This window comes from Candidatus Frackibacter sp. WG13 (assembly GCF_900114655.1).
GTDB lineage: Bacteria > Bacillota > Halanaerobiia > Halobacteroidales > Acetohalobiaceae > Frackibacter.
In genome coordinates, this window is the sequence record NZ_FOTT01000014.1 from 1 (window position 1) to 57671 (window position 57671).

Annotated in this window: 64 protein-coding genes and 1 riboswitch (1 of these 65 running past the window's edge); of the genes, 62 read left to right on the forward strand and 2 right to left on the reverse strand. The window is 34.1% G+C overall.

The annotated features are described in order from the left end of the window. From BM077_RS08275 to BM077_RS08300, 6 genes are all read left to right on the forward strand, one after another. Positions 1-268, forward strand: a 268-nt coding sequence (locus BM077_RS08275; protein ID WP_143018617.1) for an IS30 family transposase, incomplete at its 5' end; no start/stop codon positions are given. Between the two features lie 411 nt (positions 269-679). Next, positions 680-1402 carry an MIP/aquaporin family protein gene (locus BM077_RS08280; protein WP_089747628.1) on the forward strand — a complete coding sequence of 241 codons (723 nt, stop codon included), beginning with the start codon at positions 680-682 and terminating at the stop codon, positions 1400-1402. A gap of 83 nt (positions 1403-1485) precedes the next feature. Beyond that, the gene (glpK, locus tag BM077_RS08285) at positions 1486-2997 is read left to right on the forward strand and encodes a glycerol kinase GlpK (protein WP_090003494.1); all 1512 of its coding nucleotides are present in this window, start codon (positions 1486-1488) and stop codon (positions 2995-2997) included. 229 nt (positions 2998-3226) lie between these two features. Then, positions 3227-4699 carry an NAD(P)/FAD-dependent oxidoreductase gene (locus BM077_RS08290; protein ID WP_176941583.1) on the forward strand — a complete coding sequence of 491 codons (1473 nt, stop codon included), beginning with the start codon at positions 3227-3229 and terminating at the stop codon, positions 4697-4699. Continuing rightward, positions 4692-5978, forward strand: coding sequence for an NAD(P)/FAD-dependent oxidoreductase (locus BM077_RS08295; protein WP_089747594.1), 1287 nt, complete (start codon positions 4692-4694; stop codon positions 5976-5978). Before BM077_RS08290 ends, BM077_RS08295 begins: the two co-directional genes overlap by 8 nt. Then, entirely contained in the window at positions 5971-6354 is a 384-nt protein-coding gene (locus tag BM077_RS08300) for a DUF1667 domain-containing protein (protein ID WP_218124620.1), read from the forward strand. The genes BM077_RS08295 and BM077_RS08300 overlap by 8 nt, the downstream gene beginning before the upstream one ends. 67 nt (positions 6355-6421) lie before the next feature. Here BM077_RS08300 and BM077_RS08305 read toward each other — a convergent pair whose 3' ends face one another. Both BM077_RS08305 and BM077_RS08310 read right to left on the reverse strand, forming a co-directional pair. Continuing rightward, entirely contained in the window at positions 6422-6853 is a 432-nt protein-coding gene (locus BM077_RS08305) for an ACT domain-containing protein (RefSeq protein ID WP_089747589.1), read from the reverse strand. A 17-nt stretch (positions 6854-6870) separates the two neighbouring features. After that, positions 6871-8169 carry a phenylacetate--CoA ligase family protein gene (locus BM077_RS08310; protein ID WP_218124619.1) on the reverse strand — a complete coding sequence of 433 codons (1299 nt, stop codon included), beginning with the start codon at positions 8167-8169 and terminating at the stop codon, positions 6871-6873. A gap of 256 nt (positions 8170-8425) precedes the next feature. Between BM077_RS08310 and BM077_RS08315 the strand changes: the two genes are divergently transcribed. The 56 genes from BM077_RS08315 to BM077_RS08585 form a co-directional block, all read left to right on the forward strand. After that, positions 8426-9280, forward strand: a complete 855-nt coding sequence (locus BM077_RS08315; RefSeq protein WP_089747586.1) for an NAD(P)/FAD-dependent oxidoreductase — start codon at positions 8426-8428, stop codon at positions 9278-9280. A gap of 146 nt (positions 9281-9426) precedes the next feature. Beyond that, entirely contained in the window at positions 9427-11163 is a 1737-nt protein-coding gene (locus tag BM077_RS08320) for a methyl-accepting chemotaxis protein (RefSeq protein ID WP_089747584.1), read from the forward strand. A gap of 113 nt (positions 11164-11276) precedes the next feature. Beyond that, on the forward strand, positions 11277-11687 hold the full coding sequence (locus tag BM077_RS08325) for a hypothetical protein (RefSeq protein WP_089747582.1): 411 nt from the start codon (positions 11277-11279) through the stop codon (positions 11685-11687). A 199-nt stretch (positions 11688-11886) separates the two neighbouring features. Continuing rightward, complete coding sequence (locus tag BM077_RS08330; protein ID WP_089747580.1) at positions 11887-12399, forward strand: HD domain-containing protein; 513 nt, start codon at positions 11887-11889, stop codon at positions 12397-12399. A gap of 43 nt (positions 12400-12442) precedes the next feature. Continuing rightward, entirely contained in the window at positions 12443-13642 is a 1200-nt protein-coding gene (folP, locus tag BM077_RS08335; protein WP_089747577.1) for a dihydropteroate synthase, read from the forward strand. A gap of 2 nt (positions 13643-13644) precedes the next feature. After that, positions 13645-14007 carry a dihydroneopterin aldolase gene (gene folB, locus BM077_RS08340; RefSeq protein WP_089747574.1) on the forward strand — a complete coding sequence of 121 codons (363 nt, stop codon included), beginning with the start codon at positions 13645-13647 and terminating at the stop codon, positions 14005-14007. Between the two features lie 2 nt (positions 14008-14009). Next, positions 14010-14498, forward strand: coding sequence for a 2-amino-4-hydroxy-6-hydroxymethyldihydropteridine diphosphokinase (folK, locus tag BM077_RS08345; protein ID WP_089747572.1), 489 nt, complete (start codon positions 14010-14012; stop codon positions 14496-14498). A 69-nt stretch (positions 14499-14567) separates the two neighbouring features. Then, positions 14568-14996, forward strand: coding sequence for a Fur family transcriptional regulator (locus BM077_RS08350; protein ID WP_089747571.1), 429 nt, complete (start codon positions 14568-14570; stop codon positions 14994-14996). A 59-nt stretch (positions 14997-15055) separates the two neighbouring features. Beyond that, on the forward strand, positions 15056-15343 hold the full coding sequence (locus BM077_RS08355) for a DUF2325 domain-containing protein (protein WP_089747569.1): 288 nt from the start codon (positions 15056-15058) through the stop codon (positions 15341-15343). Positions 15344-15517: 174 nt separating this feature from the next. Next, positions 15518-15754 (forward strand): FeoA family protein, encoded by a 237-nt coding sequence (locus BM077_RS08360; protein WP_089747567.1) that lies wholly within the window; start codon positions 15518-15520, stop codon positions 15752-15754. Continuing rightward, a complete protein-coding gene (gene feoB, locus BM077_RS08365; protein WP_089747565.1) occupies positions 15754-17604 on the forward strand; it encodes a ferrous iron transport protein B in 1851 nt (616 codons plus the stop codon). The genes BM077_RS08360 and feoB overlap by 1 nt, the downstream gene beginning before the upstream one ends. Before the next feature lie 20 nt (positions 17605-17624). Further along, entirely contained in the window at positions 17625-17786 is a 162-nt protein-coding gene (locus BM077_RS13730) for a hypothetical protein (protein ID WP_176941582.1), read from the forward strand. 117 nt (positions 17787-17903) lie between these two features. After that, a complete protein-coding gene (locus BM077_RS08370) occupies positions 17904-18323 on the forward strand; it encodes a nucleoside recognition domain-containing protein (protein ID WP_089747563.1) in 420 nt (139 codons plus the stop codon). A gap of 39 nt (positions 18324-18362) precedes the next feature. After that, on the forward strand, positions 18363-18830 hold the full coding sequence (locus tag BM077_RS08375) for a nucleoside recognition domain-containing protein (protein WP_089747561.1): 468 nt from the start codon (positions 18363-18365) through the stop codon (positions 18828-18830). Between the two features lie 355 nt (positions 18831-19185). Next, on the forward strand, positions 19186-20091 hold the full coding sequence (locus tag BM077_RS08380; RefSeq protein ID WP_089747559.1) for a DMT family transporter: 906 nt from the start codon (positions 19186-19188) through the stop codon (positions 20089-20091). A 69-nt stretch (positions 20092-20160) separates the two neighbouring features. After that, positions 20161-21186 carry a GntG family PLP-dependent aldolase gene (locus BM077_RS08385; protein ID WP_089747557.1) on the forward strand — a complete coding sequence of 342 codons (1026 nt, stop codon included), beginning with the start codon at positions 20161-20163 and terminating at the stop codon, positions 21184-21186. Positions 21187-21297: 111 nt separating this feature from the next. Beyond that, the gene (locus BM077_RS08390; protein WP_089747555.1) at positions 21298-22224 is read left to right on the forward strand and encodes a shikimate dehydrogenase; all 927 of its coding nucleotides are present in this window, start codon (positions 21298-21300) and stop codon (positions 22222-22224) included. An 87-nt stretch (positions 22225-22311) separates the two neighbouring features. Then, a complete protein-coding gene (gene gspE / locus BM077_RS08395) occupies positions 22312-24009 on the forward strand; it encodes a type II secretion system ATPase GspE (protein ID WP_089747552.1) in 1698 nt (565 codons plus the stop codon). A gap of 11 nt (positions 24010-24020) precedes the next feature. Continuing rightward, positions 24021-25067 (forward strand): type IV pilus twitching motility protein PilT, encoded by a 1047-nt coding sequence (locus tag BM077_RS08400; RefSeq protein ID WP_090003497.1) that lies wholly within the window; start codon positions 24021-24023, stop codon positions 25065-25067. Between the two features lie 28 nt (positions 25068-25095). Continuing rightward, entirely contained in the window at positions 25096-26307 is a 1212-nt protein-coding gene (locus tag BM077_RS08405) for a type II secretion system F family protein (protein WP_089747548.1), read from the forward strand. A 332-nt stretch (positions 26308-26639) separates the two neighbouring features. Then, complete coding sequence (locus tag BM077_RS14125) at positions 26640-27095, forward strand: type II secretion system protein (protein WP_089747547.1); 456 nt, start codon at positions 26640-26642, stop codon at positions 27093-27095. Positions 27096-27253: 158 nt separating this feature from the next. Beyond that, complete coding sequence (locus BM077_RS08415) at positions 27254-28000, forward strand: prepilin peptidase (RefSeq protein ID WP_089747545.1); 747 nt, start codon at positions 27254-27256, stop codon at positions 27998-28000. Positions 28001-28198: 198 nt separating this feature from the next. Continuing rightward, a complete protein-coding gene (locus tag BM077_RS13735; protein ID WP_089747544.1) occupies positions 28199-28651 on the forward strand; it encodes a GspH/FimT family pseudopilin in 453 nt (150 codons plus the stop codon). 18 nt (positions 28652-28669) lie between these two features. Beyond that, a complete protein-coding gene (locus tag BM077_RS08425) occupies positions 28670-29053 on the forward strand; it encodes a type IV pilus modification PilV family protein (protein WP_089747542.1) in 384 nt (127 codons plus the stop codon). Between the two features lie 11 nt (positions 29054-29064). Further along, positions 29065-29643, forward strand: coding sequence for a PilW family protein (locus BM077_RS08430; protein ID WP_089747540.1), 579 nt, complete (start codon positions 29065-29067; stop codon positions 29641-29643). A gap of 11 nt (positions 29644-29654) precedes the next feature. Further along, positions 29655-30803, forward strand: coding sequence for a pilus assembly PilX N-terminal domain-containing protein (locus BM077_RS08435; RefSeq protein WP_089747537.1), 1149 nt, complete (start codon positions 29655-29657; stop codon positions 30801-30803). Positions 30804-30839: 36 nt separating this feature from the next. Next, positions 30840-31904 carry a type IV pilus assembly protein PilM gene (pilM, locus tag BM077_RS08440; RefSeq protein WP_089747535.1) on the forward strand — a complete coding sequence of 355 codons (1065 nt, stop codon included), beginning with the start codon at positions 30840-30842 and terminating at the stop codon, positions 31902-31904. Further along, positions 31882-32457, forward strand: a complete 576-nt coding sequence (locus BM077_RS08445; protein WP_089747533.1) for a PilN domain-containing protein — start codon at positions 31882-31884, stop codon at positions 32455-32457. Before pilM ends, BM077_RS08445 begins: the two co-directional genes overlap by 23 nt. Further along, positions 32444-33007 carry a type IV pilus inner membrane component PilO gene (locus BM077_RS08450; RefSeq protein ID WP_176941581.1) on the forward strand — a complete coding sequence of 188 codons (564 nt, stop codon included), beginning with the start codon at positions 32444-32446 and terminating at the stop codon, positions 33005-33007. The genes BM077_RS08445 and BM077_RS08450 overlap by 14 nt, the downstream gene beginning before the upstream one ends. Next, complete coding sequence (locus BM077_RS08455; protein ID WP_090003498.1) at positions 33004-33639, forward strand: hypothetical protein; 636 nt, start codon at positions 33004-33006, stop codon at positions 33637-33639. Before BM077_RS08450 ends, BM077_RS08455 begins: the two co-directional genes overlap by 4 nt. Then, positions 33620-35464: a LysM peptidoglycan-binding domain-containing protein gene (locus tag BM077_RS08460; RefSeq protein WP_089747527.1), complete on the forward strand. Its 1845-nt coding sequence runs from the start codon at positions 33620-33622 to the stop codon at positions 35462-35464. The genes BM077_RS08455 and BM077_RS08460 overlap by 20 nt, the downstream gene beginning before the upstream one ends. Positions 35465-35649: 185 nt before the next feature. After that, the gene (locus BM077_RS08465) at positions 35650-36699 is read left to right on the forward strand and encodes a pilus assembly PilX N-terminal domain-containing protein (RefSeq protein ID WP_089747524.1); all 1050 of its coding nucleotides are present in this window, start codon (positions 35650-35652) and stop codon (positions 36697-36699) included. 124 nt (positions 36700-36823) lie between these two features. Then, positions 36824-38023: a chorismate synthase gene (aroC, locus tag BM077_RS08470; RefSeq protein ID WP_089747521.1), complete on the forward strand. Its 1200-nt coding sequence runs from the start codon at positions 36824-36826 to the stop codon at positions 38021-38023. A gap of 5 nt (positions 38024-38028) precedes the next feature. After that, entirely contained in the window at positions 38029-38532 is a 504-nt protein-coding gene (locus BM077_RS08475; protein WP_089747519.1) for a shikimate kinase, read from the forward strand. Positions 38533-38553: 21 nt separating this feature from the next. Further along, entirely contained in the window at positions 38554-39639 is a 1086-nt protein-coding gene (aroB, locus tag BM077_RS08480; RefSeq protein ID WP_089747518.1) for a 3-dehydroquinate synthase, read from the forward strand. A gap of 192 nt (positions 39640-39831) precedes the next feature. Continuing rightward, the gene (gene aroQ / locus BM077_RS08485; RefSeq protein WP_089747516.1) at positions 39832-40257 is read left to right on the forward strand and encodes a type II 3-dehydroquinate dehydratase; all 426 of its coding nucleotides are present in this window, start codon (positions 39832-39834) and stop codon (positions 40255-40257) included. Positions 40258-40273: 16 nt separating this feature from the next. Further along, positions 40274-41344, forward strand: a complete 1071-nt coding sequence (locus BM077_RS08490; RefSeq protein ID WP_089747514.1) for a M24 family metallopeptidase — start codon at positions 40274-40276, stop codon at positions 41342-41344. An 82-nt stretch (positions 41345-41426) separates the two neighbouring features. Further along, the gene (gene efp, locus BM077_RS08495; protein ID WP_089747510.1) at positions 41427-41984 is read left to right on the forward strand and encodes an elongation factor P; all 558 of its coding nucleotides are present in this window, start codon (positions 41427-41429) and stop codon (positions 41982-41984) included. Between the two features lie 207 nt (positions 41985-42191). Then, entirely contained in the window at positions 42192-43178 is a 987-nt protein-coding gene (gene spoIIIAA / locus BM077_RS08500) for a stage III sporulation protein AA (protein WP_090095213.1), read from the forward strand. Further along, positions 43175-43693, forward strand: a complete 519-nt coding sequence (spoIIIAB, locus tag BM077_RS08505; protein ID WP_176941580.1) for a stage III sporulation protein SpoIIIAB — start codon at positions 43175-43177, stop codon at positions 43691-43693. The genes spoIIIAA and spoIIIAB overlap by 4 nt, the downstream gene beginning before the upstream one ends. Positions 43694-43727: 34 nt before the next feature. Continuing rightward, a complete protein-coding gene (gene spoIIIAC / locus BM077_RS08510; protein WP_089747505.1) occupies positions 43728-43922 on the forward strand; it encodes a stage III sporulation protein AC in 195 nt (64 codons plus the stop codon). A 16-nt stretch (positions 43923-43938) separates the two neighbouring features. Continuing rightward, a complete protein-coding gene (gene spoIIIAD, locus BM077_RS08515; RefSeq protein ID WP_089747503.1) occupies positions 43939-44325 on the forward strand; it encodes a stage III sporulation protein AD in 387 nt (128 codons plus the stop codon). A gap of 29 nt (positions 44326-44354) precedes the next feature. After that, positions 44355-45566, forward strand: coding sequence for a stage III sporulation protein AE (spoIIIAE, locus tag BM077_RS08520; RefSeq protein WP_255361520.1), 1212 nt, complete (start codon positions 44355-44357; stop codon positions 45564-45566). Between the two features lie 5 nt (positions 45567-45571). Then, positions 45572-46204, forward strand: coding sequence for a stage III sporulation protein AF (spoIIIAF, locus tag BM077_RS08525; RefSeq protein ID WP_089747502.1), 633 nt, complete (start codon positions 45572-45574; stop codon positions 46202-46204). Positions 46205-46223: 19 nt separating this feature from the next. Next, positions 46224-46850, forward strand: coding sequence for a hypothetical protein (locus tag BM077_RS08530; protein WP_089747500.1), 627 nt, complete (start codon positions 46224-46226; stop codon positions 46848-46850). A gap of 8 nt (positions 46851-46858) precedes the next feature. Next, positions 46859-47434: a SpoIIIAH-like family protein gene (locus BM077_RS08535; protein ID WP_089747498.1), complete on the forward strand. Its 576-nt coding sequence runs from the start codon at positions 46859-46861 to the stop codon at positions 47432-47434. A gap of 183 nt (positions 47435-47617) precedes the next feature. Further along, a complete protein-coding gene (accB, locus tag BM077_RS08540) occupies positions 47618-49483 on the forward strand; it encodes an acetyl-CoA carboxylase biotin carboxyl carrier protein (RefSeq protein WP_089747496.1) in 1866 nt (621 codons plus the stop codon). Between the two features lie 38 nt (positions 49484-49521). Then, positions 49522-50874: an acetyl-CoA carboxylase biotin carboxylase subunit gene (accC, locus tag BM077_RS08545; protein ID WP_089747620.1), complete on the forward strand. Its 1353-nt coding sequence runs from the start codon at positions 49522-49524 to the stop codon at positions 50872-50874. A 66-nt stretch (positions 50875-50940) separates the two neighbouring features. Continuing rightward, a complete protein-coding gene (locus BM077_RS08550; RefSeq protein WP_089747494.1) occupies positions 50941-51336 on the forward strand; it encodes an Asp23/Gls24 family envelope stress response protein in 396 nt (131 codons plus the stop codon). A 70-nt stretch (positions 51337-51406) separates the two neighbouring features. Further along, positions 51407-51943 carry an alkaline shock response membrane anchor protein AmaP gene (gene amaP, locus BM077_RS08555; RefSeq protein ID WP_089747492.1) on the forward strand — a complete coding sequence of 179 codons (537 nt, stop codon included), beginning with the start codon at positions 51407-51409 and terminating at the stop codon, positions 51941-51943. 16 nt (positions 51944-51959) lie between these two features. After that, complete coding sequence (locus tag BM077_RS08560) at positions 51960-52190, forward strand: DUF2273 domain-containing protein (protein ID WP_089747490.1); 231 nt, start codon at positions 51960-51962, stop codon at positions 52188-52190. Positions 52191-52406: 216 nt separating this feature from the next. Continuing rightward, on the forward strand, positions 52407-52814 hold the full coding sequence (nusB, locus tag BM077_RS08565) for a transcription antitermination factor NusB (RefSeq protein ID WP_089747487.1): 408 nt from the start codon (positions 52407-52409) through the stop codon (positions 52812-52814). 12 nt (positions 52815-52826) lie between these two features. Beyond that, positions 52827-53786, forward strand: a complete 960-nt coding sequence (locus BM077_RS08570; protein ID WP_089747486.1) for a Kae1-like domain-containing protein — start codon at positions 52827-52829, stop codon at positions 53784-53786. 196 nt (positions 53787-53982) lie between these two features. Next, the gene (gene folD, locus BM077_RS08575) at positions 53983-54864 is read left to right on the forward strand and encodes a bifunctional methylenetetrahydrofolate dehydrogenase/methenyltetrahydrofolate cyclohydrolase FolD (RefSeq protein WP_089747484.1); all 882 of its coding nucleotides are present in this window, start codon (positions 53983-53985) and stop codon (positions 54862-54864) included. Between the two features lie 43 nt (positions 54865-54907). Next, on the forward strand, positions 54908-56131 hold the full coding sequence (gene xseA / locus BM077_RS08580; RefSeq protein WP_089747482.1) for an exodeoxyribonuclease VII large subunit: 1224 nt from the start codon (positions 54908-54910) through the stop codon (positions 56129-56131). Positions 56132-56310: 179 nt separating this feature from the next. Then, a riboswitch (glycine riboswitch) is annotated at positions 56311-56410 on the forward strand. A 219-nt stretch (positions 56411-56629) separates the two neighbouring features. Then, positions 56630-57671, forward strand: partial view of an alanine/glycine:cation symporter family protein gene (locus BM077_RS08585; protein WP_089747480.1) — the 5' portion only. 314 nt of this gene lie beyond the right edge of the window; the window shows 1042 of its 1356 coding nt (coding positions 1-1042); the start codon lies at positions 56630-56632; the stop codon falls past the right edge of the window.

Genomic DNA, 57671 nt, shown 5'->3' on the forward strand with positions numbered 1-57671 from the left:
TTATAAAAGTGTAGAAACTTCGATTACAAAAAGTAGTATTCCTAGGACAAAACATTACTATGCAGATGCTTACTGCTCATGGCAGAGAGGTAGTAATGAAAATCTTAATAAAATGATAAGAAGGTTTATTCCTAAAGGAAGAAGTTTTAAAGAATATAGCAGAAATGAAATAAAGCGGATACAAAAGTGGATGAATAACTATCCTAGAAAGATATTTGATTTTAAGACTTCAAATGATGTTTATGAAAAGAAATTAGAAGCAGCTTAGAAAGCAATTATATATGTAGGTATAATTTTTCAAAAAACCGTGCATTTAACCTTGCAATTAATAAAGTTAATAAAAAATATCGAAATTTGTTGACAAATAATAAAATAACATATATAATGTATATAGTGATTATTTGAAATAATAATAATCTGAAAATTTAAAAGAGTTTGGATTAGATAGGATAGAGAAGAGGAGAAAGTCCTATTTAGTCACTGAAGGTAGAGTTCTATCTATTTATAGGCAGTAGTACGTCTATTTTGGTGGACGAAATTTTAGTGACTAAATGGGACTTTTTTATATTTAATAACTGTCAAATTATGTAAAATACAAAAGAAGGGAGGGTAAATCTTAAATTATTAAGTTTTAGAAAGGATACAATAATTAAAGGGAGGAATTTTAATGGTATCAAATATGGGAATGTATGCTGCTGAATTCTTAGGAACGATGATTTTAATTTTATTAGGAGATGGAGTAGTAGCTAATGTAGTCTTGAAAAAGTCAAAAGGTGAAGGTAGTGACTGGATTGTTATTGCAACAGGTTGGGGTTTAGCAGTGGCAATGGCTGTTTATGTAACTGGTTGGGTAAGTGGTGCTCATATTAATCCAGCGGTAACTGTTGGTTTAGCTGCGATTGGTAAATTTTCTTGGAGTTTAGTGCCAGGGTATATTATTGCTCAAGTATTAGGAGCATTTACAGGAGCAGTATTAGTCTATTTAACCTATAAAGATCATTTTGCTGCTACTGATGATGCAGATGGTAAATTAGCGGTCTTTTCAACGGGACCAGCGATCAGAAATATTCCGTGGAATATGATTACTGAGATTATAGGTACAGCTATGTTAGTTATGGGAGTGTTGGGCATTACAAATGGTAATAATGAAGTGGGAGCTTTAGGAGCATTATTAGTAGGATTTTTAGTATGGTCATTAGGCTTAAGTTTAGGCGGTCCTACAGGTTATGCGATTAACCCAGCTAGAGATTTAGGACCAAGAATTGCTCATGCTATACTACCTATTCCTGGTAAAAGAGGTTCAGATTGGGATTATGGATTAATAGTACCGATAATCGGTCCGATCATTGGAGGGGTATTAGGAGCATTTATCTATCAATTCTTTTTACAGATGTGGACTTAAGGTTTCTAATGTCATGATGATGGTAGATTTCGGAGTGTAATTGTTAAGAGAAATAAAGCAAGAAAAGAAAGGGGAGTAATCAAGTGAAAGAATATATTTTATCTATTGATCAAGGAACCACTAGTTCGAGAGCTATTATCTTTAATAAAGCAGGAGAAGCAGTTAATCAAGCTCAAAAGGAGTTTAAGCAGATTTATCCGAAACCGGGTTGGGTAGAGCATGATGCTAATGAGATCTGGGGAACTACTATTGGCGTAGTTGCTGATGCTTTAGCTCAGGCTGATATTAAAGCCGAACAGGTTGCTGGTATTGGCATTACGAATCAAAGAGAGACGACAGTAGTTTGGGATATAGAAACTGGTAAGCCGATCCATAATGCTATTGTCTGGCAAGATAGAAGAACAGCAGGCATTTGTGATGAGTTAAAAGAGGCAGGCCTAGAAGAAAAGATTAGAAATAAGACTGGCTTGGTAGTAGATGCTTATTTTTCAGGTACTAAGATTAAGTGGATTTTAGATAATGTAGCTGGAGCACGGGAAAAAGCAGAAAAAGGACAGCTTCTTTTTGGGACGATAGATAGTTGGTTGATTTGGAAGTTAACCGGTGGAGAAGTACACGTAACTGATTATACTAATGCTTCTCGGACTCTAATCTATAATATTCATGATTTAGAATGGGATGAAGAGTTACTTGATATTTTAGAGATTCCAGAATCTATGTTGCCAGAGGTTAAGTCTAGTAGTGAAGTTTATGGTGAGACTATTGACTATCATTTCTTTGGTAAGAACGTACCGATTGCTGGTATTGCTGGTGACCAACAGGCGGCTACTTTTGGACAGGGATGTTATGAAGCAGGAATGGCGAAGAACACATATGGAACTGGTTGTTTTATGTTGATGAACACAGGTACAGAAGCTGTTACTTCTGAAAATGGCCTACTAACAACAATTGCTTGGGGATTAGATGGTGAAGTAAATTATGCTTTAGAAGGTAGTGTCTTTGTCGCGGGAGCAGCAGTACAGTGGCTAAGAGATGAATTAAATATAATTAATGAGTCACCAGATTCTGAATACTTTGCAACTAAGGTGGATAGTACTGATGGAGTCTATGTTGTACCAGCTTTTACTGGGTTAGGAGCTCCTTATTGGGATATGTATGCTCGTGGTGCTATTGTTGGTTTGACACGAGGAACAAATCGTAATCATCTTATTAGAGCTACTTTAGAATCACTAGCTTATCAAACCCGAGATGTATTAGAGGCAATGGAGGCTGATTCAGGCTTAGAATTAAAAGAGTTAAGAGTTGATGGTGGGGCAGCAGCTAACGATTTCTTAATGCAGTTCCAAGCTGATATTTTAGGTAGTGGAGTTGAAAGACCGATTGTTACAGAGACAACTGCCTTAGGAGCAGCTTACTTAGCAGGTTTAGCAGTTGGATATTGGGAAGATAAAGATGAAATTCTAGCCAAAAGAAGAGTTGATAGAACTTTTGAGCCAAAGATGGAAGAAAAGAAGAAAGAAAAATTATATGCAGGCTGGAAGAAAGCTGTCAAACGTGCTATGGATTGGGAAGAAGTAGAGGAAGATGATAATTAATCATGCTAAAATCTAATTTTTCTATAATAAACCTTGCATAAAGTAGATGGTTGTTATAAAATTAAGATATACAATATAATATAAAATTTGGCGAGAAAATAAGAGATGCCACATTTAAGAATCTAGGGGGTACTATACCTAGTTAGTTCTTGAATGTGGCATTTATTTATTTTAAGAAAAATTTTATCTAAATAAATATTTTGGGACTATAATAAGGAGGTATTATCTGATGCAAGAGACAGATATTTTAATTATCGGTGGTGGAGTCACTGGCACTGCAATTGCGAGAGAGTTATCGCGTTATGATGTAGATGTGATATTGGTTGAGAAGGAAGCGGATGTGGCTTCGGAGACTAGTAAGGCTAATAGTGGTATTATCCATGCTGGCTATAACGCTGACCCTGAAAAGTTAAAGGGGAGATTAAATGTTAGAGGGAATGAGTTATTTGATCAAGTAGCTAAAGAACTAAATGTTCCTTTTAAAAGAATAGGGTCATTAGTTGTGGCTGAAAAAAAGGAAGAGATTAAAATATTAAAAGAGTTAAAGAAGAAAGGTGAAGAGAACGGATTAAGTAATTTAGAGATTGTGCAGGGTGAAAGATTGGATGAATTGGAACCCAATATAAATCAAGATATAATTGCTGCCCTTTATGCTCCAACTGCTGGAATTATCTGTCCTTATGAGTTGACAATTGCCCAAGCAGAGAATGCTGCTAAGAATGGAGTAGAAGTCTTATTAGAAACGGAAGTTTTGGATATAAAAGTTAAAACAGATTATAAATTAGTTAAGACTAATCAAGGTAAGATAAAAACAGGCTATGTGATTAATGCTGCAGGGGTATATGCAGATAAGATTGCTCAAATGGTAGGAATAGATGAATTTGAGATTACTCCACGTCGTGGAGAGTACTATCTATTCGATAAAGAGAAAGGTTCAGAAGTTAATCATGTTATCTTCCAGGTGCCGACAAAAGTGAGTAAAGGAATCTTAGTAACTCCAACAGTAGATGGCAACCTATTAATCGGACCTAATGCTGAAGTTATCGATAAAAAGGATGATGTAGCAACTACTAGTAATGGACTAAATGAAGTAATTAACGGTGCACAGAAGACTTTGTCTGATTTATCTTTACGAGGAGTTATTACTGAATTTGCTGGACTTAGAGCAGCTGAGGTTGAAAGTGGTGACTTTATTATTGAAGCTTCTAAGCAAGTTGAGGACTTTATTAATGTAGCTGGAATTCAATCGCCAGGACTTTCGTGTGCTCCAGCTATTGGTGAGTTTGTAGTAGGGCTGTTAGAAAAGGAAGGGTTAGAGTTAAAAGATAAAAAATATTTTGATCCTTATCGTCAAGAACCAATAAGATTTAGAGAATTAACACATCAAGAGAGAGCAGAATTGATTGCTGAAGATGATCGTTATGGACAGGTTATCTGTAGGTGTGAAACAGTAACCGAAGGTGAAATAGTAGATGCTATTCATCGACCGATAACTGCTAAGACATTAGGTGCAATTAAGAGAAGAACTAGAGCGGGGATGGGTAGATGTCAAGGCGGTTTTTGTAGTCCACGAGTAGCAGAAATAATTTCTAGAGAATTAGAGATTCCAATGACTGAGATTACTAAGGAAGGAAGCGGTTTTGAAATACTATGTGAACCAGCAAAGCAATCTTTGCAAGCAGAGGTGGTAGATTATGAATAGATTAGATTATAATTTAGTGGTTATTGGTGGAGGTCCAGCTGGATTAGCAGCGGCTTATGAGGCAAAGGAAGAAGGAGTAGAGGATATTCTAATTATCGAAAGAGATTTTGAATTAGGTGGTATCTTACAGCAATGTATTCATAATGGATTTGGCTTACATGAGTTCAAAGAAGAATTAACAGGACCGGAGTATGCAGATCGTTTCATAAAGATGGTAGTGGAAAAGAAGATAGATGTTAAGTTGAATACAATGGTTTTAGAGGTAACTGATGATAAAAGAGTATATGCTGTAAATAAAGATGATGGTATGTTAGAGATTCAAGCCCAAGCGGTTATTTTGGCAATGGGTTGTAGAGAAAGAACCAGGGAAGCTATTAATATTCCAGGAACTAGACCAGCTGGAGTTATGACGGCGGGTACTGCTCAACGATATGTTAATATGGAAGGTTACCTTCCTGGTAAAGAAGTAGTTATCTTAGGTTCAGGGGATATAGGATTAATTATGGCTCGGAGAATGCACTTAGAAGGTGCTGAAGTGGAAGCGGTATTAGAGTTGCTTCCTTATTCAGGAGGATTGCCGCGGAATATAGTTCAATGTTTGGATGACTTTGAAATTCCTCTTAAATTAAGTCATACAGTAGTAGAAATTCATGGTAAAGAGCGCCTGGAAGGAATAACTGTAGCCCAAGTTGATGATAACTTAAAACCTATCAAAGAGACAGAAGAATATATCAAATGTGATACTCTATTATTATCTGTAGGTTTAATTCCAGAGAACGAACTATCAGAAGAAGCTGGTGTTAAGTTAGATAATAAGACTGGTGGTCCACTAGTAAATGAGAATAGAGAAACAAATATACCTGGTATCTTTGCTTGTGGTAATGTACTTCATGTTCATGATTTAGTAGATTATGTAACACAAGAGAGTAGAATTGCGGGTAAGAGTGCTGCTAAATATATTATTGGTAACGTAGATAGACGAAAAGAAGAGATTAATCTAACAGCTGGAGAGAATGTAAGCTATATAGTACCACAGAAGCTTGAAATTAAAGATAATGAACGTAAACGGGTCGATCTCTATATGAGGGGTTCAAAACCTATGGAGCAGGTTAAAGTTGTCATTAGTGCTGGCGGTGAAGAAATAATGAGCTTAAAAGAAAGACATGTAGAACCTGCGGAAATGTTAGTTAAACCTTTACCACAGAACTTTATTAAGGATTTAGCTGATGGAAGTGAAGTCAGAGTAGATATTGTTAGGGAAGGTGAAGATGATGAGTAAAGAAGAAAGATTAACCTGCATTAATTGTCCTTTAGGCTGTAAAGTAGATTTAATAATAGAGGAAGGCGAAATAGTAGAGATGAGTGGAAATAAATGTCCACGAGGAAAAGAGTATATAATTAATGAATTTAAGTATCCAACAAGAATCTTACCTACTACTGTCAGAGTAAAAGGTGGTAAGTTACCATTAGTTCCAGTTAAAACTGCTCAACCTATCCCTAAAGAAAGACTCGAGGATGCAATGAAAATATTAGCTCAGGTCGAAGTAGAAGCACCAGTTAAGTTAGGGGATATAGTAGTAGAAGATATTCTAAATACAGGAGTTAATGTAGTAACAACTAGAAATTTAGCTATCAAAGAGTGCATTAATGACTAACTTAATAAGGCATTAGAAAATAGATTAAAGCCTACTAGTTTTGAAATTGCCTAGTAGGCTTCTTTGCTTATAATTCATAAACTTTATTAGCGCTCAATAGATTAAATCCTTCATTTTCAAGAAGTGAAATTGCTCGTGTAATCTCTTCAACTCTAAAGACAACTAAAGCATCGTTAGATGATTTTTCAATAAAGGCATACATATACTCAATATTAATATTTTCTGTCTTTAAAGCATCTAAAGCAGCAGCTAATCCTCCTGGACTATCACTGACTTCAACAGCAATAACATCGGTTTGACTAACGGTAAAGCCTTCATCCTTTAATATACTTAATGCTTTAGTAGGGTCATTAACAATCAATCTTAAAATACCAAAATCAGAAGTATCAGCAATTGATAAAGCACGAATGTTAATATCGCTGTTTCCTAAAGCATGGGTAACATCGGCTAAACGTCCAGATTTGTTTTCTAAAAAGATAGAAATCTGTTTTACTTTCATGTTAATCTACCCCTTTCTTATAATTTCCGTTTATCTACTACTCGTTTTGCTTTTCCTTCACTACGCGGAATAGTATTCTGCTCAACTAACTTAACTTTGACTGAAATTCCTAAGACACTTTCAATTTCATTATGAATCTTTCGTTCTAATTCTTCTAAGCGGCGAACTTCGTCGGAGAAGAAGGTATCAGAAACCTCAACCCAGACTTCTAAGGTATCTAATCTTCCTTTTCGTTCAACCACTAATTGATAGTGTGGTTTAGTTTCGCTAATATCTAATAATACACTCTCAATCTGAGATGGAAAGACATTAACTCCGCGAATGATTAACATATCATCGACTCGACCACTAATACGTTCCATTCTTACTAAAGTACGACCACAACTACATCTTTCTTTATGTAGAACAGAAATATCTTTAGTTCTATACCTAATGACTGGTAGAGCATTCTTAGTAATAGTAGTAAAGACTAATTCTCCTTTTTGGCCATAATCTAAAACTTCACCAGTTTTAGGATCAATAACTTCTGGAATAAAGTGATCTTCAAAAATATGCAAGCCATCCTGAGCTTGACATTCACTAGCTACTCCTGGACCAATAATCTCACTTAAGCCATAGATATCGATGGCTTTAATACCTAATAATTTTTCAATTTCTTTGCGCATATTGTCGGACCAGGGTTCAGCACCAAAGATACCATATTTAAGATTAGAATTTTTAATGTCAAAGCCTAATTCGTCAGCGATTTCTGCAATATAAAGTGCATATGATGGAGTACACATTAGTGCTGTACTTCCAAAGTCTTCCATAATCTTAATTTGACGTTTAGTATTTCCACCAGAGATGGGAACTACTGAAGCGCCTGTCTTTTCAGCTCCATAGTGAATTCCAAGGCCACCGGTAAAGAGTCCATAACCAAAAGCATTCTGAACAATATCTCCTTTTCCTATTCCACCACAGCTCATAGTTCTAGCCATCAATTCAGTCCAAATTTCAATATCCTCTTGTGTGTATCCAACAACGGTCGGTTTACCTGTAGTACCAGATGAAGAATGAATCCTAACTACTTCTTCTAAAGGTACAGTAAAGAGACCAAAAGGGTAATTATCACGCAAGTCATCCTTGGTAGTAAATGGAAGTCGCGATAAGTCCTTTAACGAGTCTAATTCATTAGGATTAACTCCTGCGGAATTTAATTTGTTTTTGTAAAAAGGAACATTATTATATACTTTTCTAACTGTTGCTTGTAAGCGTTCAACTTGTAGTTCATTTAATTCTTCTCTACTCATTTGTTCATCTTCTTTATTCCAAATCAAGAAACTCCCTCCTCGCTACTTTATAAATTATCTCAGATATTTTTCCTATTGTAACATATTGACTTTTCGATATCAAGTGATTAGTTTAAGATTATAATTTGATTTTTTAAGAAGAGAAAAAGGAGATTAAACTAATTATATCTAATAAAATTTAAAGATAAAGAGAAAATAAGTGTAGATATTTAAAGAATACAACAAGATGAATAATAATTAAAAAAGGTTATAAAAATTTTAGAGAGTTAGGAGTGGTAGAAAAATGAGTGAACAAGATCATTTTGAAGTAGCAGTTATTGGTGGGGGACCGGCTGGTATGTCAGCAGCGGTTAACGTAAAGATTCGGAATAAAGATGTAGTTATCTTTGAAAGCCAACAGTTAGGTGGAAAGATTCTAACGGCTCCCCATGTAGATAATTATTTAGGATTTTATGATGTTAATGGACAAGAATTAGTTAATAGCTTTATCGATCATATAAATAAGCTAGAAATAGATGTAATAAAGGAGAAGATAGTACAGATCTATTCTATGGGAGAATATTTTTCTTTAACAACTAATCAAGAGGCGTATAAAGCAGATAAGATAATTTTAACGACCGGCGTCAATAATAAAGCGCAGATTAAGGGAGAGGCTGACTTTTTAGGACAGGGTGTTAGTTATTGTGCCACTTGTGATGGACAATTATATAGAGATAAAGAGGTAGCAATAATTGGTTATTCAGAAGGCAGTTTAGAAGAGGCTAATTTCATGGCTGATCTAGCAGCTAATACTTATTTTATTCCTCGATACGATGGAGACCTTTCCGAGTTAGATAATAGAGTAGAAATTATTGAAGAGAAGCCAAAAGTGATTGAAGGTGACAATTTAGTTAATAAGTTAGTATTAGAGAATAGAAGTCTAGATGTAGATGGGGTATTTATTTTACGGCCGACAGTGCCAACTGACGAGATTATTTCTGGTTTAGAGTTAGAAGGTAGCTTTATTAGGATTGACAGTGATTTTAAAACAAATTTAGAAGGAGTTTATGCTGCTGGTGACTGCACAGGAAAACCATTACAGGTAGCAAAGGCAATTGGTGAAGGACAGGTTGCTGCTTTAAATGCTGTAAAGAAATAAAACTTCTTTTCTAATAAAATAAAGGGTTTCGTAATTTTATGTAGAATTTTTTATATAGAAGTGATGTAATTAATATATTTATTTTTCCAATTAATTCAAAAATATTATAATATCCCCAGTAGCAAATCAAGAGGGAGGACTGTCATATGAATGTGAAATTAATAACAAAAATTAAAAAGATGATAACCAAAAATCTCTTATTTAAAACTCTTTTCTTTTCAGGGATAGTCGGTTTAATTGGGTTATTAGTTCTAGGAGGTTTTGCTTATCGAATAACAAAAACTGAGCTACGAGAGTCATCAGAAATGATTTTAAATGCGATTAATCATGAGTTATATGAACATATAGTTGATGAATTTGAGGAAAGAAAGGAAGATGCCTCTAATATAAAGAATGAAATTAAAGCTCGCATTCAAAAAAGCAATCAAAGTAACTTTGCTGAACGTGGCAAAAGTGGTTATACATATATAATTGATAAAGAAGGGGATTTAGTCTTTCACCCGAGCAAAGAAGGAGAAAATATTGCTGGATATGAATTTGTTAATGAGATATTAAAGAAGAAAGAAGGAGAAATTTATTATAATTGGCAAGGAGAAGAAAAATATGCAACTTACAGTTATATTCCTGCTTTAGATTGGATAATTGTAACTAGTTGTTATATTGATGACATGACGGCCTCAGCTCAGCGTGTTGGTAGAATAATACTATTTTTAAGTATATTAGCTATTGCTGTAATGGGTATTGGTGCTGTTTTTGTGACTAGACATATTACAGAACCAATTAATGAGTTATTTAATATTATTGAAGAAGCGGAAGAAGGCAATTTAACTGCTAGAGTTGATTTTAATGGTCGTGAAGATGAGTTAGGTCAGTTAGGTGCCAGTTTTAACCGTATGTTGGACCAGATTGTATGTTTAATTAAAGATGCGGCTGATACTAGTGATGAAGTAGCGAATGTTTCTACTAAATTATCTAGTATATCTGAAGAAGCTAGCATGCTTTCGAAGCAGGCAAGTTATACTACCGATGAAATGGCTCAAGGAGCTGAGAAACAGTCGACTCAATTAGGAGAGATTTCTGAAATTATGAGTCAGATTTCTTCAGTTACTGAAGAAACTGCAGCTCAAGCTGAACATGCTCAAAATAAGGCAATTGATACTCTAGATAGAGCACAAGCAGGTGATGAAGCAGTAAGTAAAGTAATCAATAAGATGAATAAAATTCAAAATACTGTTGAAGACTCGGCAGAAGTAGTTTATAAATTAGGAGAAAAATCAAATCAGATAGGAGAAATTATTGAGATAATCTCTAATATAGCTAAACAGACTGACTTATTAGCTTTAAACGCTGCGATTGAAGCCGCAAGGGCTGGTGAACATGGACAAGGCTTTGCTGTAGTTGCTGATGAAGTTAGAAAGTTAGCAGAAGAGTCACGGGAATCGGCTGAAAAAGTTACGGATATTATTAATGAAATTCAATCTGAAACAGATGAAGCAGTGAATGCTATTGAAGAAGGAACTAAGGAAGTAACCGAAGGTGAAGAGTTAGCTAATGAAGCTGGAGAAACATTGAGGAATATTATGGAATTCATGGAAGGTACAGTAGCTATGATTGAAGATATTTCTAGTGGTGCTGAAGAACAGTCGGCTAATACACAACAAGTTGCTTCATCGGTTAATGAGATAACCGCTGTAGCTGAACAGACAGCTGCTGGTGCACAAGAGAATTTAGCTTTGGCTGAAGAACAGACTACCTCCGCTGATGAGGTTTCCGAGTTAGCTAAAGTTTTAAATAATAAGGTTGATGAGTTAGATTGTAAAATTAATCGGTTTACACTTTCAGACGATAAAGAGTTAGAATCTGATAAGATGTCAAAGGAGTAATAGTCTATAAGAAAAGAATAACATCGGTTAAGAAATTAGATAAAAACACATAAATTAGTTTAGTATAGGAAATAATTGATAATAGAGATAACTGTTAAGGAGTAGATAAAGAGATGACCTATGAATTAGCAGTGATAGGTATTGGTGATATTCGTCAGCAAGATAGAGGGGTTAGTATCCATCTTTTAGAAAGTCTGCAATATCGTTTTAATCAGAAATCAGTTAAATTTATTAATGGAGGGTTAGATGGGCAGTGTTTATTTGAACTATTAGAAGATATAGTAGCAAAGCGAATAATAGTTTTAGAGACAGCAGAGACAATTGTAACTCCCGGTAAGTTAAATTACTTAAAGATAACACCTGCTAAAGCAAGAATCTTAGAAGAATTGCTTTTAATAACTGTAGAACCGTTTAAGACTGATTGGGGGACTAAGTTATCTTATCCTTTGGTCAAAAGGTATAATCTAATATTAAAGGAAATAGATTCTATAATTAAAGAGATGTTAGAACAAGCCACTAGTTGATAAATTATTAGCTAGTGGTTTATTTGTCGTATAGAAAATTATACTTAATTTCAAATTGTGGGTAAATTGACTTTGCTCTTATATAGCAAATTATACTTTTTCTTTTTAGCAGAAGATGCAGGTAAAGAAGAATTTTTCTCGAATAAGTTAGATATAGTATTAAAATTTAGAATATTATTGATTGTAAGGTAGTGATTAGATGGAGAGGTTAAATAAGTTAATAGGTGATATAAAGTATAAACAATATTTAACTAAGATTAAACAACGCGAAAGAGAAAGAATATTCTGTAGACATAATTGGTCCCACTTTATTAATGTGGGGCGCATTGCCTATCTGTTAATGTTAGAGCAGAATTTAAAGGATAAGTTAATTAACATTTGGAAGCTACAAGAAGATTCTAAAGTACAGGAAATAATTTATACAGCTGCTATCTTACATGATATTGGTCGTTGGAAAGAGTACGATACCGGTCAGGACCATGCACAAGTGAGTGCGGATTTGGCTGAAGGTCTCTTAATAGATCATGGATTTGTAGATTTAGAGCAAAGAATAATATTAAGAGCAATTAGAGAACATAGAGGAGAAAGCAATGGTAATAAATCACTTTTAGGTAATCTAATCTCCCGGGCTGATAATCTATCTAGAGATTGTCATGCCTGTTTAGCACGTCACAAATGTAAGAGTATCAAAAATCCTATTATCGAATATTAAAAATTTAATTAATACTAAAAATATCTTTAAGGAGGAACTATTAATGCAGTTAGCAAGGGTGTTAGAGATTAAGGATCAAACTAAATTTGAAGCTGAATTAGAAGAATTAGGGACGGATAAAGAAGGCTTAGGTATTATGGCACCTAAGTCACAATATTATACAATTAAATTGAAAGATGTACCTTTAAGAGCAGCCCTAATCTTAAAACAAGAAATGTTAGCTAAAGATGGAGAAGCCGCCTTACCGCGAGCAGCTGGAAGTTTAAAAGTGGAAGAGACAGATATGATCTTAATGGGTACAAAGACCACTTATAAGAAAGTGGCGAAGGTCTTAAAACTACAGCCGTTTGGTCTTAAAGAGATAGGTAATTTAATTAAGAAAACTTTAGCTAATTATGAAGATAAATTAAAATCAATTTCTGGACCTGGTTACCAATTCGACTTTGGAAAAAAGACATATGTGATGGGAATATTAAATGTAACTCCTGATTCCTTTTCTGACGGAGGACAATTTGATCAATTAGATATAGCAGTTAAACATGCCAAAGAGATGGTAGCCAATGGGGCTGATATTATTGATATTGGTGGAGAATCTACACGGCCTGGTTCTGACCCTTTACCATTAGAAGATGAACTAGAGAGAGTAATACCAGCAATTGAGCGTTTAACAGATGAGATAGATGTACCAATCTCAATTGATACTTATAAAAGTAAAGTTGGAAGAGCGGCATTAGAAGCTGGTGCACATATCATTAATGATGTAACTGGTTTTAAGGCAGAGCCAGAATTGGCTAAAGTTGCTGCTGAATATGGGGCTCCAGTGATAGTTATGCATACTCAAGGGATGCCTAAGGAGATGCAAAAAAACCCAAGTTATGATGACTTGATTTCAGAGATTTTAGAGTATTTACAAGAAAGTATAAATACTGCTTTAGAAGCAGGATTAGAGAAGAATAAGATTATTATTGATCCCGGTATCGGCTTTGGGAAGACTACTGACCACAATTTGGAAATAATGCAGCGATTAGGTGAATTTAAAAGTTTAGGACAACCGATCTTATTAGGGACTTCACGGAAATCTATGATTGGTAATACTTTAAATCTACCGGTTGAGGAGCGAGTAGAAGGAACAGGAGCTACAGTCAGTATTGGGATTGCTAATGGTGCAGATATAGTTAGAGTTCATGATGTGAAAGAGATGGCTAGAGTAGCAAAAATGACAGATGCAATGGTAAGGAGATAAAAATGGCTGATTATATTCGTTTAAAAGGATTAGAATTTTATGGTTATCATGGTGTAATGGAAGCAGAGAAAGAGTTAGGTCAACGGTTCATTATTGACCTAACTCTAAAGACTAATTTAAAAGAAGCAGGAAGAAGTGACCAAGTAAAGAAAACTATTAATTATGCTGAAGTTTATGATGAAGTAAAAGAGATAGTGGAAGGTAAAGCTTATGATTTAATAGAAACAGTAGCTGAGAAAATATCTGATAAATTATTGGCTGAATTTAAAACTCTAGAAATAATAAAAGTAGTAGTCAAAAAACCTGAAGTGCCTATTCCTGGTGTTTTAGAGTGGGTTGAGGTAGAGATAGAGAGGAGTAGATAGGTGTGGAAGTAGTGTATCTTAGTTTAGGCTCTAATTTAGGCGATAGGGAAGAGTATTTGAGAGATGCTATTATTAAATTAAAAGATAATAAGGCGATTGAGTTGAAGAAGGTTTCATCGATATATCAGACAGATCCAGTCGGTTATACTGAACAGCCAGATTTTTTAAATCTAGTTGTAAAAGTTGAAACTTTCTTAAATCCTATTGAATTGTTAGATTATATACAGAAAGTAGAATTAGATTTAGAAAGGGTTAGAGATATTCGTTGGGGACCTCGAACTATAGATATAGATATTATTCTATTTGGTGAACGCAAGGTTAATACTGAGCGACTAACTATTCCTCACATGCGTTTTCATGAACGTGCTTTTGTATTAGCTCCTTTAGCTGAGTTAACAACGGAGGTTGTTTATGATGGTAAGACAGCAACTGAACTTTTGGATCACCTATCAACAGAATTGGAAATAGAAGAGTACGCTGCTAAGCTATAATTTGACAATGATAATCTCTTGCGATATAATATTTATATAATGAAATAATTTAATATAGTGGGTGAAAATATGACTGTTGATGTTAAGGAAGTTCAGGAAAAGCTATCTGTTAATAATTATAAGATGACTTCGCAAAGAAAACTTATCTTAAAGATTATAATGAATAATGAAGGGAAACATTTGAGTGCTGAAGAGATTTATGCTAAAGTGAAAGAAGCTAATCCAGGTATCGGTTTAGCTACAGTATATCGAACTCTGGAATTGTTTTCTGAATTAGGAGTTATTCATCAATTGAATTTTGATGATAATTGTCGTAGATATGAATTAGATCATGGGGAAGATCATCATCATCATTTAATCTGTGTGAAGTGCGGTGAAATCACGGAATTTAATGATTATATTTTAGAAGAATTTGAAGAGGATATTGAAAAAGAACATAACTTTATTGTTTCTGACCATAGAATTAAATTTTATGGCTATTGTGGGAACTGCCAATAGCCTTTTTATTTCTAAATCAATGATAATGATTATCAATATTATGAAAAGGAGTGATTATTATGTCAATCTTAGTTGTTGGCGGAGATAGGTTAGGCAAGATACCGAACAAGTTAGATTCAGTCGGTTTTGATAAAATTATGCATATCAGTGGTAGAAAGAAGTCACAAGTTAATTGGAAGCTACCGTTACAAACGGATTTAGTTTTAGTATTAACAGATTATGTAAGTCATAATCTTTCTGATGCTATGAAAGCAAAAGCTAAATCAAAAGATATTCCTATATTATTTTCAAGAAGAGCTTGGTCCTCAATCTATAAGACTTTAGATTTTACTGGTTTTTTAAAGTAGTTTATCACTTTTTGGTTTGACAATGATAATCAATTGGAATATAATATAAATGTAAATAAGAATTATGTAATAATAATTCTTGTGAAGAGATTAATAATTTAAGGGGATTTTACATAATAATTTTATTACTTAGTGAAAAAGATTATTATTCTTATAACCAAGGAGGAGATAGGGATGACCTTAGATCAAGCTAAAAAAGGTCAAGATATAGAGATTATTTCAATTCCTGATGAAATTGTGCGTGCACAGACACTTCGTTTTGGAATTTCTGAAGGCTCAAAAGTAGAATGTTACACTAGGGTGCCACGGGGGCCGGTTATTTTAAAGAAGAATTTACAAGAGATTGCGGTTGGTTATGATTTAGCTAAGAGGATAGAAGTTAAGTTAGTTAATGAAGGAGTAGATTACTAATGGCAGGACATTGTCATGAAGTCGTTGATACTATTGAAGTTCCTGAGGGTGCCAAACGAATTGTTTTAGCTGGGAATCCTAATGTAGGTAAATCTATCTTCTTCAATGAATTAACTGGTGTTTATGTTGATGTTTCTAATTTTCCAGGGACGACATTGGATATTAGTTATGGTAAATATGAAGGAGATATAGTTATTGATACTCCAGGTGTGTATGGTGTTTCGTCTTTCAATGATGAAGAAATTGTAGCTAGAGATGTAATTATGGAAGCAGATGTAGTCTTAAATATAGTTGATGCTGTTCACTTAGAAAGAGATTTATTTTTAACTCAACAAATTATAGATATGGGTATTCCGGTAGTTGTTGCTTTAAACATGATGGATGAAGCAGAGAAGAATGGTTTAGAAATTGACATTAAAAAGCTTGAAAAAACTTTAGGAGTACCGGTTGTGCCTACGATAGCACCGAAAGGGATTGGCTTAAATGATGTTAAAGAAGCTCTTAGTGAGGCGAGAGTAGGTAAGACTGATCAGCAATTACAACAAAAGATAGAAAGAGTGAGAGGTAAAGTAGATAGTCGTCCAGAAGCATTGTTAATCTTAGAAGACGACCCTAATGTAGCAGATAGGCATGGAATAGATGTACCAGGAGAAAGAGAGAGTATATATAAAGAAAGAAGAAAACGAGTAAATAAGATTATTGATCAAGTAGTCACTCGTAATGAGAATAAGAATTCCTTTAAAAATATGTTAGGACGTTTGATGGTTAAACCGCTTACAGGAATTCCAATTTTACTTTTAGTTTTATATGCTATGTACCAATTAGTAGGAGTCTTTATTGCTCAAACAGTAGTAGATTTCACCGAAGGGACAGTCTTTGCTGGGATGTATGAGCCATTCATTCGAGGCATAGTGACTAAAGTGATATCTGCAGAGTCTGCATTAGGGACTATTTTAATAGGTGAATTTGGAGTTTTAACTATGACAGTTACTTATACGCTAGGATTATTACTTCCGTTAGTTATTGGATTCTATTTCTTCTTATCTTTGATGGAAGATTCCGGTTATCTTCCTCGGGTAGCTACGCTAGTAGATAGAGTATTAACTAAGTTAGGTTTAAATGGAAGAGCAGTTATACCATTAATTTTAGGTTTTGGTTGTGTAACTATGGCTACAATTACTACTAGATTATTAGGATCTAAGCGAGAACGAATTATTGCTACTTTCTTATTAGGATTAGCAATTCCTTGTTCGGCACAGCTAGGAGTTATAGCTGGATTAATTGCGCCTTTAGGTTTTAGTGCTTTATTATTATATACAACGGTTATTTTTGTTGTCTTTATTATAGCGGGTACTATGTTACATGCTGTGTTACCAGGTGATTCTACAGATTTATTAATTGACTTACCACCTTTAAGAATGCCGAGAATTGGTAATGTAATGACAAAGACATTTAATAAAGCACGGATGTTTGTTGAAGAGGCAGGGCCTATCTTTGCTTTAGGAGCATTAATTATTAGTGTTATGAAGCTTCAGGGTTGGTTAGTGGCGATTCAAAACTTTGTAGCCCCAATTACTGTTAGTTGGTTGAAACTACCTAAGGAAGCAGCAGTAGCTTTCATTATGGGTATCGTAAGAAGAGACTTTGGAGCTGCTGGTCTAACTGGCTTAGCCCTATCACCTGAACAGACTTTAGTTTCGTTAATTACTATTACTTTATTTGTACCGTGTATAGCAGCGATGATGATTATCTTTAAAGAGAGAAATTGGAAAGAAGCGGTTTTAATCTGGTTAGGAAGTTGGATAACTGCCTTCACTGTGGGAGGCTTAGTTGCTCAAGTTTTAATATAAAGAATAAAGGATGAAATAAAATGTTTGCAAAGGATAATTGTGAATTGAAAGAGGAAGAAGAGTCTATTACTTGCCCTCAATGTGGTGTAAAAGTTAATATAGAAGAACTAGAAAGTTTAAGGTGTCCTCGTTGTTTTGCTGTTCTACTAAAGAAATGTGAGGATTGTAATAAATGCAAATGATTATCATAGTTACCTTTAGTCTATACTTATAGGCTGAAGGTAACTTTATTTATTGTGAAGTAAAATTCAATTTTTAAAATAGATAATAATTATCCTGTTATAAAAAGGGGGAATTAGATGTTACAAACTAATACTATTAAACGAGGTTTACAAAAGGGATTGAACACTTTTTTAACGTTAATAAAGATCATGATTCCAGTCTATGCAGTAGTAACCATTTTAAAGTATACTCCCGCTATTGAAGTTATTTCAAAGTGGATGACTCCTTTGATGGGATATTTAGGTTTGCCAGGAGAAGCGATTATGGCTTTAATTAGCGGTTACTTCTTAAATATATATGCTGCGCTTGCAGTAATTACTAGTCTCGATTTATCTCCGCGGGCGGTAACTATCTTAGGAACAATGCTAGGGCTTTCTCATAGTTTGCTTATTGAAACGGCGATTATTAAACAGCTTAAAATTAAGACGACATTATTAGTGGTTTTAAGAATTAGTCTTTCTTTAATAGCGGGATTTTTACTTAACATATTGTTATAAGATTAATATAAATAGAAAAAATTAAAGGAGATGAGGATTATGCCCTGGAATCAAATTATAGAAGAAATTGTGGGAGGTAGTATAGATGCAGTTATAAAGTTAGCAATGATTATTTTTCCATTAATGATGGCTTTAGAAGTAGGTAAAGATTTAGGCATTCTAGATAAAGTTTCTGATTTTTTTGCACCACTAGTTAAAATCTTTGATTTGCCGTCAAAAATGAGTCTACCTTTATTGGTTGGACAGATATTTGGTTTAGCTTATGGGGCAGGAGTAATAATTCAGACAGCAGAAGAAGAGAATATGCCAAAAGATAAGTTAGTTATTATGGCCATCTTTTTAGTTGTCTGTCATGCAGTGGTTGAAGACACCTTATTATTTGTAGCTATTGGTGGTAATGGAGTAATTATGTTAGGCAGTAGATTGGTTTTAGCTACAGTAATTACTTACTTATATAGTAGGATAGTTGCGAGTAAGAATGAGGGTCTTTTAACAGTTAACAGTTGACAGTGAAGCCCAGAAAAGAGCTTCCAAACTAGAAGCAGAGTCTATCATAGGCTTGCGACCAGCCTTGATGTTTAGGCTGGGCGAGACAGTGAAGCCCAGAAAAGACTTCCAAACTAGAAGCAGAGTCTATCATAGGCTGCGGCAGAATTTATTCGCGTCAGGCTTTGCCTGTAAGGAGCCTTGATGTTTAGGCTGGGCGAGACAGTGAAGCCCAGAAAATACAGGTCAAGGTCAAGGTTGAGGTTGAGAAAATTAAGATCTCAAAAAGTTTTAAAGAATTGGACATATACTAAGTTAGGTTAAGGCTTAAGTCGAACTAGAGGATATTGTCAAGGAGAAATGGAGTGGAGAGAAGATGGAGAGACACCAAGCAGTGAGTTTTAAAAAGAGGATAAGAGCAGATTTGGCTTTGTTATTTGTAGTTGTAGTTTGGGGGACTACTTTTGCAATCATGAAAGGTATCTTTAATACTATAACCCCTTTTTATTTTTTAGCTTTGAGATTTAGTCTTGCTACTTTGGTATTATGTTTAATATTCAATAAAAGGTTAAGAAATTTAGATTGGGAAACAATAAAGCTGGGTGTATTAGCTGGGATTTTTTTATTTGGAGGTTATGCTTTTCAAGTTACAGGATTGAAGTTGACAACTGCTTCTAAGGCCGGTTTTATTACTGGTTTAGCAGTAGTTTTAGTTCCGTTACTTTCAGCTATAATCTTTAAGAAGATGCCGTCATTTATGACCTGGCTAGGAGTAATCTTAGCTACTATCGGTTTAGCTTTATTAACCTTTACTGGACAATTTATTTTTAATTTTGGTGATTTATTAGTTTTGAGTTGTGCTTTTTCTTTGGCTTTACATATCTTATTAGTTGATAAGTATGTTAAAAAAAGAGATTCAATTCTTTTAGCAATTATCCAGATTGCAACGGTGGCAGTATTAAGTGTAATTAGTACTTTATTAGAAGGAAGTTATGTAGCTGTTTCTAATCCGAATATTTGGTTTGGAATAGCTTATATGGCGATTTTAGGTACAGCTTTAGCTTTTGTTATTCAAAATAAAGCTCAGACTTTTACTACACCAACAAGAACAGCAATTATATTTTCTATGGAACCAGTAGTCGGGGCAATTTTTGCATATCTATATTTAGGTGAGATTATCACTACAAGAGGTTATTGGGGTGGTGGATTGATAGTAGTTGGGATGTTATTAGCTGAAGTCAATTTTAAGAAAATTTGGAGTAAGGTTGAGGCAAAGGCTTAGGTTAAGGCTTAGGTTTTAATTGTCAATAGTCAATTGTAAATTGAACTTTAAAAGAGGGAGTGAATTAATATGCAAGTAGTTGATTTAAGAAGTGATACTATTACTAAACCAACACCGAAAATGAGAGAGGTTATGGCTAAGGCAGAAGTGGGTGATGATGTATACGGAGAAGATCCAACTGTTAATCGTTTAGAAGAGTTAGCAGCTGAAATAGTAGGTAAAGAAGCTGCCTTGTTTGTGCCGAGTGGCACAATGGGTAATCAAATTGCATTAATGACTCATACAAAACCAGGAGATGAAATTATTTTAGGTCAGGAATCACATATTTTCTATTATGAAGTAGGTGGTTTGGCTAGAATATCTAATGTACAAGCTAGGACTTTAGATGATAGTAGCGGTATCTTTTCTCCAGAAGCGGTTAAGGCTACAATTAGAGATGAGAATATCCATTATCCGGAGACAGGCTTGATCTGTTTGGAAAATACTCATAATCGTGGTGGTGGAGTTGCTATTGTCAAGGAAAGGATTGATCAAGTCTGTTCAGTAGCGCAAGAATATAGTGTGCCGGTCCATTTAGATGGAGCTAGGATTTTTAATGCAGCTTTGGAATTAGAGATTGATGTTAAGAAGTTAGTTGAAGAAGTAGATTCGGTAATGTTCTGTCTGTCTAAAGCATTAGCAGCACCGGTTGGTTCTATCTTAGCTGGTTCTAAAGATTTTATTGATCAAGCGCGAAAGAATAGAAAGATGTTAGGTGGAGGGATGAGACAAGCTGGTGTTATAGCAGCTGCTGGTATTGTAGCATTAGAAGAGATGGTTCATAGATTAGAAGAAGATCATAAGTTAGCCGAGCAATTAGCGCAAGGGATTGCTGAAAGCAAATTAGATGGTATTGGTGTTGAAGCTGTAAATACTAATTTTGTTATTCTAAAAGTGGATAATGAAGTCTACGAAACCGAAGAGCTTTTAGCAAAATTTAATGACCATGGAGTTAAGATGACTTACTTTGGACCAGGGTTAATTAGGGCCGTAACTAATAAAGATGTGACAAGCAATGAGGTTGATTATGTGGTAGATGTTTTGAAGAAATTATAAGAATGATATTTCTATTTAATTACTAAAATATCAATTTAATTGAAAAAAATAAAGGATTTTGCTATCGCTCATATAAGTTTATAAAGTGAAGATTAAACTTGGAGGGTTAAGATGAATAGATTAGGAGTAACTAATTTGGTAGATACAGAGGTTGTAGGTTTATTTGGATATCCGGTAGAACATTCTTTTTCTCCTATAATGCATAATGCTGCTTTTGAAAAATTGGATATTAACTATCTATATCTACCTTTTGAAGTGCACCCAAAGGAGTTAGAAGCAGCGATAGACGGGATAAGAGCGTTGAATATAAAAGGAGTTAACTTAACGATTCCTCATAAAGAAATTGTGATTCCCTATTTAGATGAAATTTCTAAGGAAGCTGAATTAATTGGGGCAGTTAATACAGTTAAGAATGAGAATGGTAAATTAATTGGTTATAATACTGATGGTCGTGGTTTTGTTAAGTCATTAGTAGAAGAAGGGTTTAAGCCACAAGATAAGAAGGTGCTAATAATTGGAGCCGGTGGAGCTGCAAGAGCAGTCGGTTTTCAGTTGAGTTTAGAAGGTGTTAGTGATTTATATGTAGCTAATCGCACCTTTGAAAAGGCCGATTCTTTAGTTAAAGATATTAATAATAACTTAGAATTAAACTTGGTTGAAGCATTGCCTTTGGTAAATAAAGACTTACAGCAAGTAATGGATGATTTAGATTTAATAGTAAATACGACTCCTATTGGTATGCACCCTAACTGTGAAGTTGAGCCAGTTATTGCACCAGAGTTATTACATAAAGAATTAGTAGTAGCTGACTTAGTTTATAATCCTATGGAAACTACCTTGTTAAAAGCTGCTAAAGAAGTAGGAGCTAAGACCATAGGTGGTTTAGGAATGTTAGTTTATCAAGGTGCAATAGCTTTAGAAATTTGGAGTGGCAAAGATGCTCCAACAAAAGTTATGAAAGATAGTATTTGGAACCAAATTGTAAATTTAGGAGAAAATGAGGAAAATCAAGGTAGAATGCAGGGGATTGCTGACTAGTCTAGAAATATATTAGTGAAAGATGTTACAAGGATATTATAAGAATGTAAAAGTTAAGGTTATCCTAAGAATAAATGGGTGGTATATATGATTAAAAAGAAAAGACTAGGAGATATCTTAGTTGAAGTTGGCTTTATTACCGAAGAAGAACTGCAAAAGGCTTTAGAGAAACAAAAAGGTGGTAATAAGCGTTTAGGTGCAGTTTTAAAAGAGATGAAGCTAGTTACTGAACAGGATGTTATGGAAGCTCTAGAATACCAGTTAGGGATACCTCATGTTAATTTAAAACAGCATATTATTGATCCAGATGTCATTAATATGGTTCCACAAGCATTAGCTGAAAGGCATAAGGCGATTCCAATTAAAAGACGAGGAGATAACTTGACAGTAGCTATGGCAGATCCTTTAGACGTGATGGCTATCGATGATATTCGTCTTAAGACCGGGTGTGAAGTAATGCCGGTGATCGCTAGTGAATCAGATGTGGACTATGCTATTGAACAGTATTTTGGTAGTGAGGATGTAGTTAATGAGTTTGTCCAAGATATTAATGCAAAGGTTGGTAGTGATGATAGCTCAGATATAGAAGTTGATCGTTTACGACAGATGGTAGAAGAAGCGCCAGTAGTAAGATTAGTAAATAATATTATTACTGAAGGTATTAAATTACGGGCTAGTGATATTCATATTGAACCACAAGAAGAAGAGATTAGAGTAAGATATAGAGTAGATGGTATCTTACATAATGAGATGACTATTCCTAAGCATACTCATTCTGCTTTAGTCTCTAGAATTAAGATTATGGCTGATTTAGATATAGCCGAAAGAAGGTTGCCGCAAGATGGTAGAGTGCAGATGGTAGTGAAAGATAGAGAGGTAGACTTACGAGTTTCTGTCTTACCTACAGTAGAAGGAGAAAAAGTTGTTATTAGAATTTTAGATAAGAGTAACTTAATGTTAAGTATCGATAAGCTAGGATTCTTACCAGAGCACCAATCTTCTTTTGAAAAGATGATTAAGCAACCACATGGTATGGTATTAATAACAGGGCCAACCGGTAGTGGAAAGACGACGACTCTTTATTCTGCTTTGAGCTCTTTGGATACAGAAGATCAGAATATTATTACAGTAGAAGATCCAGTAGAATACAGATTAGAAGGGATTAATCAGGTACAGACTAACCCTAAAGCAGGACTTACATTTGCTAGTGGATTACGTTCAATACTTCGTCAGGACCCTGATATTGTAATGGTTGGGGAGATTCGTGATAAGGAGACTGCTAATATTGCTATCCATGCTGCTTTAACTGGGCACTTAGTATTGAGTACATTACACACCAATGAAGCAGCAGGGGCTTTATCAAGGTTAATAGATATGGGAATCGAACCATTTTTAGTGGCTTCCTCAGTATTAGGCGTTGTTGCTCAACGACTAGTACGAACTGTATGTGCTGAATGTAAGACTCATAATGAAGATGCTTTAGTTGATACTAATTTAGAAAAATATTTAGGTAGTGGTCGAGATAGCATTGAGCTTTATCATGGTGATGGTTGTAGATTTTGTAATAATACTGGTTATCACGGCAGAACAGCTATTCATGAAATTTTAGAAGTAACTCCTAAGATTAAGAGGTTAGTAGTTAATAAAGCATCAGCAGTCGATATTGAAGAAGCAGCTAAAGAAGAAGGAATGATTGCTTTAGAAACTTGTGGCTTAAAGAAAGCAAACCAAGGACTTACAACTATTGAAGAAGTAATGAGAGTAACTAAAGTTCAGGTAGGCTAGGGGGTAGTTAAATGGAATTGGACAACCTATTAAGAGAAGGAATTAAACTAGGAGCTTCAGATATTCATTTGACAGTTGGAGTTGAGCCAACGTTGCGAGTTAATGGTGGTCTTAAAAAGATAGGAGAAGAAGTACTAAGTTCTAATCAGATTGATGGATTAATTAAAGGGATGATGAACGATAAGGTTGAAGAAGAGTTTAGAGAAAGAGGGGAAGCTGATTTTGCCTATCACTTAGATAATTATCGCTTTCGAGTTAATGCTTTTCAACAAAGAGGAGATGCGGCAGCCGTTTTGCGAATAATTCCTAATGAGATTTTAAGCTTGAATGCATTAGGTTTGCCAAAAGAACTAAAAGATTTAGCATTAACACCGAGGGGATTATTCTTAGTTACAGGACCTACTGGCAGTGGTAAATCTACTACTTTAGCTTCAATGATTGATTTGATTAATAGAAGTAAAGATAAACATATTATTACTTTAGAAGACCCAATTGAATATGTGCATCAACATAAGAAGAGTATTGTTAATCAGAGAGAGGTTGGAGAAGACACAGAAAACTTTGCTAATGGATTAAGGGCTGCCTTAAGACAGGATCCAGATGTTATTTTAGTTGGTGAGATGAGAGATTTAGAAACGATTTCTACAGCAATTACAGCTGCAGAAACAGGACATTTAGTCTTTGCTACATTACATACTAATAGTGCAGCAGAGACTATTGATCGAATTATCAATGTCTTTCCACCTCATCAGCAAGAACAGGTTAAGACTCAGTTAGCTCTAACCTTAAAAGGAGTCTTATCACAGCAGCTACTACCGACAATTGATGATTTAGGTCGAGCTGCAGCTACTGAGCTTTTGGTTGTAAATTCTGCAGTTAGTAATTTAGTTAGAGAAGGAAAGACTCATCAGTTAGAATCTATAATGCAGACCAGTAAAGAAGAAGGAATGCATACTATGGATTATTCCTTACGAGATCTATATCGCTCAGGTAAGATAAGTCGTGACGAAGCATTAAGTAAAGCAATTAATATCCAGAGTTTAAAGCGAATGATTTAAGAAAATTATAATGAAGGGAGGGGAAGCTATGGCGCAGATATTTCACTATAAAGCTAGAGATAAAGATGGTGACCTTTTAGAAGGGGCTATCGAAGCTGAAACGAGAGATATAGTAGTCGACAGGCTGAAAGGAAAAGGTTACTTTGTTACTTCGATTGAAGCCGAAGAAGAAAGTAGTGATTTAGGTGAGCAATTAAAGCAGTTAAAGAAAGTAAAGTTGCAGGATTTAGCTCTTTTTTGTCGTCAATTTGCTACTATGATTAATTCCGGACTTTCGTTAGTTAGGTCATTAGATATTCTAGTCGAACAGACAGATCATCCTAAATTAAAAGATGCAATTATGTCGGTACAAGAGAATGTAGAAAGTGGTATGTCGTTATCTAAAGCTTTAGAACAGGAAAAGAAGGTCTTTCCTCAGTTATTTATCAGTATGGTAGAGGCTGGAGAAGCCGGTGGTATCTTAGATGATGTTTTGTTAGAGATGGCTGATCATTTTGAAAATGAGAATGATATGAAACAGAAAGTGATTTCAGCATTAGCTTATCCAGTAGTAATCTCTTTAGTAGCAATTGGTGTAGTGGTCTTCTTAGTAACAGTCATTCTACCTACTTTTGTTGATATCTTTGCTGGCATGGATCAGCAACTTCCTCTACCTACAAGGCTGTTATTAGGGTTTAGTAATCTATTTTCTAGTTATTGGTATGTAGTGGTTGGTTTAGTAGCAGTAATAGCATTTGGAATTTATCGTTACTATCAGACAGATAAGGGTAGGAGAAAGATAGATTGGATTCTACTAAAGACTCCGCTCTTTGGTGATTTGATTACTAAGATATCGATTGTTAGGTTTAGTAGAACCTTAGGAGTATTGATTCAGAGTGGTGTCTCTATTCTAGATGGCTTAGAGGTAGTAAGTAAGGTGGTTTCTAATAGTATAATATCTGATAAGATTAGAGAATCACGCAAGAGTATCAGTTCAGGCGATAGTATAGTAAGTCCACTTCGTCAAAGCAAAGTCTTTCCTCAGATGGTACTACAGATGATAAGAATTGGAGAAGAGACCGGTAGCTTAGATGAAATGCTTGCTAAGATTGCTCAATTTTATGATCAAGAGGTTGAGCATAAAGTAGAGAGTATGGTTTCATTAATTGAACCAGCACTGATTTTGGTTTTAGGTGTAGTAGTGGGGAGTATTGTAGTTTCTATGATGTTGCCGATGTTTAATATGATGAGCGGGTTTTAGTTAGTTGATAGTGAAGTCTAGTAAAAATTATCAAATTTAAAGCACAAGGTTTTTCACCGACTTACATCCAGCTTTGGTTTGTAAGCTGGATGGGACAGTGTACAGTTGACAGTTAAAACCATTAAAAAGCCTTAAAAATAGGATGTTATTATATATTATAGGTTAAGTAAGATAAATTGCAGTTAATGTTTTGAACTTAACTGTAAACTGTCAACCGTCAACTGAAATACTGGGGGGGTGATGAATAAAAAAATAAGTAACTTGTTTGACGAGATTAAATAGGAAAATTGATATTAATGGCGAAATAATAATTAAGAAGGGGGACATTAAAAATGATTAGTAAGTTAAGGGAAAGAATTTGTAATGTGGCAAAGAGAGAAGAAGGTTTTACGTTAATTGAGTTAATGATTGTTATTGCTGTGTTGGGTATTTTGGCTGGTATTGCTATTCCTAAGTTTAGTGGGGTACAGGATAAGGCAAAAGATGCAAATATTACATCAGTAGCTGGTACTATTAGAAGTGCTATGGAAATGTATAATGCTGAGAATGGCAATTATCCAGCTAGTGTTAGTGGAAGTACTGCTAAAGATAAATATAACGATTTAGATATCACTTTAGACACAGTTGAACTTCCGGATATTAGTGATGTTATGAGTACTTTTACTTATACAGGTGATAGTGATGGTGATGGCACAAATGATGATTATAAAATTACAATAAAAAGTTCAGCAACAGAGACTACTTATACTATTGAACCAAGTGGTGTAACAGAAACACCAGCACCATAAAATTATTGACAGTAAAGGGATTCGTAAGTTAAATTTATTAATTTTAGCCTCAGCCCTCATTTATGAGGGCCTAGGCTTTCTATAAATGAACTAATTTTATTCTAACACAAAAACAATCACAAAACATGTGACCGCCATCACAGAAATGGGTGAAAAGGTTGATTTTTTTTCAATTTACAGTATTTATCTACGGACTACTAATCGGTAGCTTTTTAAACGTAGTGATCTATCGTTTACCAAATGATGAATCAATAATTTTTCCTCGTTCACATTGTCCTAATTGTGAAACTAAATTAGGAGTAATTGATCTTATTCCAATTATTAGCTTCGTTTTTAATAAAGGAAGATGTCGTTATTGTCGGACTAAGATCTCTTGGCAATATCCATTAGTAGAATTATTAACCGGAATCTTTCTTACAATTTTATTTATACAATATCAATTTAGTGTAAACTTTTGGATTTATGCATTTTTAACTATATTATTAATGACTTGTACTTTTATTGATTATAAACATAAAATCATACCAAATAAAATTACATATCCAGGAATTTTAATCGGACTTATACTTAGTATATTATTTAATCATATTACTTTACAATCAGCTTTATTAGGGATCTTAATTCCCGGAGGCTTTTTATTATTAGTGGCTATTATTACAAAAGGCGGTATGGGTATTGGTGATGTGAAGTTTGCAGCAATGATCGGAACATATATCGGAGCAGAATATACTTTAATTGGCATTTTTATTGGTTCGCTAGTAGGTTCTGTTTTAGGATTAGGGTTAATTGGCTTGGGTCTTAAGGATAGGAAATCGAGGATTCCTTTTGGACCATTGATTGCGTTGGGGAATACTTTAATGTTGTTTTGGGGAGAAGAGGTTGTTGGTTGGTATCTTCAAATTTAAAGAAAAATATTAGACGCAGACTAACACAGACAAGGCACAGACTAAACATAAAGATGTTAATTAAGGAATAGATTATAGTTAAAATCTTTAAATAATAAGTAGAATGTAAATTAACATTGGTTGAAATTTAAAAAGTCTTGTGTAAGTCTAGTGTCAAAAATTTGATATTTTTTAAAAGTAGTGAGGTTATTAAAGATAATGATGAGAGCGGAAGAGAAGCAAGAATCTGGTTTTGTATTAATGGAACTGTTGGTCGTTATAAGTATTATTGGGATTTTAACTGCAGGAATTGCTCTTAGTGCTAATGATATATTACCTAATTATAGATTAGAGTCACAGATTAATATCATTCTTTCTGATTTTAGAAAGGCACAACAGAGGGCAATTAGTGAGCAGATTAGGTATGGGATTAGGTTTGATGATACAAATAATGAGTATACAATCTTTAACGATGATGTAGGAGATATTAAGACTAAAACTTTAGATAATGGATTAGAGTATAGTGAAATTACGTTTGGAGGCGATGAAGAAGTTACTTTTATTCCATTAGGAACCGCTGATAATGGACACCTGACTTTAAGGAACAGTAATAATCAGAAATATGAAATAGTAGTCAGTGGAATAGGTAGAATTAGGCTTGAAAAGCAGTAATATATTGGGGGAATATTTATGTTCCTAAATTATCTTTCACAAAATGAAGAGGGAATGAGTTTAGTAGAAGTAGTAGTAGGGATTGCAATATTGTCTATCGCTTTGATTCCAATTTTGAACTATTTTGCAAATAGTACTAGGATTGTTCATCAGACTGGAGTAAGAGCACAAGCGTTGAATCTAGCACAAGCTAAGATGGAAGAACTCAAGACTAAATCTTTTAATAACTTAACAGGTAAGACTGAGAAATATGGTGATATTAGTGATTATCCTAATTTTAAACGCGTAGTAGATATACAACCTAATTACGATGGAAATTCAGATATTAAAAAGGTAACAGTAATAGTTTATTGGCAGAATGATAATCGGGATTTAACTTTAGAAACATTGATTACAGAATAGGTGATGATATCATGAAGAAGAATTATAAAGCAGATGAAGGCTTAACATTAATTGAGATTATGGTTGTATTAGCAGTAATAGGGATAATTAGCACCGCTATTTATAATGTGCAGTTGACTGGATTTAAAACATTTAAGTTTAACCAAGACCGTATCAATCTAAATCAAGAAGCTAGAATAGCAATGTTGAAGATGTCTAAGAAGATTAAAGAAGCGGTTGAAGTGAAAAATGATGAATCTTGGCCTAATGATAACTTAGTAATTAAATGGGAGGAATCTGGTAATTCAGTTTACTTTGCAAAATATTGGATAGAAGAATATAAATTATATTATAATGAGGTTTCGGCTGCAGAAATTAAAAATTATGATCCAACTTCTAACACTGAATGGCCTAATTGGACAAGTATGACTGGAAAACAGCCGATTACTACTGCAATAGCAGAAGACATTACTTTTGATGCTCAACATACAAATGATAATGACTTAGTAGACTTAGTAAAAGTAGAGTTGAAGCTTGATTTGACACCTGAAGGTGATAGTGAAGCTGATTACAAACTAACAAATCAATTCTTTGTTAGAAATGCTAGGTGAGGTGAAAAAATATGTTTAAACAAGAAAGAGGTTCTACAATTGTCTTGGCATTGGTGGTAACAACAGTCTTATCGATAATGGTTGCTGGTTCTATGAGTAGGACAAATAATGAAGTGAAAATGACAACTCACAATGAAAATCGGGTTAAGGCGGGTTACTTAGCAGAAGCAGGGATTAAGAAAGTAACAAAGAGTTTGAATACTGCTATTAGTGATGGAAATTTAACAGTTGAAAATGTTGATAGTTTTCAGTTGACTGAAAATGGCAGATTACAAAGTGGAAGCTATAATGTAGTAATTAGCCAGAAGGTTAGTCATACTAATAATCTTGATCGTACATATAAATTAAAGGCTACCGGTACAAGTAAAGATGGTACAGAAAATGTTTTAACAGCTAAAGTTAAAGTAAATAATAATTTAGATGATATTTTTAAAAAGACGGTTGCTACTGGGGGACAGATAAGAGATAAGCAACGTATCGATATTAAAGGCAAAGTAGTTGAAAATGCAAATAATGATTCTGATATTACAATACCTACTTTTGATTTTACAGGATTTCAAAATAAAGCAGATAATAATTATACTACGACAAGTTTTAAGACTACATATGGTTTATATGATGGAGAAGAGGACGGAGAAGAGGATGGAAGTAAAGTAGATGTTAGTTTGCCTGGAGGAATTACTTATGTTGATGTACAATCAGATGATGGTGATGATGACGATGATGATGACGAGGGTGAATTAGAAATAGATTTAGGTGGGGGAAGTATTTCAGGTCCTAGTCCTGATAATCCAGCAGTATTAGTAGTCAATGGTGAATTAGAATTTGAAGACATTAATCAATTAAAAAATGTTTATGTCATAGTAAAAGGTGAATTTGAGGTTGAAACGGATGACGAGGACGATAATAGTAGTACAGGCTTAACGGCTAAGAATACTTTTATATATGCAAAGGGTGATGACGATGATGGAATAGAATTTGAAGAGATAGAAAGTATAGATTATTCAGGGGCAATAATGACATCAAGAGATGTTGAATTTGATGAAGATCCATCTGGAACTATTAAGCATAATAAGATTAGGATAGATGCGTTATATGATGGTTTAGATGAGCAACAAGGTAAATTAACAGATGCAACTATAGTCTTTTGGGGAGAATAATTAAATTAAATAGTTGTTTTAAAGTGAGGTGAGAGGATGGGATTAATCAATAAACTAAAGAACTTATTTAGCAGTGAAAATATAATAGGGATAGATATAGGGGATAGCTTAATTAAGTTAGTAGAAGCTGAAACTAAACAAAATAAGATAATACTTAATAATTTAGCAGTAGGCGATACTCCAAAAGAAGCTGTAGTCAAAGGACAGATAGAGGATGTAGAAGCTCTAACCGCAAAGATTAAATCATTACTAGATAATAATAACTTTGCATCAACCAAAGTAACAACTGCCATTAGTGGGGAGCAAGTAATTATTAGAAATGTTGAGATTCCTAATATGCCCGAGGAAGAGATAGGTGAAGCGGTTAGGTGGGAAGCCAAAGAACAGATTCCGATGCCTATAGATGAAGCAGTTTTAGATTATGAGATTTCTAAACATAAAGCGGATGGTGGTTACGAAGTGATGCTAGTGGCTGTAAATCGTGATACAATCAATAGATATTTGGAGTTATTTAAGAAGTTAGATTTAGAGCCAATAGCCATTGAGATTGAACCAACAGCGATTATTAGGGGGATTCGAAAGTTATACCCTGAACAAACCATAGCGTTATTGGATATGGGAGCCCAGACTACTACTATTTCGGTTTTTAGTAATGGGCAACTCTTATTCACAAGGACGATAGGAATTGCTGGTCAAGATATTACGCAAGAGATAGTGGAGAATTATGAATTAAATTTAGAGGAAGCAGAAGAGTATAAAAGGGATAATAATCTATTTGTAGATGCTAATTTAAATTTAATTATTAGAAATTTAACGACTGCGATTTATCGTTCTTTAGATTATTTTCAAGTTAAATATAAGAATTATGACATAGAAAAGATGGTTTTAGCCGGTGGGGGAAGTAAATTAATCGGTTTTGATACTCATTTAAGTAATGAATTTGGTATAGAAGTAATACCGTTAAATCCGTTGTCTAATATAGAATCAGAAGTTGAAAGGTTGAATAGTAAAGAGTTAGCAGAAGTAATTCAACTATTAGGTGTAAGTATTGGTTTGGCTTTAAGAGAGGAGGATGAAGATGATAAATCTATTGCCTCCTGAGTACCAAGAAGAAGGTGGAGTAAATATAGATAAGATCTTAGTAGGAATCTTAATCTTCTGTTTGCTACTGATTCCTACCTCTTATTATCTTAAGTTAGTATTCCAAACTAAAGAAGTTGAGAAGAGACTAACAATTGTAGAGAAGAATTTATCCAAGTTAAATCAAGAAACTAAACATTTAGAGCAACTAGAGAATAATTATAAACAGGCTAAAAAAGAGTTAAAAACTCAGATGGAATTAGTTGAGGTCCCAATAAGGTGGAAGACTATATTACAAGAATTAAAAGGGGTAATGAATAATAAAAGTTGGGTTGAAGATTTTAGTATTTATAATCATAATCAGTTTAAGATGATGGGGTATACTTTGGAGCGTCAAAAATTAACAGAAATTATTAACCGACTTAAAGACTCACCAAATTTTAATAATGTTTCTATTGATTTTATGAGGAAGAAAGAATTATCAGTAACAGGTTATAAGAAGGTAAGGGTAACTTATTATCAAATAAACGGCATAATTGGCAATAATGAAGGTGATAACTATGAGCTTAAATAGTCTACAAGCAAGAGAAAAGAAGTTATTAATAATTAGTTTAGTGTTAATTTTAGGCGTAGGATTTTATTACTATCTCTATCAACCTCAAGTCAAAGCTTTACAGCAAAAAAAGAAGCAGATTAAAGCAGGTATTCAAGAATTAAAATTGAAAAAGATTAAGTTATTGAGGAAAGAGAAGGTAGAGAAAAATTATCACTTATTACAGCAGGAATTAAATAAAGAAAAACAGAAGTTTTTAGATTTAGAAGATAAGACTCGGCTCATTATGGATTTAAGTGATGCAGCAATTGAGAATAAGCTTAATTTAATAAGTACTGCTCCGCAACCAATTATTAAAGAAGGTATTTATTTTCGAATTCCAGTCAAAATAAATCTAAGCGGAAAATATAGTAATATTATTGCTTTTGCAGCTGATATAGAGAGTTTAGGCTATTTAACTCGTGTAAAAAGTCTAAATATTTCTTCTAAACTAACACCTACTAACGAAGTGCAAGTAGAAATGAAATTAACTAGTTATGCCTTGGATAAAAGTAGTGGTGATCAACAATGAAAAAGAAGTCTAGTAGTTTTTCATTAGGAAAGGGAAGATTAGTATTAATTATTATCTTAATTTTGATTTCTGTTGGTTTTAGTGGCTTTATGTCTTACCAAATCTTAAATATAACAGATAGTGGTGAAGAATTGGCTCAATTTAGAGCAAAAATAAATCAGATTGTTAAAACTAAAGATAAAAAGGTTACAGTAAATAAGGAATTGAAGGAAATATTAAGCAAGAAAGAACAAGTGGCAGCGGTCTTTACTTACAATAATGATTATAGTACTACTAATCCTTTTAAGTCATTGTTAGAAAAGAAACCAGTGTTGAAGGTTGAGGATAAGGATAAGGTTGAGGCCGAGGTTAAGGCAAAACCTAAACCTAAATCTAAACCTAAATCTAAACCTGAACCTGAACCTAAGCCTAAGAGGCCTGATATTAAGGTTATAGGATTAGTGGGTAATGAGACTAATAAAAGAGCTTTTTTAGAATTTAATGGTTCAGAAAGTTATATGGTTCGGGAAGGACAAGTTATTAACGGTTTAGTAGTTAAGAAGATAACTAGTCATGAGATAATTATTGCTAAGGAAGGTACAGAGTTTTCTTATCATTGTGGAGGTGACAGTTGTGAAAATATCGACCTTTAAAAGGAAGAAGAAGTTTATAGTAATAAGCTTAATTGTATTAATAATGAACTTATTTTCAGTTAATGTTATGGCCGAGACTTTACCAGGAGCAGATACTAAAGTTAATTTAAATCTTACTGGAGTCAGTTTAAGAGATGCTTTTCGAGCGTTAGCTGAAGTAGCTGAAATGAATATCATTACTGATAATTCGGTGCAAGGGAATGTAACTATTAATTTACAGGATATTACATTTTTAGAAGCTGTAGAGCTTTTAGCCAAGACTAATGGTCTATCTTATCGGATTGTTGGTAATACCGTATTAGTAGCTCCACCTAGTAGATTAAAAGCAGGCTTTTCAGAAAAGGTTACACGAGTATTTAAATTAATGAATTCAGAACCTGCAGAAGTAAAGGAAAGTTTAAATTTATTAGTAAAAGATAGTGCTATTCGAGTCGATGATCGTACTAATAGCTTAGTAATTACTGCTTATAAGAGTCAGATACCACAGATAGAAGAAGTTATTGATACCTTAGACCAATCTAAGAAACAGGTTGTTTTACAAGCTAGAATTGAAGAAATCTCCCGTGATGAATTAGAAAAGATGGGGATAGATTGGAGTTTTGATACATTAAAATTAATTGGCAATGATGGTAAGGCTATGAAAACACTTGAAATGTTTGGTGAAAGTGTTGATAATGCTACAGTAAGATACTCATCAATTTTGGATTTATTAGAGTCTAATAATAAAGCTGATTTATTAGCTAATCCTCAGATAGCTACCATTGATGGGAAAACAGCTAGTATTAAGATAGGAGATCAAGTTCCTATTGTTACAACTGACGTTGATTCAGATGGTAGTAAAAGTTCAACAGTAGAATTTAAAGATGTAGGAATTAATTTGAAGATTACTCCTAGAGTTACTAATAATAATAAAATAGTTGTAAAAGTTAGGCCGGAAGTGAGCACTGTTACAGGTTATACTGATACTACTCCTGAATATCCAATTGTAAGTACTAGAACTGCTGAAACTAATGTCAGAATTCAAGATGGGAAGACATTTGCTATTGGTGGATTGATCAAAGATGAAGAGATTAAAGCAATGTCTAAAGTTCCATTATTAAGTGAACTACCAATCCTAGGAAAACTATTTCAAAGTGAAAGCACTGAAATAGCTAAGAGAGAGTTAATTATCTTTATCACTCCTAAGATTATAAGTGATGGTGAAGAAGTTGATACTCAGCTTAAAAATGAATTTAAATCAACAGAGGAAGAGTATAATAATGAAAGCAATGTTAAAGAGGGACAGGACAATAATTCTCAAAATAATCTAATAGATAAAAAGGGATTAAAGAATACTAAAATAGTTCCATTTGAATATAAGGTAAAAGGAACAGACACTTTCTGGAGCATATCTAAACAATTTAAGATTTCATTTGCTGCTATAATGGAGCATAATGGTATTAAGTATATGAGACCATTATCAGCCGGAGAAGTATTGACAATTCCTGTTCCAGCAAATAACTATTATAAAGTCAAAGAAGGAGATACAGTAAAAGATATTGCTGAAGAGTATAATATCTTTACACAGCCTATTAGACAGATTAATAGCATTAAATCTTTAGATGGAAAAGCAGGTATGAAACTGGTCTTGCCAGTGGAAGTTAAGGAAGAAGACAGATGTGATTTTAATGAAGAAAATAAAGTTGATGAAGTTAAAGCAAGTAAGGATACAGAAATAGAATCTAAGGACAAAAATAAAAAGAATAAGGGTGAAAAGAGTAATAATGAAGAAGTAAAGAAACAAGATGAAGCAGAGAGCTCAACCACTAAGCATAGTAGTTCGTGAGGTGGAAGTTGGATTCTACAGGTATAGTAGATTAGTTAGTAAATTATGGAAAATGGGTCTTGGTCTAAAGACCCATTTAAATCTTCTTGGGCTGTAAAAAGCCCATGTATTTTTTTGTAGTTTAAATGTAAAATTTATACATATATTTAAAAATAAACCACATAATTTAAAGGAGGTGATAGAAAATGTCAAAATATGAAGAAGGTTCGGTGCTTCTATTATCATTATTGATAATGACTGTTTTATTTGTAATGGTTGCAGGTGCTTTAAGATCAGTAAATAATGAGATTAAAATAAGTAGTTATAATCAAGATAGAGTTAAGGCTAACTATATAGCAGAAGCGGGATTAGAGTTTGCTAAAGCTAAAGTTAGTGATAATAATATATGGAATAATAATAAGATAATCAAAGATTTCGGGGGCGGAAGGTTTACGGTAACTAAGAGTTTAACTAATAATCAATTAGATATTGTTAGTGAAGCAACATATAAAGAGATGACTAAAAAATTATCTTCCACTTATTTGTATAACTCAGATATTAATCAGACTTTCAAGTATTCGTTAGCTGCCAGAGGAGTTATTAACGTTAATAATAAAGCAACAATTATCGGAAATAGTCAAGGTGGAGATTTATATTCAAATGGGAATATTATTTTAGGAAATAATTCTACTTATTTTGATTGTAATATTAAGAGGAATCAAGCTGACGAATTCTTTTTAGATTTTGATATTATTGAATTGAAAGAGAAAGCAGAAGTTACTATAGCCAGTAATAATAATAGTCCAACAATCGATGGCTCGAAGGTTACATATAGTGATCATGATTTGAACTTAGCAAATAATTCAATTATTAACGGGAATGGAATTTTAATAGTCAATGGAGATTTAACGATTGAGAATGAAGTTAAAATTAATGTTGATGAAGATAACTCTGGGCAATTTAATAGTAAGTCTTTCGTAATAATCGTTACTGGTAATATAACTATTAAGAATAAATTTAATATGCGGGGATTACTATATTCCCAAGGTAGCATGAAAGACATAGACGGTAGTGCTGATATAGGTAATAAAGCGAAGGTTAGGGGAAGCATAATAGCCAATGAAGGTATAGAGATTAAAAACAAATTAGAACTTACATATGATAACTCTTATTTGGATACTTTCAGTTCTCATGGGATCAACTTAGGAGATGTAGTTAAAGAGTTAAGATTAATTAATTTTAGACCTCTTTTTTAAAGAGGTCTTATTTTTTTGGCTAATTTGCAGGATAATAATTCTATCAGAAGGAATTATAATATAAATTTGTATTTAAAAATATTTTATAATTAAATTATAAATGAAGTATTAGAGGAGTGAGAAGATGTTTAGATATCTAACAACAGGTGAATCACACGGAAAAGCAGTAACTGCAGTAATTGAAGGAGTACCAGCTAATTTAGAGATAAGACCAGATGATATCAATAAAGATTTAGCTCGCAGACAAGGGGGATATGGTCGCGGAGGAAGAATGAAGGTAGAGACAGACCAAGTCGAAATTTTGTCAGGTATTAGAGCAAAGAAGACTTTAGGTAGTCCGATTACATTTCAGATTAATAATAAAGATTGGGAGAATTGGCAGGAAATCTTGTCTCCGACAGGGGAAGGCGGTTATCATCAAGATGAGGTAGTGATTAAGAAGGACACTAAAATCAAACAGGTTAGGCCAAAAGTGACTAAGCCTCGACCTGGACATGCTGATCTAGCTGGAAGTTTAAAATATAATCAAGAAGATATTAGAAATATATTAGAAAGGGCTAGTGCTAGAGAGACAGTAGCAAGAGTAGCGGTTGGAGCGGTAGCTAAGAAGTTCTTGGAAGAGTTTGGGATTAAAGTAATTAGCCATGTAGTTGAATTAGGTGGTGTGAAAGCAGATAGCCAAGATTTAGACTACAAACAGATTGAGATGAAGGTAGATAATTCATTAGTTAGAACCCTTGACCAAGAAGCAGAAGAAGCAATGATAGCGAGGATAAAAGAAGCTAAAAAAGATGGCGATTCTTTAGGTGGGGTCTTTGAAGTAATAACTACTAAGCTACCAGTAGGCTTAGGTAGTCATGTACAATGGGATCGCAAGTTAGATGGAAGGTTAGCTCAGGCATTAATGAGTATTCAAGCGATTAAAGGAGTTGAAGTTGGTCTAGGCTTTGAAGCAGCTAGAAGACCTGGCTCACAAGTCCATGATGAGATATATTATGAGGATGGATTCAAACATAAGAGTAATAATGCTGGTGGATTAGAAGGTGGAATGACTAACGGTGAAGCTTTAAGGGTCAAAGCAGCGATGAAACCGATTCCAACCCTCTATCAACCGTTAGAATCAGTAGACTTAGCTACCAAAGAGAAATTTAAAGCTAGTGTAGAACGTTCCGATGTAACGGCAGTACCAGCAGCTGGAGTAGTTGGTGAAGCAGTAGTAGCTATTGAATTAGCTAAAGCTTGGTTAGAAAAGTTTGGTGGCGATAGTATAGAAGAGGTTAAGCGTAATTATCAGAGTTACTTAAAATACTTAAAACAGAGGTAATAGTAATGAAGAATATAATATTAATTGGATTTATGGGAACTGGGAAGAGTACAGTAGGTAAGAGGTTAGCAGATGAATTAGGGTTAAAGTTTATAGATTCTGATGAAGTAATTAAAGAAAGTGCTGGTTCTGAAATAGGTGAAATATTTGCTACCAAAGGTGAAGCGTACTTTCGTGATTTAGAAACGGAAGTAATTGCAGATTTAGGTCAAAAGAGTGATTTAGTAATCTCAACCGGTGGTGGGGCAGTACTTAGAGAGAAGAATGTAGAACTTTTAAAAGAACAAGGAATCGTTATCTTACTTAAAGCAGAACCAGAAGTTATTTTAGAGAGAGTCAGAGGAACGGATCGACCTTTATTGGCTGTGGCTGATCCGATAAAGGAAATCAAGAAGTTACTCACTAAACGCAAGAGTTATTATGATATTACTAAGCATAAGATTGATACTTCGAACTTAGAGGTTGATGAAGTTGTAAATAGAATCAAAGAGATTATGGATAATACATAGAAGATAAGGTGGTTAAATCCGATGGAACTGGTAAAAGTAGATTTAGGAGAGAGAAGTTATGAAATTAAGATAGGTAAAGGACTATTATCAGATTTAGATCAAGTCTTAGAAGAAATAGGATTTAAATTTAATAATAAAGTATTAATTATTACTGACGAGCGTGTTAAGAATTTATATGGTTTACAGATTACAGAAGTTATGGATAAATCAAAGTTTAACTTTAGATTAACATCTGTGCCTGAAGGTGAAGGCTCTAAAAGTCTAGAAATGGCACAAAAGTTATATGATGAAGCGGTAGACTTTGGTTTAGAGAGGGATTCATTGATTATAGCTTTTGGTGGTGGAGTAGTTGGAGACTTAGCTGGTTTTATAGCAGCAACTTATATGCGGGGTGTTCCATTTGTACAAGTACCCACTACGTTATTAGCTCAGGTAGATAGTAGTGTAGGCGGAAAAGTAGCCGTTAATCATGAAGCCGGCAAGAATTTAATTGGTGCGTTCTATCAACCGCAATTAGTTCTAGTTGACTTAGAAGTCTTAAATACTTTAGATCAGCGTGATATTCAATCTGGTTTAGCAGAGATAATTAAGTACGGAGTAATCTGGGATAAAGAATTTTTTAATTATCTTCAGGATAAGCAAGAAGCAATTAAGGGGTTAGATTTAGATGTTTTAGCAAAAGTCATCCAACGTTCCTGTCAGATTAAAGCAGAAGTAGTTGCTGAAGACGAAAAAGAATTAGGAATGAGAGCTATCTTAAATTATGGACATACTATCGGTCATGCTATTGAAGCCTTAAGCGGTTATGGCGAGTATCGCCATGGTGAAGCAGTAGCAATTGGGATGATTAGTGCCATGGAGTTAGCCCATCGATTAGATATGGTAACTAAAGATGAAGTTCAACGACAGAAAGAATTGATTATTAATCTAGGACTACCAGTTGAATTTGGCGATTTAAAAGTTAGCGATATTATTGCTAAGACTAAGCAGGATAAGAAAGTTAAAGATGGTAAAGTAAGATTTATCTTGCCAGAAAAGATAGGGGGAGTGAAGATAGTCAGCGAAGTTGACGAAGAGGTAATAGCTGAAGTTTTAAAGGAGCAATAGTTCAGGTCAAGGTTGAAGTTAAAAATAGAGTTTAGAAAAAGAATTAAAAGAGTATTTAGACACAGACTAACACAGACCAAGCACAGACTAAAATAAGGTTAAGAATAATAAAGTCTGAGAGATTTTTAAAATTTCAAATAAAAAGCCTTATATTTTTAATTACTATTGTTAGCAGTGACAGGAGGAGATAATGTGTACTTGATCATCCACGGTCCTAACTTAAACTTGTTAGGGGAACGCGAACCAGAAGTGTATGGTAAACTAACTTTAGATGACATTAATCAACAGTTAAAAGATTTAGCTTCTGAATTGGGAGTAGAATTAATGGTTGAACAGTATAATAGTGAAGGAGAGATAATTGATCGGATTCATCGAGCACGTAAAGAAGAGATAGATGGTTTGCTAATCAATCCTGGTGCCTATACTCATTATAGTATAGCCATTCGTGATGCAATTGCTGGAGTAGAAATTCCAGCAATAGAGGTTCATTTAAGCAATATATATCAAAGGGAAGAGTTTAGACATAAATCTGTAATAGCTCCAGTAGTAGAAGGGCAGATATCAGGATTGGGTTTAGATAGTTATTTATTAGGGTTAAGGGCGTTAGTTAATTTGTAGAGAGGAGTTAATCGAGATGAAAGAACGAATTAAATTAGTTAGAGAAGGATTAGATAAATTAGAAATCGACGGAATTTTAATTAATAATCCTCAGAATAGATATTATATGAGCGGTTTCACTGGTACTGCTGGGACTATCTTAATTACTAAGAAAGATGCCGTATTAATTACTGACTTTCGGTATACTGAGCAGGCTAAATCTCAAGCTAGTAATTATGAGATTGTAGAGCACGGAACTCCAAAGATAAAGGCTTTAAAAGCAGAGTTAGAACGATTAAAGATTAATAAATTAGGATTTGAAGCTAAGCAAGTAAGATACCAACAGTATCAAAGATACAAAGAGAAACTAGATGCTGTAGAATTAGTTCCTACAGAGAATGTAATTAAAGATTTACGAAAAATTAAAGATGAATCAGAAATAAAAGAGATTAAAAAGGCAGTTAAGGTTGCGGACCAGGCTTTTGAACATATTGTAGATTATATTAAACCTGGGATGACCGAAAAAGAGCTAAGCTTAGAATTAGAATACTTTATGAAGCAGCAGGGTGCTACTAAGAATGCTTTTGACTTTATTGTAGCTTCAGGCAAACGGGGGGCACTACCACATGGAGTTGCTACTGAAAAGAAGATTGCTAAAGGTGATATGATAACTTTTGATTTAGGCTGTATTTATAGTCATTATAATTCTGACTTAACGAGAACTATCATTTTAGGAGCAGCTCCAACAGAAAAACAAGAAGAGGTATATAATACTGTATTAGAAGCACAGTTAGCAGCTATAGAAGCTATTGAACCTGGTAAAACCGGAGAAGAAATAGACCAAGTAGCTCGTCAAATTATTGTAGATGCCGGATATGGAGATAATTTTGGTCATGGGCTAGGGCATGGAGTAGGATTGGAAGTTCATGAAGAACCTCGTTTAGCTAAGACTGCTGATGAAGAGCTAGAGGTTGGGATGGTAGTAACAGTAGAGCCAGGTATCTATCTTCCAGACTGGGGTGGAGTTAGGATTGAAGACATAGTAGTAGTTACTGAAGATGGCTGCGAAATTTTAACTTCGGTAGCTAAAGATTTAATCAGGGTTTAATACTATATTAAAAGCAGGAATCTACAAATATTATCTAGAATTAATTTAAATAATTGAAAATAATTAAGGAGGTATTGGATTATTGATTTCAACTAATGACTTTCAGACAGGACTAACTATTGAGTTAGATGGCGATCTCTATAAAATCGTCAATTACGATCATGTTAAACCGGGTAAAGGCGGTGCTTTCGTTCAGACTGAATTAAAGAATCTTGATACTGGTTCGACAATTACTAAACGATTTCGATCCGGGGAAAAAGTAAATAAGGCTTATATCGAAACTAAACCTTATCAATTCTTATATCGTAGTGGTGATAACTATGTCTTTATGGATAACGAAACCTATGAGCAGATTAATTTGAGTCAGGATAGATTAGGTCAAGCTACTGAATATTTAAAAGAGAATCAAGAAATCAAGTTAGAATTATATGAAGAAGAAGTAATCGGAGTTAATATTCCTGATACAGTAGAATTAGCAGTAGCTGATGCTCCGCCAGCGATAAGAGGCAATACAGTTTCGGGTGGTTCTAAGGTTGTAACTTTAGAGACAGGGGCAGAAGTAAAGGTGCCTCTTTTCATTGAAGCAGGAGATATCTTAAAGATAGATACTCGCAGCGGTGAATATATCGAACGAGTATAATTATATAAAGATTGACTAATCATTAAGGTGTGCTGAAATTTCAGCACACCTTATTTATTTTTATACTAGGAAATTATAATTTTAGCAGAATGCGGAATGAACGGCAAGTGGAAGAGGTATATTGACTTGTTCTTAAATAAAATAATTAAATTTCTTTGCATATTTTTACCAAAAGATTAATATGAATTATAGAGAGGTGGTTAACTTATGGCTAATAGAATTCAAAAAGAGATATTGCCTGTCCTAGCAAATAGTTTAAGAAGGATAATAGAGAGAATAGATCTTAAAATTCTAAGTCAGATAGAAGAGATTCGATTAAGAGTTAATCAACCGTTAATCTTAAATCTGAATAAAAGAGAGGTTATGTTAACCAAAAGAAGCGAGGTGACCTCTGAGCCTAAACAAGCTTATCATACTACGCAACATGATTTACAACAGACAATGAATATAATGACTCAGAATTCTCTTTATGCTCTAGAAGAAGAGTTAAAAGAAGGTTATTTAACATTAAAAGGAGGACATCGAGTTGGTTTTGTAGGGAGAGTGATATCAAATTCAAACAAGATTGAATTAATTAAAGATTTTTCAGGCCTAAATATTAGAATTTCACAGGAGATTATAGGGGCAGCAGATTCAATAATCAAGAAACTTATCTTTAATAGAGAGAGGGTATATAATACTTTAATAATTTCACCTCCTCAGTGTGGTAAGACAACCCTTTTGCGAGATATAATTAGACAATTAAGTAACGGGATACCGCAATTAAATTTTTCAGGGTTAAAAGTAGGAGTGGTAGATGAACGAGGTGAATTAGGTGGAACTTATCAAGGTATAGCTCAGAACCAATTAGGGATTCGTACTGACCTATTGGCTAACTGTCCTAAATCAGAGGGTATGCTGTTATTAATTCGGTCTATGTCGCCAGAAGTAATCATCACTGATGAAATAGGTAGTCAAAAAGATGTCCAGGCTATCAAAGAAGCAATTAATGCTGGCGTTAAGATCATAACTTCAGTTCATGGTCAAGACTTGAATGAAATTAAGGAGCGACCAAACTTAAAAGAACTATTAAAACATACCTTCTTCAAACGTTTCATTATTCTTAGTAGACGAAGAGGGCCAGGGACGATAGAAAGAGTACTTGGGGTCAATGAAGAAGAAATTAGATTTAAAAGAAGAAAGGGATGCATATGATCAAGATTTTAGGCAGTGTAATGATTGTTATAGCCAGTAGCTGGCTTGGTTTTTTAAGTGCGAAGCAATTAATTTTAAGGGTTAAACAGTTGCAGGAGTTACAGTTAGCTTTTCAGCTTTTAGAAGCAGAAATTATGTATGCAGCAACACCTTTACCTCAAGCCTTAAAGCGAGTGGGAGAAAAGATTAATCTCCCAATAGCCCAACTCTTTATTAATTGCACAGAAATTTTACAAGAAAATATTGGGGTAACTGCAGATCAAGCCTGGCAACAGGCAGTGAAAGAAGTAAGAACTCAAACAGCTTTAAAATTAGACGATCAAGAAGTGCTGATTAATTTCGGTAAACATTTAGGTAAGTCTGATCGTGAACATCAAAAGAAGAATTTGCAGTTAGCCCAAAAGCAGTTAAAGCTAGCAATTAAGGATTCATTGGCTATTAAAGATGCTAAAGTAAAACAACGGCGTTATTTAGGGGTTTTAGGGGGGTTAGTAGTAGTTATCTTACTTTACTAAGAAAGAATTTGGTTTGGTGGAAGGAGCGGGATAGATGAATGTAGATTTAGTATTTAAGATTGCCGGTTTAGGAATCTTAATCTCTATCTTTAATATAGTTTTAGAGCAGGCAAATAAAGAAGAACAAGCGGAAATGTTAACTTTAGTAGGGGTAATTATTGTTTTAATGATTGTAATTAGGCTAATTAATGACTTATTTACTAATGTAAGACAGATATTTGGGTTTTGATGGGGTAGGTGGTTAGATGGAGATTATTCAGATAGTAGGATTGGGCTTGTTAGCTACTATTTTAATAATCTTAGTTAGAGAAAAAGAACCAGAATTTGCTCTCCAACTAAGCTTAGTTGTAAGTATTCTAATCTTTGGATTAATGCTGACTAAGATTATAGCGATCATAGATTTTTTACGTAATTTAGCCTTAAAGGCCAATATTAACCTTATATATTTAGATACTATCTTAAAGGTGATTGGGATAGCATATATTGCAGAATTTGGGGCAGCAATCTGTCGTGACGCTGGAGAAGGAGTAATTGCTTCTAAAATAGAGTTTGCTGGTAAAGTATTAATTATGGTATTGGCTATTCCGGTAATGTTAGCAATTTTAGAATCTGTTATGCAATTACTACCGTAAAAGCTTTAGATATTAAAGGTGTGAGTTAGTTGAAGAAGAGTAAGTTAAAGAAGTTAAGCTTAATTATCATAATTTTAATTATGGTCTGTCAAGTCACTACTATTCAAGCTTTAGGAGAAGAAAAGGAAGAATTTTCACTTCAAAATAAAAAAGAAGAATTAATTAATGAACAGTTAAACAAATTAGATTTAAGTGAAATAAAAGAACAGATAAATAAATTAAATAGAGATACTGGGGAATACTTACCTAAATTAAGACTAGAAGATGTAATAGATCTCTTTACTAATCAAGAGGTTGAGTTAAAATTAAAAGCAATCATTCAAGGCTTATTGCGTTATCTATTTAAGGAGATAGTAATTAACTTTAGATTATTAGGCAAGTTAATTATTTTAGCAGTAATTGCTGCTGTATTGAAGACATTTCAAAACTCTTTTGCTGAACAAGGAATAAGTCGCTTAGTCAATAGTATAGTCTATTTAGTCTTAGTAATTGTTGCTCTGAACTCGTTTAAAGTTGCAATTAATGTTGGAGAACAGGCTATTGATGATATGGTTAGCGTAATGCAGGCTATCTTACCTCTATTATTGACGCTACTAGTAGCAGTAGGTAATATTACTTCTGCAGCTCTCTTTCAACCCATTACATTCTTAATCGTTAATCTATTAAGTGTATTAATCAAAAATATTACTTTTCCAATGTTATTATTTTCAGCCGGATTAGCAGTAGTCAATAATATTTCTGATAATTTTAATATATCTGGACTAGCTAAATTAATTAGAGAAATTAATGTAGGACTATTAGGAGCATTTTTAACTCTTTTTATTGGCGTCTTAATTGTACAAGGAACAGCAGGGGCAGTTGGAGATGGAGTAACAATTCGAACAGCCAAATATTTAAGTGGGGCCTTTGTGCCAGTAGTCGGTGGTATCTTTGCTGATGCTTTAGATATGGTAATTGGTGGTTCGCTCTTAATTAAGAATGCATTAGGGATTTTAGGAGTAGTCATTATCTTTTTATTCTGTAGTTTCTCTCTTTTAAAGATAGTAGCATTAATCTTCATTTATAAGTTTGCTAGAGCTGTCATTCAACCGATTAGCGATTCGAGAATAGTAGCCTGCCTTGATGACTTAAGTAATAGTCTAATTATGGTCTTTGCTGCGGTTCTTTCAGTATCATTGATGTTCTTTATAATGCTTACTATTTTAATTGGAATAGCAAATATGACAGTAATGTTGAGGTGAGATAGATGCTAACTTATTTGGAAGTTTGGATTGAAAATTTGGTAGTAATTGTACTCTTAACCTCTTTAGTGGAGATGTTATTGCCTAAGAGTCATTTGGAAAAATATACAAGAGTAGTACTAGGTCTATTTATTTTAATAGCAGTCTTAAATCCATTGCTTAATCTTTTTAATACTAACTATAACTTAAATCAGATTACTGAGTTATTGACAGTTAGCAGCAAAGAAGAACCTAAGATGTCTAAAATTATGGAACGAGGTAAAGCCTTACAAGTAACAAATCAGAGCAAAGCAGAACAGAATTATAAGAGGCGGCTTGCTAGGCAGATTTCAGCACTATTAGCATTTGATAAAGACTTGCCATCAACTGTTGTTAATATTAAGTTAAAAGAGAATCATCAAATTGCTAATATATTAATTAAAGTAAAGAATGAAGATAATTCACAACTAGATGATTTTAAAGGGGTTAAACCTATTAAAATAAACAAGGTTGATATTCAAAAAGAAAGAACGGTTAAATCGAATGCCCAAAAAAATGAGAAAGATTCTTCTTTAAAAATAGCTAGTAAGGAAATAAAAGAAAGAGTAGCTAATTTTTATGGCTTAGATAGTGATCAAGTTATAGTTCAGGCGGAGTAATTTAGTCTGGAGGGATAAAATGGCTAATAATGAGAAAGAAAAGATTACTAAGATATTTAATAGTGACATATTTAATAATATGAATACGAAGTTAGTAAGACGTTTATTTATTTTAATTTTTGCTGGGATCCTATTTATTATGTTAGGGAATTTAGTAGATTCAGACCAATCATCAGAGTTTAAATCTCCGCAACTTAATTCTAATCAAAAAAATACAACAATAGATATGAAAGGCTATCAACAAGCAAGTCCAGAGGTAGTGATGGAAGAGAAATTACGAAGAGTTTTAAGTAATCTTTCCGGGGTTGGTAAGGTAGTAGTAGATATAACCTTAGATACAGGGTCTGAATATCTATATGCTAAAAATAACGACTTTTCAAAACAGATAACCAATGAAGAAGCTACTGATGGAGGGGAACGGAGAATAGAGCAGAAAGATCAACAGCAAGAAGTAGTTATTATTCGTCGCAGTGATGGTAGTGAAAAAGCTGTAGTGCGTAAAGAAATCAAACCAAAAATCAAGGGGGTATTAGTAGTAGCTCAAGGAGCAGAGTCATCTTATGTTAAAGCAGATTTGGTTTCGGCAGTTAAAGTTGGATTAGGAGTACCGGCATATAAAATAGTAATATTACCAATGAAAAGGTAGGTGTAAAGATGTCAATTATTTTAAAGAAAAAGTTTGTTTGGTTTTTAGTATTGATGTTATGGGTGGGTATGTTGTCAGCAATTATTATTTATAATACTGATAATACAGTACCAGTTAATAATTCTGACATCAAAAAAGTTAAAGAAGAAGGAAGTTTAGAGCAAAAGATGAAATTAGTAGATCAGAAAGTAGTCAGTGTAGCTAAAGTTAACGAAAAAGCAGAGGAAGATCAGAAGAATTTCTTTGTAGAATATAGGTTAGAAAGAGATAAGATTCGAAGTGAACAAGTAAATCTATTAAGAGAGATGATTAATAACCCTAATTCAAACCAAGATTTAAAGAGTCGTGCGCAAAATAGGTTATTAAATTTAACTAAGGACTTAGAAAAAGAGATGGAAATTGAGAGTTTAATTAGAGCGAGAGGTTATAAAGATGCAATTGCCTATATTCACCAAAATTCTGTAGATATTATTATTGCTACTAAAGGATTAGAAAAGAAAGATGTAGCTAAGATTGGTGATATAGTGGCTAAAACTACAGACTTAGGACTAGAAGATATAACGATTATTGAGAAAAAGGATTAGTGAAAAAATTGACAAAAGGGTTAAAAGAATATATAATTATAAAATAAGACTATCCTACTCAGGTTATAAATATACAAACCTGAGTTTTTTTATAAATTATTATCATAATTAAGATAGCTTAAAAAAGAGGATTTTATAGTTAATTCTAGAAATAATATTAGGAGAATAATAGGAGGGAGTAGAATGTCAAAACAGGTTAAAATAACAGATACTACGTTACGCGATGCACACCAATCTTTATGGGCAACGCGGATGAAGACGGAGGATATGTTACCTATAGTAAGTAAACTAGATGAAGTTGGCTATCATTCTATGGAAGTGTGGGGTGGTGCAACTTTTGATGTTTGTATGCGGTATTTAAAAGAAGACCCTTGGGAAAGGTTAAGATTATTAGATAAATATTTTCAAAAGACTCCGTTACAGATGCTGTTGAGAGCACAGAATGTTGTCGGTTATAAGCATTATCCAGATGATGTAGTAAGAAAATTTGTTGAGAAAGCGGCAGAAAATGGGATCGATATTTTCAGAATCTTTGATGCTTTAAATGACGTTAGAAATATGAAAACTGCTTTAGAAGCAGTGCAAGAGACTGATGCTCATGCACAAGCTACAGTAGTATATACGGTGAGTCCTGTACATACTATTGATCATTATGTGGATACAGCAGTAAAGTTGAGAGATATGGGTGCGGACTCTATCTGTATTAAGGATATGGCAGGATTATTGAAGCCATATAGAGCTTATGAGTTAGTAACTGCTTTTAAGGAAAAGTTAGATATTCCTATTCAGTTACATAGTCACTATATTGGTGGTTTAGCGATGCCTACTTATGTTAAGGCTATAGAGGCAGGGGTTGATGTAATAGATACCGCTACTGCTTCGTTGGCTTTTGGTTCGTCACAACCGCCGGTAGAAACGATGACTGCCATCTTAAGTGATACTGAATATAATACAGAGTTTGATTTGGATCTCTTATTTGATATTGATCGTTACTTTGAACAAGTGAGAAGAAGAAGAGGATTTGAAAGAGGAGTTACTAGGATTACTGATATGCAGACTTTTTCTCATCAGGTTCCTGGTGGTATGATCTCTAACTTGGTTTCGCAGTTAGAACAGCAAAATTCTTTGGATAGAATCCATGATGTTTTAAATGAGATTCCACGAGTAAGAGAAGAATTAGGCTATCCACCATTAGTAACACCGACTAGTCAGGTAGTAGGTGTGCAGGCGGTATTTAATGTTCTATTAGGCGAAAGATATAAGACTATTCCAGATGAGGTTAAGTCTTATATTAGAGGAGAATATGGAAGACCACCAGCAGAAATAGATCCTGAAGTTAAGCAGATGGCTATTGGAGATGAAGAGCCGATTACTTGTCGACCGGCCGACTTATTAGATCCAATGTTAGATAATATTAAGGATGAAGTAGAGCAGTATGTAGAAAAAGAAGAAGATTATATTTCATATGCTCTATTCCCACAAGTTGGTTTGAAGTTTTTGAAGGAAAGACAACAAGATAAAGATATATTTGGGGAAAATGGTCAAGAAGAAGTTATAGAGGAGGAAGAAGAAATGAATTTAGGTGAGATTAAAGAATTACTTAAGATCTTAAATGACACGGATATTTCTGAAATTAATTTAGAGACTGATGATACGAAAGTAAATATTAAGAAAGGTGGTGCAATAGTGCAAGAAGCTGCTCAAGTTGCTGCTCCGGCTCAAAATCAAGTGCAGACTCAAGCAGAAGTAAAGCCGCAGCAACAAGAAGTAGCAGAAGCTGAGGAAAGTAAAGAAGCAGAAATTGCTGATGGAGAGACTATTGATGCACCGATGGTAGGTACTTTTTATCGAGCACCAGCACCAGATGCGGATCCATTTGTAGAGGTAGGAGATGTAATTGAAGAAGGCGAAACGCTCTGTATTATTGAGGCAATGAAATTAATGAATGAAATTGAGGCTGACTTCAAACTTAAAATAGTTGATATTTTAGTAGAAGATGCAGAACCAATCGAATATGGGCAACCATTATTCTTAGTAGAAAAGTTATAAATTTCAGCTAGCAGATGATATAGAGAGGTTGTGATATGATGTTTGAGAAAATTTTAATTGCAAATCGAGGCGAAATAGCTTTAAGAATTATTAGGGCATGTAAAGAGATGGGGATTAAGACGGTAGCTGTTTATTCAGAAGCTGATAAAGAAGCGTTGCATGTTAGGTATGCCGATGAAGCTTATTGCATCGGCCCAGCTTCTTCTAATAAGAGTTATTTGAATATACCTAGTATTATGGCAGTAGCTGATATAGCAGAAGTAGATGCTATTCATCCAGGTTATGGTTTCTTATCTGAAAATGCTTATTTTGCTGAAGTATGTGAAACCTGTGATATTAAGTTTATAGGGCCTTCGGCAAGAAATATGGAAAAGATGGGTGATAAGTCAGTAGCACGAGAAACTATGATTGATGCTGGAGTTCCTGTTGTTCCAGGAACTGAAGGTGGTTTAGAAGATAAAGATGAAGCTGTTGAAGTAGCTGAAGAGATCGGTTATCCAGTAATTGTTAAAGCTGCTTTTGGTGGTGGAGGTCGTGGAATGAGAGTAGCCCATAATAAAGATGATTTGGTGCAAGCTATTCAAACAGCTAGTGCTGAAGCAGAGGCTGCTTTCGGTAATGCAGAAGTCTACCTAGAAAAGTATATAGAAGAGCCACGGCATATTGAATTTCAGATTTTAGCTGATGAACACGGTAATGTGATTCATTTAGGAGAGCGTGACTGTTCTATCCAAAGAAGACACCAAAAAGTAATAGAAGAAGCACCATCGCCAGCTTTAGATTCTGAATTAAGAGAAGCTATGGGGCAGGCAGCAGTTAAGGCTGCTAAGGCAGTTAATTATAGTAATGCTGGTACTGTTGAATTTTTATTGGATAAACATAATAATTTTTATTTTATTGAAATGAATACTAGAATTCAAGTTGAACACCCAGTAACTGAATTAGTTACTGGTATTGATTTGATTAAAGAACAGATTAAGGTTGCTACTGGTGAAGAATTAGCATATAACCAAGAGGATGTTGAAATTGAAGGTGCCGCTATTGAATGTCGGATTAATGCTGAAGATCCTTATAAGGACTTCAGACCTTCCCCTGGTAAGCTAGAAGAGTATCTAGTTCCTGGTGGATTAGGAGTTAGAGTTGATAGCTGTGCTTATCCTGGGTATTTAATTCCACCTCATTATGATTCAATGGTAGCGAAGTTAATTACTTGGGGAGCTAACCGTGAAGAAGCTATTAGTAGGATGTTAAGAGCCTTAGATGAGTATGAGATTTCTGGAATTCAGACGACGATTCCTTTTCATAAAATAGTCTTAAATAATGCATTCTTTAAACGTGGAGAGTTTTATACTAACTTTATTCAGCGTAGAATTATAAATGAGTTAGATTAACATTTATAGTTAGTGTCTATAATATATTTAAGATGAACTCTGTAAAACACCTAGGAGGTGGAGGTTATGACTAATAACGAACAAGATGTAGGAACAGTCAGAATTGCCAATGAAGTAGTAGGGATTATTGCTGGTTTAGCTGCCACTGAGGTTGAAGGAGTAGCTGGTATGAGTGGTGGACTTGCCGGGGGTATTGCTGAAATGTTAGGAAAGAAGAACCTATCTAAAGGTGTTAAAGTTGAGGTTGGTGAAAAAGAAGCAGCTATTGATTTATATGTAATTATGGAATATGGGGTTAAGATTCCTGATGTTGCTTGGCAGATTCAAGATAATGTTAGACAGGCTATTGAAGATATGACAGGTTTAGCAGTAGTTGAAGTGAATGTACATGTACAAGGTGTTAATTTTGGAAATGAAGTTGAAGAGGAAGAAGAAGAGGCAGAAGAGACTAGAGTGAGATAAGAATAAATAACTAACCCTTAATCAGATGATAAGGGTTAGTTATATTTTTACTTTGGAAAGGGGATTTTAAATGCAAGTTTTAGATAGAATTATCATTGTGATCTTTGCAATTCTTTTAATGTTTGTTTCCTTAGTAATGATGTTATCAACTTTCGAATTAATCCCCCAAGAATACATAACTAATCTTATATATCAAAATTATGGTCAAATAGAAATGGGAATTGTTGGATTAATCTTTTTCATAATAGCAATTCGAATTCTTAGGTCATTAGTTCGTGGTAATGATCATAATAGAAATGCTATAGTTCGAGAAAATAGTTTAGGACAAGTTCGTCTTTCTTTGTCAGCAATCGATGCTTTAGTTAGAGAAGTAGTTACTAAAACAAGGGGAGTTAAAGAGCTTGAATCTAGGTTAAGGGTCAATGAAGAAGGACTAATTATCTTTTTAGAAGTAGTTGTAACTCCTGATATTAATATTCCTGAATTAACAGAAGACCTACAAGAACAGATTAGGGAATATTTAGGTCGTACAACTGGAGTTGTAGCTAATAATATAGAGATTTTAGTCGATAATATTGCTCAAGATTCAAATTTAAGAGTAGAGTAATAAGAGGTGGTAAACAATGCCAAATGAAAATTTCGTAAAGTTTTTAGAGTTTCTTTATGAGAATAAAGGTAGGATTTTAGGAGCCTTCTTAGGACTTTTATTCAGCATCTTCTTTATTTATTTAGGTTTTATCTTAACAGTCTTTATCTTTCTATCTATCTTTGCTGGTTATTATATTGGTAAGCGATATGATCAGAAAGAAGATTTTCGTGATATAATTGATGATATTTTACCACCTAATAGGTAGTTGAATTTAATTATAATCGCCACCTAGAGTTAGGTGGTTTTTGTATGTTTTAAAGATAAGATGTTAAACTATTAATATAGGGTTGATACATAATAAAGTACTAACGTCTAAAAATGCTGCGTTAATTATGCTTAATACCCAATTATGAAATTAGCTTAATTAATACCTTGGTTATAATCAATTGATTCTTTAATATGACTCTAAGGAGGAAGAAAGATGACTAAAGAATATAATAGACATAAGAGTAGAGAAGTTGCGCTACAGACATTATATCAAATCGATATTAATGAAGAGGGATTAGATGAAAATTTAGCAATGTTAGTTGATAGAATTGGTGAGGAGAGATTAACAGGTGCATTTTTAGAAAAATTAATTGTTGGTACATATCAGAATTTAGATACTATTGATGAAAAGCTAAATGAAAGTGCTGAAGGATGGAAAGTAAGTAGAATGGGAGTGATTGACCGCAATATTTTACGGTTAGCAGTTTATGAAATATTATATTGTGATGATATTCCAATTGAGGTTTCAATTAATGAAGCGGTAGAGTTAGCAAAAGGTTTTGCTACTGATAAGTCGTCGTCTTTTATTAATGGTGTGTTAGGAAAAGTAGTAAGGGAATAGGAGGCGGTGTTTATGGGAGCTATTTTAGGAATTGATACTAGCAATTATACAACCTCTGTAGCTATTATGAATGAAAAAGGTAACTTAATAGCTGAAGCGCGTAAATTACTTCCGGTTGAAGAAGGTGAGCGAGGTTTACGTCAATCAGAGGCTGTTTTTAAACATATAGAACATTTCCCACAGGTAATCAAAGAATTAGAATTTGGTGGCTTTAAAGAAGAGGATTTAATTAAAGTGGTAGTGAGTACTCGACCGCGTAGTGATATTGATTCTTATATGCCTGTTTTTAGGGTAGGAGAGAGTCATGCGAAGAGTATTGCTGAATTATGGCAAGTTCCTATCCAAGAAGTATCACACCAAGAGGGACATTTAATGGCTGGGTTGTGGTCAGCCAGTGGACCAAAAAGCAGAAAGTTTCTAGCAGTTCATATTTCAGGAGGTACTACGGAAATATTAATAGTAAGTAGAGATGATAATACCTTCAAAGTTGATAAATTAGGGGCAGCGGTTGATTTACATGCAGGACAATTTGTTGATAGAGTAGGGGTTGCTTTAGGGCTTAATTTTCCAGCTGGACCTGATTTAGAAAAATTAGCTCAAAGAGGAGAAGAAGGAGCAATAATTATACCTTCGTCAGTAGATGGGTATAATATTAGTTTTTCTGGACCTAATTCAGCAGCAATGCGTGCTATTGAAAATAATAAAAAGCCAGCGGATATTGCTTTAGCGGTACAAAGCTGTATTGCTAAGGCATTAGAAAAGGTGTTAAGGCGAAGCTTAAAAGAGCAAGAGATTAATGATATCTTAATTGTGGGGGGAGTGGCAGCTAATAATTATTTAAGAATGAGGTTAAAGAAGCGGCTAGAGCATCCAGCTGTTGGTGCTAAACTATTCTTTGCTGACCCTAAATTTAGTAGTGATAATGCTATAGGAGTTGCTGCATTAGGATTAAGTAGTGATATTATATTTTAAGCTTTGTATATTTTTAGGCTTTTGTAAGATAGGAGAATTTTCTAAAAATTATTAAAATGAAAAGGTATTTTTCTATGGGTTGGAGAATAAGTAATATAGTGAGGCCTTTTACTTTAAATACAATTAAAGTAATATTTAACCACGAAATTAATATAGGTCTTACTAATAAAATACTTATTTGGAGGGATTTTTTAATATGTCGGTTGCAGCTGAAGGATCTACAAATGAAACTTTGATTTTAGATGGTAGTGCAAAGTCCAAAGAGATTCAAGAGGAGATTAAGGTAGAAGTAGAGAAATTAAAAGAAGAGGAAGGTGTTGTTCCAGGTTTATCTATTCTTTTTGTTGGTGATAATCCAGCTTCGGCATCTTACGTAAGACATCAGCAGCGGATTTGTGAAAAAGTAGGCTTTAATTCAAATGTAGTTAATTTACCAGAGGATATTTCTGAAGAAGAATTATTAGCAGAATTAGATAAGTTAAATAATGATGATTCGGTTAATGGCATTCTAATTCAGTTACCTTTACCAGACCAGATTGATGATGATAAGGTAATTAGAGCGATTAATCCAGACAAGGATATTGATGCTTTTCATCCATATAATATTGGTGAATTAGTTATTGATGGAGATGCTTATGTGCCTTGTACTCCGTATGGAGTTATAGAGCTTTTTGATAGATATGATATTGATGTTAAAGGTAAAGATGTAACAGTTGTTGGACATAGTAATATCGTAGGTAAACCGATGGCACTCTTATTATTAAACAGAAATGCTACAGTATCTGTTTGTCATATTGATACTAAAGATACTGCTAGTTATACTAAAGAATCTGATATCGTTATCGTTGCGGCAGGGGTACCTAACTTAATTACAGCAGATATGGTTAAAGAAGGTGCAATTGTTATTGATATCGGTATTAATGAAGTAGACGGCAAGATTGTTGGCGATGTTGACTTTGAAAATGTGAAAGAGAAAGCAAGTGCAATTACTCCAGTTCCTGGTGGAGCAGGTCCGATGACTATTGCAAAGTTATTACAGGGCACGCTTGAATCTTGTAAGAGAATGTTAAATGAGTAATTAATGAAGGTTATTAAATAAAAAGGAGTTGCTCAACTATCCTATGCAGCAAAAGGTAATAACAGTAACTGAATTAACAAAATATATTAAAGATAAGTTAGAGAATGATGAATTACTTAGCAACCTATTGATTGCTGGTGAGATATCTAATTTTCATCATCATGGTTCCGGGCATATGTATTTTACACTCAAAGATAAAAAGACACAGATTAATAGTGTTATGTTTAAGAGTGCCAATCAACGTCTACAGTTTGAACCAGAAGATGGAATGAAGATATTAGCAACCGGTTATGTAAGTTTATATGAACCACGAGGGCAGTATCAGTTATATGTGCAGAGCTTACAGCCTGATGGCATTGGGGCTTTGCACATTGCTTTTGAACAGTTAAAAGAACGTTTACAAAAGGAAGGGCTTTTTGAGGAGGAGCATAAGCAGGAGTTACCAAAGCTTCCACAAAAGATCGGAGTCATTACCTCTCCTACAGGTGCTGCTGTTCGTGATATTCTATCAGTTATTAAGAGACGATTCTCTGGAGTCTCAATTTTGATTGCTCCAGCTACGGTACAAGGTGAAAGAGCAGTTCCTACTTTAGTAGACGCTTTAGAGCGTTTAAATGCTCGGGAGGATATAGATGTCATAATTATTGGTCGCGGTGGAGGTTCTTTAGAAGATCTGTGGGCTTTTAATGAGGAGGAACTAGCACGAGCAATCTTTAACTCTAATACTCCTGTTATATCGGCTGTAGGTCACGAAACTGATTATACTATTTCTGATTTTGTGGCCGATTTGAGAGCACCGACTCCATCGGCAGCAGCAGAATTAGTAATTTCTAATCAGGAAGAATTAGCAAGATATTTGAATCGATTAAATAATAATTTAAAACAAAGCATGAAGCAGAAGTTGAAAAATTTACGTAATAAAGTGAATAATTTAACTCAAAGACGTGTATTGCTAGAGCCAAAGCGTCAATTGCAGGATTCACAACAGAGAGTAGATGAACTAGAGGCGAGATTAATCAATAAGATACAGAGTCGTTTAGATTACTTACAAGAGAAATTTCAGACTCAAGCTGGAAAGTTAGATAGTATGTCTCCTTTGAAAGTATTAAGGAGGGGTTATAGCTATTGTCAAAAAGTTGGTCAAGACCAAGGAATAACTTCTGTAAACGAAGTAGATCCTGGTGAAGAGTTAGAGATGGTTTTAAGTGATGGTAAAATTAAATCTCGAGTACTAAGTATAGATAACGAACAGGTTGTGAAGAAATAACTTTATTTTTTTACTTGTTAAAATAACTGACTTATGTTATTATTGATATATGTAAAATAAATAATTTGTTATTATCCGAATGATTATTGCAGGAGAAAAGCTTATGCTTTACCGAAGAGGCAAAAAATTAAGATATTACCAGACTTGATTTTGAAACTTTCAGGTTAAAAACTGTAATATGACGGACCTCTGGAGAGACTCAAACCAATTTTGAGCACCGAAGGAGTAACTAGATTTATATCTAGGTAATCTCTCAGGTAAAAGGACAGAAGGTAGATGGTAGAGGTATTCATCTATTTTTAGGCTTTCAGAGGTTTAGGTTAATTTTAACCTGAACCTTTTTTCTATTTTAAGAGAAGGGAGTGGATAATTTTAATAATTAGATTGAAATTTAAAGTGAGATGAGTATAGAGAAGAAGAGAGAAATAGCAACTTATAGGCAATGATGATTATAATAATAATTACTAAGATAATTAAGTATAACTAGGAGGTAGAGTAATGGAGCAGATAGAAAGTTTACTTGGACAATTAAGTGGGATAGTTTGGGGACCTATCTTAATTGCCTTATTAGTAGGAACAGGTATTTGGGTTACTTTTAGAGTTAAATGGTTACAGATAAGTAAATTAGGAGAAGCTATTGCTATTATTATGGGTAAATATGATGACCCCGAGGATGAAGGAGAGGTAAATCACTTCCAGGCTTTAAGTGCAGCCTTATCAGCAACGATTGGTACCGGTAATATTGCTGGAGTAGGTACAGCAATTGCTGTTGGAGGACCAGGAGCTGTATTTTGGATGTGGGTTACTGCACTTTTTGGTATGGCGACTAAATATGCTAGTTGTTTATTAGCTCAAGAATATAGAGTTGTTCATGAAGATGGGTCTGTTAGTGGGGGACCTATGTATTACTTAGAGAAAGGTTTAGGTCAAAAATGGTTAGCGACAGCATTTGCTATTTTTGCTGCTTTAGCGTCATTTGGGATCGGTAATATGGTACAAGCTAATTCGGTTGCTGAACCTCTACAGGCTTCTTTTGGAGTGCCGAAAGGAGTTACAGGGGTCTTATTAGCGATATTAGTGGGAATGGTGATTGTTGGTGGTATTAAAAGAATCGGTAAAGTAGCTAGTAAGATTGTACCTTTTATGGCGGTTGTTTATGTTTTAGGTGCTTTAGGTGTATTATTAGCCAATGCATCAGAGATTCCAGCTGCTTTAGCTTTTATTTTCAAGCAAGCATTTAATCCAACTGCTGCAGTTGGAGGTTTTGCCGGAGCTGCTGTTCTACAGACTTTAAGAATGGGAGTAGCACGAGGAGTCTTCTCTAACGAAGCAGGTTTAGGTAGTGCACCAATGGCACACGCGGCTGCTAAGACAAAAGAGCCGGTACGAGAAGGTCTAGTGGCTATGTTAGGGCCAATGATTGATACATTGATTGTCTGTACTATGACCGCGCTAGTAATTGTAGTTACTGGAGCTTGGGAAACAGGACAGACTGGTGCTGAATTAACAGCAACTGCATTTAACAAAGGTTTACCAGGAC

What these genes read in the sequence shown, in the direction of transcription:
- BM077_RS08280 (WP_089747628.1), top strand. Translation starts at nt 680, where the DNA reads ATGGGAATGTATGCTGCTGAATTCTTAGGAACGATGATTTTAATTTTA.
- BM077_RS08290 (WP_176941583.1), top strand. Translation starts at nt 3,227, where the DNA reads ATGCAAGAGACAGATATTTTAATTATCGGTGGTGGAGTCACTGGCACT.
- BM077_RS08295 (WP_089747594.1), top strand. Translation starts at nt 4,692, where the DNA reads ATGAATAGATTAGATTATAATTTAGTGGTTATTGGTGGAGGTCCAGCT.
- BM077_RS08300 (WP_218124620.1), top strand. Translation starts at nt 5,971, where the DNA reads ATGAGTAAAGAAGAAAGATTAACCTGCATTAATTGTCCTTTAGGCTGT.
- BM077_RS08305 (WP_089747589.1), bottom strand. Translation starts at nt 6,853, where the DNA reads ATGAAAGTAAAACAGATTTCTATCTTTTTAGAAAACAAATCTGGACGT.
- BM077_RS08315 (WP_089747586.1), top strand. Translation starts at nt 8,426, where the DNA reads ATGAGTGAACAAGATCATTTTGAAGTAGCAGTTATTGGTGGGGGACCG.
- BM077_RS08320 (WP_089747584.1), top strand. Translation starts at nt 9,427, where the DNA reads ATGAATGTGAAATTAATAACAAAAATTAAAAAGATGATAACCAAAAAT.
- BM077_RS08325 (WP_089747582.1), top strand. Translation starts at nt 11,277, where the DNA reads ATGACCTATGAATTAGCAGTGATAGGTATTGGTGATATTCGTCAGCAA.
- BM077_RS08330 (WP_089747580.1), top strand. Translation starts at nt 11,887, where the DNA reads ATGGAGAGGTTAAATAAGTTAATAGGTGATATAAAGTATAAACAATAT.
- folP (WP_089747577.1), top strand. Translation starts at nt 12,443, where the DNA reads ATGCAGTTAGCAAGGGTGTTAGAGATTAAGGATCAAACTAAATTTGAA.
- folB (WP_089747574.1), top strand. Translation starts at nt 13,645, where the DNA reads ATGGCTGATTATATTCGTTTAAAAGGATTAGAATTTTATGGTTATCAT.
- BM077_RS08350 (WP_089747571.1), top strand. Translation starts at nt 14,568, where the DNA reads ATGACTGTTGATGTTAAGGAAGTTCAGGAAAAGCTATCTGTTAATAAT.
- BM077_RS08355 (WP_089747569.1), top strand. Translation starts at nt 15,056, where the DNA reads ATGTCAATCTTAGTTGTTGGCGGAGATAGGTTAGGCAAGATACCGAAC.
- BM077_RS08360 (WP_089747567.1), top strand. Translation starts at nt 15,518, where the DNA reads ATGACCTTAGATCAAGCTAAAAAAGGTCAAGATATAGAGATTATTTCA.
- feoB (WP_089747565.1), top strand. Translation starts at nt 15,754, where the DNA reads ATGGCAGGACATTGTCATGAAGTCGTTGATACTATTGAAGTTCCTGAG.
- BM077_RS13730 (WP_176941582.1), top strand. Translation starts at nt 17,625, where the DNA reads ATGTTTGCAAAGGATAATTGTGAATTGAAAGAGGAAGAAGAGTCTATT.
- BM077_RS08370 (WP_089747563.1), top strand. Translation starts at nt 17,904, where the DNA reads ATGTTACAAACTAATACTATTAAACGAGGTTTACAAAAGGGATTGAAC.
- BM077_RS08375 (WP_089747561.1), top strand. Translation starts at nt 18,363, where the DNA reads ATGCCCTGGAATCAAATTATAGAAGAAATTGTGGGAGGTAGTATAGAT.
- BM077_RS08380 (WP_089747559.1), top strand. Translation starts at nt 19,186, where the DNA reads ATGGAGAGACACCAAGCAGTGAGTTTTAAAAAGAGGATAAGAGCAGAT.
- BM077_RS08385 (WP_089747557.1), top strand. Translation starts at nt 20,161, where the DNA reads ATGCAAGTAGTTGATTTAAGAAGTGATACTATTACTAAACCAACACCG.
- BM077_RS08390 (WP_089747555.1), top strand. Translation starts at nt 21,298, where the DNA reads ATGAATAGATTAGGAGTAACTAATTTGGTAGATACAGAGGTTGTAGGT.
- gspE (WP_089747552.1), top strand. Translation starts at nt 22,312, where the DNA reads ATGATTAAAAAGAAAAGACTAGGAGATATCTTAGTTGAAGTTGGCTTT.
- BM077_RS08400 (WP_090003497.1), top strand. Translation starts at nt 24,021, where the DNA reads ATGGAATTGGACAACCTATTAAGAGAAGGAATTAAACTAGGAGCTTCA.
- BM077_RS08405 (WP_089747548.1), top strand. Translation starts at nt 25,096, where the DNA reads ATGGCGCAGATATTTCACTATAAAGCTAGAGATAAAGATGGTGACCTT.
- BM077_RS14125 (WP_089747547.1), top strand. Translation starts at nt 26,640, where the DNA reads ATGATTAGTAAGTTAAGGGAAAGAATTTGTAATGTGGCAAAGAGAGAA.
- BM077_RS13735 (WP_089747544.1), top strand. Translation starts at nt 28,199, where the DNA reads ATGATGAGAGCGGAAGAGAAGCAAGAATCTGGTTTTGTATTAATGGAA.
- BM077_RS08425 (WP_089747542.1), top strand. Translation starts at nt 28,670, where the DNA reads ATGTTCCTAAATTATCTTTCACAAAATGAAGAGGGAATGAGTTTAGTA.
- BM077_RS08430 (WP_089747540.1), top strand. Translation starts at nt 29,065, where the DNA reads ATGAAGAAGAATTATAAAGCAGATGAAGGCTTAACATTAATTGAGATT.
- BM077_RS08435 (WP_089747537.1), top strand. Translation starts at nt 29,655, where the DNA reads ATGTTTAAACAAGAAAGAGGTTCTACAATTGTCTTGGCATTGGTGGTA.
- pilM (WP_089747535.1), top strand. Translation starts at nt 30,840, where the DNA reads ATGGGATTAATCAATAAACTAAAGAACTTATTTAGCAGTGAAAATATA.
- BM077_RS08445 (WP_089747533.1), top strand. Translation starts at nt 31,882, where the DNA reads ATGATAAATCTATTGCCTCCTGAGTACCAAGAAGAAGGTGGAGTAAAT.
- BM077_RS08450 (WP_176941581.1), top strand. Translation starts at nt 32,444, where the DNA reads ATGAGCTTAAATAGTCTACAAGCAAGAGAAAAGAAGTTATTAATAATT.
- BM077_RS08455 (WP_090003498.1), top strand. Translation starts at nt 33,004, where the DNA reads ATGAAAAAGAAGTCTAGTAGTTTTTCATTAGGAAAGGGAAGATTAGTA.
- BM077_RS08465 (WP_089747524.1), top strand. Translation starts at nt 35,650, where the DNA reads ATGTCAAAATATGAAGAAGGTTCGGTGCTTCTATTATCATTATTGATA.
- aroC (WP_089747521.1), top strand. Translation starts at nt 36,824, where the DNA reads ATGTTTAGATATCTAACAACAGGTGAATCACACGGAAAAGCAGTAACT.
- BM077_RS08475 (WP_089747519.1), top strand. Translation starts at nt 38,029, where the DNA reads ATGAAGAATATAATATTAATTGGATTTATGGGAACTGGGAAGAGTACA.
- aroB (WP_089747518.1), top strand. Translation starts at nt 38,554, where the DNA reads ATGGAACTGGTAAAAGTAGATTTAGGAGAGAGAAGTTATGAAATTAAG.
- BM077_RS08490 (WP_089747514.1), top strand. Translation starts at nt 40,274, where the DNA reads ATGAAAGAACGAATTAAATTAGTTAGAGAAGGATTAGATAAATTAGAA.
- spoIIIAA (WP_090095213.1), top strand. Translation starts at nt 42,192, where the DNA reads ATGGCTAATAGAATTCAAAAAGAGATATTGCCTGTCCTAGCAAATAGT.
- spoIIIAB (WP_176941580.1), top strand. Translation starts at nt 43,175, where the DNA reads ATGATCAAGATTTTAGGCAGTGTAATGATTGTTATAGCCAGTAGCTGG.
- spoIIIAC (WP_089747505.1), top strand. Translation starts at nt 43,728, where the DNA reads ATGAATGTAGATTTAGTATTTAAGATTGCCGGTTTAGGAATCTTAATC.
- spoIIIAD (WP_089747503.1), top strand. Translation starts at nt 43,939, where the DNA reads ATGGAGATTATTCAGATAGTAGGATTGGGCTTGTTAGCTACTATTTTA.
- spoIIIAF (WP_089747502.1), top strand. Translation starts at nt 45,572, where the DNA reads ATGCTAACTTATTTGGAAGTTTGGATTGAAAATTTGGTAGTAATTGTA.
- BM077_RS08530 (WP_089747500.1), top strand. Translation starts at nt 46,224, where the DNA reads ATGGCTAATAATGAGAAAGAAAAGATTACTAAGATATTTAATAGTGAC.
- BM077_RS08535 (WP_089747498.1), top strand. Translation starts at nt 46,859, where the DNA reads ATGTCAATTATTTTAAAGAAAAAGTTTGTTTGGTTTTTAGTATTGATG.
- accB (WP_089747496.1), top strand. Translation starts at nt 47,618, where the DNA reads ATGTCAAAACAGGTTAAAATAACAGATACTACGTTACGCGATGCACAC.
- accC (WP_089747620.1), top strand. Translation starts at nt 49,522, where the DNA reads ATGTTTGAGAAAATTTTAATTGCAAATCGAGGCGAAATAGCTTTAAGA.
- BM077_RS08550 (WP_089747494.1), top strand. Translation starts at nt 50,941, where the DNA reads ATGACTAATAACGAACAAGATGTAGGAACAGTCAGAATTGCCAATGAA.
- amaP (WP_089747492.1), top strand. Translation starts at nt 51,407, where the DNA reads ATGCAAGTTTTAGATAGAATTATCATTGTGATCTTTGCAATTCTTTTA.
- BM077_RS08560 (WP_089747490.1), top strand. Translation starts at nt 51,960, where the DNA reads ATGCCAAATGAAAATTTCGTAAAGTTTTTAGAGTTTCTTTATGAGAAT.
- nusB (WP_089747487.1), top strand. Translation starts at nt 52,407, where the DNA reads ATGACTAAAGAATATAATAGACATAAGAGTAGAGAAGTTGCGCTACAG.
- BM077_RS08570 (WP_089747486.1), top strand. Translation starts at nt 52,827, where the DNA reads ATGGGAGCTATTTTAGGAATTGATACTAGCAATTATACAACCTCTGTA.
- folD (WP_089747484.1), top strand. Translation starts at nt 53,983, where the DNA reads ATGTCGGTTGCAGCTGAAGGATCTACAAATGAAACTTTGATTTTAGAT.
- xseA (WP_089747482.1), top strand. Translation starts at nt 54,908, where the DNA reads ATGCAGCAAAAGGTAATAACAGTAACTGAATTAACAAAATATATTAAA.